This is a genomic window from Dorea sp. AGR2135 (genome assembly GCF_000420885.1).
In the GTDB taxonomy this organism is placed as follows: Bacteria; Bacillota; Clostridia; order Lachnospirales; family Lachnospiraceae; genus Dorea; species Dorea formicigenerans.
In genome coordinates this window covers 1-54294 of the sequence record NZ_ATVU01000025.1, presented here as the reverse complement: position 1 = coordinate 54294, position 54294 = coordinate 1, and the positions used below count along the sequence as shown (strand labels likewise).

54 protein-coding genes, 1 rRNA gene and 1 pseudogene are annotated in these 54294 nt (G+C 39.4%); 9 read left to right on the top strand and 47 right to left on the bottom strand.

Translation table 11 applies throughout. The annotated features are described in order from the left end of the window. Positions 1 to 207 precede the first annotated feature (207 nt). Entirely contained in the window at positions 208 to 1326 is a 1119-nt protein-coding gene (locus tag G593_RS0114155; RefSeq protein ID WP_005340783.1) for a 5-methyltetrahydropteroyltriglutamate--homocysteine S-methyltransferase, read from the bottom strand. A 326-nt stretch (positions 1327 to 1652) separates the two neighbouring features. Here G593_RS0114155 and G593_RS21330 point away from each other — a divergent pair, with 326 nt between their 5' ends. Together G593_RS21330 and G593_RS0114145 are read left to right on the top strand one after the other, a co-directional pair. After that, positions 1653 to 1901 carry a hypothetical protein gene (locus G593_RS21330; protein WP_005340785.1) on the top strand — a complete coding sequence of 83 codons (249 nt, stop codon included), beginning with the start codon at positions 1653 to 1655 and terminating at the stop codon, positions 1899 to 1901. Between the two features lie 28 nt (positions 1902 to 1929). After that, positions 1930 to 2142, top strand: coding sequence for an AzlD domain-containing protein (locus G593_RS0114145; RefSeq protein WP_081646566.1), 213 nt, complete (start codon positions 1930 to 1932; stop codon positions 2140 to 2142). Between the two features lie 5 nt (positions 2143 to 2147). Here the strand turns inward: G593_RS0114145 and G593_RS0114140 are convergent, their stop codons facing one another. The 3 genes from G593_RS0114140 to G593_RS0114130 form a co-directional block, all read right to left on the bottom strand. Then, positions 2148 to 2405, bottom strand: a complete 258-nt coding sequence (locus G593_RS0114140; RefSeq protein ID WP_005340787.1) for a hypothetical protein — start codon at positions 2403 to 2405, stop codon at positions 2148 to 2150. An 81-nt stretch (positions 2406 to 2486) separates the two neighbouring features. Further along, entirely contained in the window at positions 2487 to 3107 is a 621-nt protein-coding gene (locus G593_RS0114135) for a DUF4317 family protein (RefSeq protein ID WP_029732119.1), read from the bottom strand. A gap of 245 nt (positions 3108 to 3352) precedes the next feature. Then, a complete protein-coding gene (locus G593_RS0114130; RefSeq protein WP_022278589.1) occupies positions 3353 to 4240 on the bottom strand; it encodes a LysR substrate-binding domain-containing protein in 888 nt (295 codons plus the stop codon). 146 nt (positions 4241 to 4386) lie between these two features. Between G593_RS0114130 and G593_RS0114125 the strand changes: the two genes are divergently transcribed. Continuing rightward, entirely contained in the window at positions 4387 to 5424 is a 1038-nt protein-coding gene (locus G593_RS0114125) for a YeiH family protein (protein WP_022278588.1), read from the top strand. Between the two features lie 6 nt (positions 5425 to 5430). Here G593_RS0114125 and G593_RS0114120 read toward each other — a convergent pair whose 3' ends face one another. The 20 genes and pseudogenes from G593_RS0114120 to G593_RS0114020 form a co-directional block, all read right to left on the bottom strand. Continuing rightward, positions 5431 to 6102, bottom strand: a complete 672-nt coding sequence (locus tag G593_RS0114120; protein WP_005340793.1) for a TVP38/TMEM64 family protein — start codon at positions 6100 to 6102, stop codon at positions 5431 to 5433. A gap of 169 nt (positions 6103 to 6271) precedes the next feature. After that, a complete protein-coding gene (locus G593_RS0114115) occupies positions 6272 to 7273 on the bottom strand; it encodes an aldo/keto reductase (protein ID WP_029732117.1) in 1002 nt (333 codons plus the stop codon). A gap of 79 nt (positions 7274 to 7352) precedes the next feature. Beyond that, positions 7353 to 8396: a helix-turn-helix domain-containing protein gene (locus tag G593_RS0114110; protein WP_029732116.1), complete on the bottom strand. Its 1044-nt coding sequence runs from the start codon at positions 8394 to 8396 to the stop codon at positions 7353 to 7355. A gap of 170 nt (positions 8397 to 8566) precedes the next feature. Next, positions 8567 to 8890, bottom strand: a complete 324-nt coding sequence (locus G593_RS0114105; protein ID WP_029732115.1) for a hypothetical protein — start codon at positions 8888 to 8890, stop codon at positions 8567 to 8569. Positions 8891 to 9039: 149 nt separating this feature from the next. Beyond that, positions 9040 to 9393: pseudogene (locus G593_RS0114100) on the bottom strand (AAA family ATPase); the annotation flags it as partial. Between the two features lie 137 nt (positions 9394 to 9530). Further along, a complete protein-coding gene (locus tag G593_RS0114090; protein ID WP_029732113.1) occupies positions 9531 to 11123 on the bottom strand; it encodes a hypothetical protein in 1593 nt (530 codons plus the stop codon). Between the two features lie 229 nt (positions 11124 to 11352). Then, complete coding sequence (locus G593_RS0114085; RefSeq protein ID WP_029732112.1) at positions 11353 to 12327, bottom strand: calcium/sodium antiporter; 975 nt, start codon at positions 12325 to 12327, stop codon at positions 11353 to 11355. Between the two features lie 19 nt (positions 12328 to 12346). Continuing rightward, a complete protein-coding gene (gene cobA, locus G593_RS0114080) occupies positions 12347 to 13879 on the bottom strand; it encodes a uroporphyrinogen-III C-methyltransferase (protein ID WP_242827101.1) in 1533 nt (510 codons plus the stop codon). A gap of 1 nt (position 13880) precedes the next feature. Then, a complete protein-coding gene (gene hemC / locus G593_RS0114075) occupies positions 13881 to 14813 on the bottom strand; it encodes a hydroxymethylbilane synthase (protein WP_005340804.1) in 933 nt (310 codons plus the stop codon). A gap of 2 nt (positions 14814 to 14815) precedes the next feature. After that, on the bottom strand, positions 14816 to 15439 hold the full coding sequence (locus G593_RS0114070) for a precorrin-2 dehydrogenase/sirohydrochlorin ferrochelatase family protein (RefSeq protein WP_242827100.1): 624 nt from the start codon (positions 15437 to 15439) through the stop codon (positions 14816 to 14818). After that, positions 15408 to 15998: a biotin transporter BioY gene (locus G593_RS0114065; protein WP_005340808.1), complete on the bottom strand. Its 591-nt coding sequence runs from the start codon at positions 15996 to 15998 to the stop codon at positions 15408 to 15410. The genes G593_RS0114070 and G593_RS0114065 overlap by 32 nt, the downstream gene beginning before the upstream one ends. Before the next feature lie 22 nt (positions 15999 to 16020). Next, a complete protein-coding gene (locus G593_RS0114060) occupies positions 16021 to 16452 on the bottom strand; it encodes a M67 family metallopeptidase (protein ID WP_005340810.1) in 432 nt (143 codons plus the stop codon). 26 nt (positions 16453 to 16478) lie between these two features. Next, the gene (locus tag G593_RS0114055; RefSeq protein WP_005340812.1) at positions 16479 to 17318 is read right to left on the bottom strand and encodes a HesA/MoeB/ThiF family protein; all 840 of its coding nucleotides are present in this window, start codon (positions 17316 to 17318) and stop codon (positions 16479 to 16481) included. Next, on the bottom strand, positions 17318 to 17524 hold the full coding sequence (thiS, locus tag G593_RS0114050) for a sulfur carrier protein ThiS (protein WP_005340813.1): 207 nt from the start codon (positions 17522 to 17524) through the stop codon (positions 17318 to 17320). Before thiS ends, G593_RS0114055 begins: the two co-directional genes overlap by 1 nt. A gap of 25 nt (positions 17525 to 17549) precedes the next feature. Continuing rightward, a complete protein-coding gene (locus tag G593_RS0114045; RefSeq protein ID WP_005340815.1) occupies positions 17550 to 17867 on the bottom strand; it encodes a thioredoxin family protein in 318 nt (105 codons plus the stop codon). A 1-nt stretch (position 17868) separates the two neighbouring features. After that, positions 17869 to 18114 carry a sulfurtransferase TusA family protein gene (locus G593_RS0114040; RefSeq protein WP_005340819.1) on the bottom strand — a complete coding sequence of 82 codons (246 nt, stop codon included), beginning with the start codon at positions 18112 to 18114 and terminating at the stop codon, positions 17869 to 17871. Between the two features lie 50 nt (positions 18115 to 18164). After that, the gene (locus tag G593_RS0114035) at positions 18165 to 19034 is read right to left on the bottom strand and encodes a 4Fe-4S binding protein (RefSeq protein WP_029732106.1); all 870 of its coding nucleotides are present in this window, start codon (positions 19032 to 19034) and stop codon (positions 18165 to 18167) included. Then, positions 19018 to 19437, bottom strand: coding sequence for a PLP-dependent transferase (locus G593_RS0114030; RefSeq protein ID WP_005340822.1), 420 nt, complete (start codon positions 19435 to 19437; stop codon positions 19018 to 19020). Before G593_RS0114030 ends, G593_RS0114035 begins: the two co-directional genes overlap by 17 nt. Before the next feature lie 189 nt (positions 19438 to 19626). Further along, complete coding sequence (locus G593_RS0114025) at positions 19627 to 20283, bottom strand: ECF transporter S component (RefSeq protein ID WP_005335357.1); 657 nt, start codon at positions 20281 to 20283, stop codon at positions 19627 to 19629. Between the two features lie 125 nt (positions 20284 to 20408). Then, positions 20409 to 21041 carry a hypothetical protein gene (locus tag G593_RS0114020; protein ID WP_022278575.1) on the bottom strand — a complete coding sequence of 211 codons (633 nt, stop codon included), beginning with the start codon at positions 21039 to 21041 and terminating at the stop codon, positions 20409 to 20411. A gap of 368 nt (positions 21042 to 21409) precedes the next feature. On the opposite strand from G593_RS0114020, the gene coaBC reads away from it, so the two are divergent. Together coaBC and G593_RS0114010 are read left to right on the top strand one after the other, a co-directional pair. Then, entirely contained in the window at positions 21410 to 22615 is a 1206-nt protein-coding gene (gene coaBC / locus G593_RS0114015) for a bifunctional phosphopantothenoylcysteine decarboxylase/phosphopantothenate--cysteine ligase CoaBC (RefSeq protein ID WP_029732105.1), read from the top strand. Between the two features lie 306 nt (positions 22616 to 22921). Next, positions 22922 to 23683: an IclR family transcriptional regulator gene (locus tag G593_RS0114010; RefSeq protein ID WP_022278573.1), complete on the top strand. Its 762-nt coding sequence runs from the start codon at positions 22922 to 22924 to the stop codon at positions 23681 to 23683. A gap of 164 nt (positions 23684 to 23847) precedes the next feature. Here G593_RS0114010 and G593_RS0114005 read toward each other — a convergent pair whose 3' ends face one another. Both G593_RS0114005 and uxaC read right to left on the bottom strand, forming a co-directional pair. Beyond that, positions 23848 to 24858: a LacI family DNA-binding transcriptional regulator gene (locus G593_RS0114005; protein ID WP_044994544.1), complete on the bottom strand. Its 1011-nt coding sequence runs from the start codon at positions 24856 to 24858 to the stop codon at positions 23848 to 23850. Between the two features lie 30 nt (positions 24859 to 24888). Beyond that, complete coding sequence (gene uxaC / locus G593_RS0114000) at positions 24889 to 26295, bottom strand: glucuronate isomerase (RefSeq protein ID WP_029732102.1); 1407 nt, start codon at positions 26293 to 26295, stop codon at positions 24889 to 24891. Positions 26296 to 26658: 363 nt separating this feature from the next. Between uxaC and G593_RS0113995 the strand changes: the two genes are divergently transcribed. Together G593_RS0113995 and G593_RS0113990 are read left to right on the top strand one after the other, a co-directional pair. Continuing rightward, complete coding sequence (locus G593_RS0113995; protein WP_029732101.1) at positions 26659 to 28140, top strand: UxaA family hydrolase; 1482 nt, start codon at positions 26659 to 26661, stop codon at positions 28138 to 28140. 41 nt (positions 28141 to 28181) lie between these two features. Continuing rightward, positions 28182 to 29669 (top strand): tagaturonate reductase, encoded by a 1488-nt coding sequence (locus G593_RS0113990; RefSeq protein ID WP_022278569.1) that lies wholly within the window; start codon positions 28182 to 28184, stop codon positions 29667 to 29669. 282 nt (positions 29670 to 29951) lie between these two features. Here the strand turns inward: G593_RS0113990 and G593_RS0113985 are convergent, their stop codons facing one another. From G593_RS0113985 to G593_RS0113900, 19 genes are all read right to left on the bottom strand, one after another. Continuing rightward, positions 29952 to 30860 carry a selenium metabolism-associated LysR family transcriptional regulator gene (locus G593_RS0113985; RefSeq protein ID WP_029732100.1) on the bottom strand — a complete coding sequence of 303 codons (909 nt, stop codon included), beginning with the start codon at positions 30858 to 30860 and terminating at the stop codon, positions 29952 to 29954. Between the two features lie 29 nt (positions 30861 to 30889). Further along, positions 30890 to 32410, bottom strand: a complete 1521-nt coding sequence (locus tag G593_RS0113980) for an aldehyde ferredoxin oxidoreductase N-terminal domain-containing protein (RefSeq protein ID WP_029732099.1) — start codon at positions 32408 to 32410, stop codon at positions 30890 to 30892. 1 nt (position 32411) lies between these two features. Next, a complete protein-coding gene (locus G593_RS0113975) occupies positions 32412 to 33218 on the bottom strand; it encodes an XdhC family protein (RefSeq protein WP_029732098.1) in 807 nt (268 codons plus the stop codon). 1 nt (position 33219) lies between these two features. Next, positions 33220 to 34506 carry an MATE family efflux transporter gene (locus tag G593_RS0113970; protein ID WP_029732097.1) on the bottom strand — a complete coding sequence of 429 codons (1287 nt, stop codon included), beginning with the start codon at positions 34504 to 34506 and terminating at the stop codon, positions 33220 to 33222. After that, complete coding sequence (locus G593_RS0113965) at positions 34499 to 35281, bottom strand: ABC transporter ATP-binding protein (RefSeq protein WP_022278563.1); 783 nt, start codon at positions 35279 to 35281, stop codon at positions 34499 to 34501. The genes G593_RS0113970 and G593_RS0113965 overlap by 8 nt, the downstream gene beginning before the upstream one ends. After that, positions 35278 to 36294, bottom strand: a complete 1017-nt coding sequence (locus tag G593_RS0113960) for a FecCD family ABC transporter permease (RefSeq protein ID WP_029732096.1) — start codon at positions 36292 to 36294, stop codon at positions 35278 to 35280. Before G593_RS0113960 ends, G593_RS0113965 begins: the two co-directional genes overlap by 4 nt. Positions 36295 to 36303: 9 nt before the next feature. Next, positions 36304 to 37419, bottom strand: coding sequence for an ABC transporter substrate-binding protein (locus tag G593_RS0113955; protein WP_044994541.1), 1116 nt, complete (start codon positions 37417 to 37419; stop codon positions 36304 to 36306). Between the two features lie 374 nt (positions 37420 to 37793). After that, a complete protein-coding gene (locus tag G593_RS0113950) occupies positions 37794 to 38216 on the bottom strand; it encodes an HIT family protein (protein WP_022278560.1) in 423 nt (140 codons plus the stop codon). A gap of 158 nt (positions 38217 to 38374) precedes the next feature. Beyond that, a complete protein-coding gene (locus tag G593_RS0113945) occupies positions 38375 to 39319 on the bottom strand; it encodes an AEC family transporter (RefSeq protein ID WP_029732094.1) in 945 nt (314 codons plus the stop codon). Between the two features lie 88 nt (positions 39320 to 39407). Then, positions 39408 to 39596 carry an alpha/beta fold hydrolase gene (locus G593_RS20265; RefSeq protein ID WP_155961825.1) on the bottom strand — a complete coding sequence of 63 codons (189 nt, stop codon included), beginning with the start codon at positions 39594 to 39596 and terminating at the stop codon, positions 39408 to 39410. Between the two features lie 103 nt (positions 39597 to 39699). Next, positions 39700 to 40065 carry an alpha/beta fold hydrolase gene (locus G593_RS20260; protein ID WP_022278557.1) on the bottom strand — a complete coding sequence of 122 codons (366 nt, stop codon included), beginning with the start codon at positions 40063 to 40065 and terminating at the stop codon, positions 39700 to 39702. Further along, entirely contained in the window at positions 40034 to 40294 is a 261-nt protein-coding gene (locus G593_RS0113935) for a hypothetical protein (protein WP_022278556.1), read from the bottom strand. The genes G593_RS20260 and G593_RS0113935 overlap by 32 nt, the downstream gene beginning before the upstream one ends. 205 nt (positions 40295 to 40499) lie before the next feature. Then, positions 40500 to 40895, bottom strand: a complete 396-nt coding sequence (locus G593_RS0113930) for a hypothetical protein (RefSeq protein WP_005340851.1) — start codon at positions 40893 to 40895, stop codon at positions 40500 to 40502. A gap of 46 nt (positions 40896 to 40941) precedes the next feature. Continuing rightward, on the bottom strand, positions 40942 to 41868 hold the full coding sequence (locus tag G593_RS0113925; protein WP_022278555.1) for a transketolase family protein: 927 nt from the start codon (positions 41866 to 41868) through the stop codon (positions 40942 to 40944). Positions 41869 to 41872: 4 nt separating this feature from the next. After that, positions 41873 to 42673 (bottom strand): transketolase, encoded by an 801-nt coding sequence (locus G593_RS0113920; protein ID WP_005335319.1) that lies wholly within the window; start codon positions 42671 to 42673, stop codon positions 41873 to 41875. Between the two features lie 17 nt (positions 42674 to 42690). Further along, positions 42691 to 43524 carry a carbohydrate ABC transporter permease gene (locus G593_RS0113915; RefSeq protein ID WP_005340855.1) on the bottom strand — a complete coding sequence of 278 codons (834 nt, stop codon included), beginning with the start codon at positions 43522 to 43524 and terminating at the stop codon, positions 42691 to 42693. Position 43525: 1 nt separating this feature from the next. After that, positions 43526 to 44401 carry a carbohydrate ABC transporter permease gene (locus G593_RS0113910; protein ID WP_005340857.1) on the bottom strand — a complete coding sequence of 292 codons (876 nt, stop codon included), beginning with the start codon at positions 44399 to 44401 and terminating at the stop codon, positions 43526 to 43528. Positions 44402 to 44496: 95 nt separating this feature from the next. After that, a complete protein-coding gene (locus G593_RS0113905) occupies positions 44497 to 45786 on the bottom strand; it encodes an ABC transporter substrate-binding protein (protein WP_029732093.1) in 1290 nt (429 codons plus the stop codon). Between the two features lie 305 nt (positions 45787 to 46091). After that, the gene (locus G593_RS0113900; RefSeq protein WP_029732092.1) at positions 46092 to 46679 is read right to left on the bottom strand and encodes a TetR/AcrR family transcriptional regulator; all 588 of its coding nucleotides are present in this window, start codon (positions 46677 to 46679) and stop codon (positions 46092 to 46094) included. Between the two features lie 213 nt (positions 46680 to 46892). Here G593_RS0113900 and G593_RS0113895 point away from each other — a divergent pair, with 213 nt between their 5' ends. Further along, a complete protein-coding gene (locus tag G593_RS0113895) occupies positions 46893 to 49427 on the top strand; it encodes a YhgE/Pip domain-containing protein (protein WP_029732091.1) in 2535 nt (844 codons plus the stop codon). A gap of 2 nt (positions 49428 to 49429) precedes the next feature. Beyond that, on the top strand, positions 49430 to 51613 hold the full coding sequence (locus G593_RS0113890) for a YhgE/Pip domain-containing protein (RefSeq protein ID WP_029732090.1): 2184 nt from the start codon (positions 49430 to 49432) through the stop codon (positions 51611 to 51613). 101 nt (positions 51614 to 51714) lie between these two features. Here G593_RS0113890 and G593_RS0113885 read toward each other — a convergent pair whose 3' ends face one another. Continuing rightward, on the bottom strand, positions 51715 to 53583 hold the full coding sequence (locus tag G593_RS0113885; protein ID WP_029732089.1) for a glycoside hydrolase family 2 protein: 1869 nt from the start codon (positions 53581 to 53583) through the stop codon (positions 51715 to 51717). Positions 53584 to 54025: 442 nt separating this feature from the next. Beyond that, positions 54026 to 54294: ribosomal RNA gene (locus tag G593_RS0113880) — 23S ribosomal RNA — on the bottom strand; the annotation flags it as partial.

Here is a 54294-nt window from a genome sequence, read left to right as displayed (position 1 = left end):
TAATAGAAAATTTAAAGAAACTTTTTGTTGGAACCCCGGCTATTTTTTAGCCGGGGTAGGGGTGTTGGGTCAGTCGGAAGGCTGAACTGTTACCATAATTACTTTTAAGGAAATTGCTTTTAATTTCATATTATATAAAAATAACTTCCGGACTGTACGATTTACAACCGGAAGTTACCTGATTTTATTTTACCTTATATCTGACTTTTATCTATCTCCCCAGACTTCTTCTGCAATTTCTTTTACAAGTTTTAATTTTTCCCACTGCTCTTCTTCGGTCAGCTTGTTACCGATCTCGCAAGATGCGAATCCACATTGTGGACTTAAGTACAGGCGATCCAGTGGAACGTATTTCTCTGCTTCATGGATTCTGGCAATGACTTTTCCTTTATCCTCTAACTGTGGTATCTTTGTCGTAATGAGTCCAAGTACAACCTTCTTATCTCCAGATACTTTTGCAAGTGGTGCGAAACCTCCTGATCTCTTGTCATCATACTCCAGATAGTAGGCATTTACATTTTCCTCTCCAAACAGAAGGTCTGCAACGGAATCATATGCACCGGAGCTGAAGAACGTAGAATGATAGTTCCCTCTGCACACATGTGTATTGATTACAAGGTCTTCCGGTGCCTGTGCAACAACCTGGTTATTCAGTTTCAGCAGACGCTTCTTATAATCTTCCAAAGCCTGTCCGTTTCTTCCGGTCAGAGCTGTCGCCATTTTTGCATCTACCATACCGCCCCATACACAATCATCGAACTGAAGATTTCTGCATCCTGCCGCATAAATCTCCTGAACGAATTCTCCATAAGCTTTGATAACATCATCTGCAAATGCTTCTTCTGAGCCATAGATTTTTAAAGTCGTAGCAAGAAGCTGCGCTCCGGTGAAGTAAGCATAGAACTGTCCCGGTGAAGGGATGGTCTGTTTTGCAACTGTATTTTCATCTTCCAATGCTTTTACATATTTAAAATGTTCTACAAACGGGTGATTCTTTACAGAAATCTTTCCTGTCATATAGGTATCATCAATCATGGCTGCTTCTGCGTCAAATGTTGTATTTCCCTCTACTGTCTTCTGATGCTCGATACCTTCAAATCCCCACATAAAGTCAAGATGCCAAGTGGATCTTCTGAACTCTCCATCTGTGATAACATGATAGCCAAGTCCCTTGATTTTATTTACTAAATCAACGATACACTCGTCTTCTACTTTTGTCAGATCAGCCTGTGTAATTTTTCCCTCTTCAAAATCTTTTCTTGCATCTTTTAATCTCTGTGGTCTTAAAAAACTTCCTACAAAATCATATCGAAATGGTGTTTTCATAATTATTATCTCCCAAATTTTAATAAACCTATCGTAATTTTAAACTTGTGTTGCGATAGATTTATTGTAATTTATTTCAAATGTTTTGTATAATAGCTAAAAATATCTGTTTGTTATAACTTTAAATTATGGCAAATATTCAATTTTTATCGGCCTTTCCCACATACAATTCCAATTATGACAGGATTTATGTTTTTAGGAATGGCTTACGGAATATATATGAATGCATCTGGTTTTTCTTTCATATTTACTGGGGCGCTTCTGTAACTTTCGGTGGCGTCATCGGTTCTTTACTCCCCATTAATACAGAAGGCATCAGCTTTGTCATGACTGCTATGTTTGTCGTTATCTTCATGGATCAGTGGCTGAAAGAAAAGAATCATACATCTTCATTACTTGGACTTGGAATTTCTTTTCTCTGTCTCCTTGTATTCGGACCGGACTCTTTTATGATTCCGACCATGATTTTGATTATCGTCTCATTGACATTATTACGCAAAAAGCTTGATATCCCGGATCAAAAAAACTACTCGCGACATCATTTCGACAAATGTGCTTCTGAAAAAATGAAGTAGCGATAAAAAACACAGGAGGTTTGCTAACATGACATTAGCTCAACAAATCATCACTATCGAACTTTGTGTACTTGGTACAATGACTACACGTTTCCTGCCTTTTCTTGTATTTCGTGAAAACCGGGAAACTCCTAAGTTCATTCAATATGTTGGAAATTTTCTTCCATCCGCAGTTTTCGGCATGCTGGTATCAATTGCAGGAGGAACCATCTGCTATATATTATTGCTACATTTTTGTTAAAAGGCCTATGCATCAAAATCAGCCACAAATTCACCTTCCGGTGTTTTCATTTTCAGGATTCCAAGATTAAAATCCTCTTCTTGAATTGTAATGTGATATTCAAAAACTACGTCATCTTCAAATTTAGACAACAGAATATACTCTCCATTATCCTTTCCGTCAATCTGATCACAGATATCATCATACACATCTGCTCCGGAAATATTTCTTGGATATCCTGCATCCTTAATTTTTTTCTCAATTGCTTCGTATAATTCGTTCATACATTTTCCTCTCTTTCTTCTATGTGAGGCTATCCCCCCACATTCTTGTCTTTCTTAATTATAGCTTTTTTCTTTTGTTCATCATATTCCAAGCATTTCCAACAATTCTATATGAGGATGGTTCATGTCAGCCTGATATATATCTATATAATTTAATGCCGCGCTTTCATCCATAAATGCCGGAAACAAAAATCCACACTCGGGTTCTCCCGGTTCATAATCACCACTCACCGGGCAAATCACGCAGATTAGATATTCATACATTTTCTCGGATTCTCCCTGACGCTCATGATCCGTTCCCTTCATCGGAATATCATAACGGTCGTGAAACACGTAAACAGCATAATCACCTTTTGATTTATAATTTGCTCCTACAATCTCATAAAATGTCTCCATTAATGCGTCATTTTTCAGTCCGCATGCCCGCATTCCCATCAAAAGCTTCCACAAGCTGTCATTTTGCATATTTTCCTGCAAAAATTTGTATTCTTGCAAGTTTTGATTCGTTTCTGCAAACGGAACTTTCTTTGCAATCTGCAAGTTTTTCTCTCGATCCGACGGACTTAATTTCAAAAATGCAATATTAAATGTCCCGTCAATGCAACCGTCTGAATTCATGTATCCCCCGGCTATCCTTGTCATTGATGTTCGCTTAACTGTCATGCGCCTTGTAAGCGCCAGCATATCTTCTCTGTCTATCATTCTCTTCTTAACAAGCTCCTTACTACTTTTACAATCAGCTTTTCAGTCATTAATAATATTATTATGATGCCAGGGTCAAAAAGTCTAAATCCACATGAGCTTGCTCATAAGTGGATGAAAGACCTTGGGATCCGCCCCAACATCATTATTATAATGGTAGATGAATATTATGGCAAATACTGTTGCTCATTTATTTAGCATGACTTAACGTTTATTTAGATTTACCTTATTTGTGTATTGAAGTTCTATTTAAAAATGGATAGCTCCTTACATATTTCTACATATTTATCCGTATAAATACTGTCTTTTTCCCAGATAAAATCAAAATCATGCTGCATCTTAAAATCCGAAAGCTTTATTTCTTTCAACACTCCCGACTCTAATTCATCCGCGACTGCAATCTTATACATAAATGAAATTCCACAATCCCGTTTTAACAGACCTATAATCGTGTGCATATTTTCCACTTCTATATAACGCTCAAAGTCAGAAATTTCCATTCCTCGTGCCAAAAGCAACTCTTCCAGTATATTCCTTGTCCCCGAGCCACTCTCCCGTACAATCAAACGTTCGTTTTTCAGATCATTCATAGTCTTTGGATTCTTTTTCAGAAATGTATGGGAAACCTCGCAGACCCCAATGTAATCTTCTGTACTATAATTCATGTGTCCGTAACTATCTTTCGGATAATTTCCTTCCACTAAAGCAAGATTAATCTTCCCTTCATCTAATAACAAAAGCAACTGTGACGTATTCCCAAAATGAATATGTAAATTCATATCTGGATGATGATTCATAAAATCCGCAATCCTGTCAACAACTGCATATTCTCCAATCGTCATTGTAACTCCGATAGATAATAATTCGATATCTCCACTGACACTTTTCATTTCTTCTAAAATCGAGAGCTGATCATTTCTCATAGTCATCAGACGCTTTTTAAGTATCTTTCCGGTCTGGGTAATGTACAATTGTTTATTGTGATACAAGAATAGCTGGGTATTATATTCGTTTTCAAGGAAACGAATATGTTGCGAAACAGCCGGTTGTGTAATATTTAATCTCTTTGCTGCCTCTGTAAAATTCATGGTTTCACACACTGTGAGAAAGGTATTCGTCCTAAAATCTAACATAGTATTTTTCCCTTCTGGTTTGCTATTTTATCAATAATGATTTCTTATATTTCAATAATATTATATAATTTTTTATTATTGTTTTCCAGTGTTATAATCAATTAGAAAAATAAAAATTATTAAATTTAAACGAGAGGTAAAAAATTATGGATTTTATCAAAAAGAACTTATCTGGTATTTTGGTTTGTTTTATAATTGCTGTGCCTGCCTGGCTTCTTGGAAAAGCTTTTCCGGTCATCGGCGGTCCGGTCATTGCAATTCTCGCCGGAATGCTCATCACATTGATTTGGACAGATAAAGGGAAAGCAGAATCTGGCATTAAATGGACTTCCAAAATTATTCTCCAGACTGCTGTCGTACTATTAGGATTCGGAATGAACCTCGGTGTAATCCTGCAGACCGGGAAACAATCACTACCAATTATTATCTGTACAATCAGTACTTCCCTAATCATCGCATGGCTGCTTCGCAGGATTATCAATGTTCCGTCCAACACTGCGATTCTGGTTGGTGTTGGTTCTTCCATCTGTGGAGGTTCTGCTATCGCAGCTACTGCTCCGGTTATTGACGCCGACGATACGGAAGTTGCCCAGGCAATTTCTGTAATCTTTTTCTTCAACGTCATTGCTGCTGTACTATTCCCTGTACTTGGGCATGTCCTCGGCTTTGACACAACGAGCGGTTCTTCCTTCGGACTGTTCGCCGGAACAGCAATTAACGACACTTCTTCTGTAACCGCAGCTGCATCCACCTGGGACAGCATGTGGAATCTTGGAAATGAAACATTGAATAATGCTGTTACCGTTAAGCTGACTCGTACACTTGCAATCATTCCAATTACACTTGTATTGTCTCTGATCCACGCAAAATCCGCATCTGTAAATGGTGAAAAAACAGGGAATTTTAGCATAAAAAGAGCATTTCCGATGTTTATTTTATACTTCATCATTGCAGCAATTATCACTACTGCATGTATGAGTATGGGAATTAGTGCTGATGTATTCGCACCGCTGAAAGAACTGTCCAAATTCTTCATCATTATGGCTATGGCTGCCATTGGTCTGAACAGTAATGTTATAAAATTAATAAAATCTGGCGGAAAGCCACTTCTTCTCGGTGCTTCCTGCTGGATTGGAATCACCATTGTCAGTCTGACTATGCAACATATTATGCACCTTTGGTAATTTTGTTTAGATATTTTTTTGTTTCTTTGTAAATAATATTTTTAACATTATGGAGCCTATAGATACTAGAAGTCTACAAAAAGCTACTAAAACAAATTCTATTGAAAACGGATTATTTAGCTTTTCTCCTAATAAGGTCGTCGTCACAATGCTAAGTAATGAACCACTGATTCCTGCCACAAGATAAATCAGATAATTCACATCACATGCACCAAAATACAAGCTGACAATATCTCCTGGCAGGAACCCAACGATTCTCGTTATAAAGCAAGTAAAAAATGTATTTTGTTTTTGATATTCTGATAACTTCTTTGCCTTCGGATATTTCTGAAATATTTCTTCTGTAATCTGTTTTCCACTACATTTTCCAAGACAATACGGAATTGTAATGGAGACAGACAGACCAACTGTACTAATGAACACAGCTGCCACCGGCGAAAACAATATTCCACTGGCAAGATATAAAATAGAAAGCGGCAGAACTATCGTCAAGCTCTTTAATCCAAATAACAGAAGTAGCATTATCACCGCAAGCACCACATTTTTCGGTGTATATTTTACAATTGTATCAACGGATAATGGTTCCCCTGATATTTTCACGATCAAAACAAGTATCACCGCTATTGCTAGAATTGCCATAACCGGAATAAATTTTTTCCACTTATCTCTCTGATTCATAATCATCACTCCACATTTCATTCTATACTATTTATTGTATGAACGCTGTTTACTTATTTATTTTTATCTTACCCCCATTTCTTCCCAGAAAAAATAGACAAAACCGAAGCTTTGTCTATCACTTTCTTCACTTATGAATTATCGTTTCTGTCCACACCTGACTTGCTAATTATTTTGCGTGCACAAGACTCAATGCATCAATTTTTTTCAGCTCTTCATCTGTAAAAGGTGCACTTTCAAGAACCTTCAGATTATCGAGAATCTGCTCTGGTTTTGATGCTCCCACCAGAACACTTGTCACTATGCCATCTTTTAATACCCAGTTCAATGCCATCTGCGCCAGGCTTTCACCTCTTCCTTTGGCAATTTCATTTAAACCACGGATACTTGTGATTTTTTCTTCTGTCAACTGACTTGCCTTAAGGAATCGTCCATCTGTTGCAATACGGCTGTCTGACGGAATTCCGTTCAGATAGCGGTTTGTTAATGTTCCCTGTGCCAGTGGACTGAATGCAATGATTCCTTTTCCAGACTCTACTGCCGCTTCCTTCAATCCATTTTTTTCGATTGTGCGGTCGAAAATAGAATAGCGGTTCTGATTAATTATAAATGGACAATGCAGCTCTTTCAGAATTGTAGCTGCCTTCTCCATATGTACTCCATCATAATTAGAAATCCCAACATACAGTGCTTTTCCGCTTCGGACAATCTGCGCCAGTGTTTCCATTGTTTCCTCTAATGGAGTTTCCGGATCCATACGGTGATGATAGAAGATATCGACATACTCCAGTCCCATTCTTTTCAGACTCTGATCCAGACTTGCTGTTAGATATTTTTTACTTCCCCAGTTTCCATAAGGACCATCCCACATATCAAAACCAGCTTTTGTACTTATCAACATTTCATCACGATAAACTCCGAGATCCTCTTTTAGGATTCTCCCAAAATTAATCTCTGCACTTCCCGGCTCCGGACCATAGTTATTGGCAAGGTCAAAGTGTGTGATCCCGTGATCAAATGCTGTAAAGCACATTGCTTTCATATTATCATAATCACCATTTGATCCAAAGTTATGCCAAAGTCCCAACGAAACTTTTGGTAATAATAACCCACTTTTCCCACATCGATTATACTGCATAGTTTCATATCGTTTTTCGTCTGCCTGGTACATCATTTATCTCTCCTTCATATATGTATTTAAACTCCTTTGTTATTATATTATCATTTCTCCCAAATAAAAGCTACTTTTTCTATTCTTTCTCCGGCACACCTTCAGATTTGATTAGATACCCTTCTATTTCATCAAAATGAATGGTGTACTGATATTCACTCTCTCTACCTTCTTTTTCGGCATCAGCATCGGCATAGTAGGTAAGACGGACCTGATACGTATTTTTCCCGTCCCGCCATGATTCATCACCGATCAGCCAGTCGTTTTCAAGATTTTTATCCTTTTTCAGTAATGTCTCAGCATATTGCTGTGCCCCGCTCCAGATTCCCATATTCCGGCGCTGTCCCTGCATGGTATTCTGATACTGCCAGAGTGCAGCAAACATAATAGCTGCCATAATTCCTGTAAAAAGAACCGTTTTATACTTCTTTTCTTTTTTCTGTCTTTGCCGACGGACACACCGGATTGTTCCAACCATCATCATCGCAATCATGAACAGATACCACAATGTCCAGAAAATCTGTTCTGTTCGTTCTATTCCACCCGGAATCCATTCTGCAATACGGTCACCCCAAATATAATTAACCAGTGATACCAATATTCCAATAGACAAAATCGATGCCACACCATAAATTCTCCGGCTTTCTTCATCATCAATATTCTGAAAAAAATACCACAGAGAAACAAACACGGCTGCTGAGAGTCCGCCGAGCACAAGACCGCCTCCAAGACTGGCAATTTTTGTTGCCCATGCTAATGTACCCACGCCAATCACCAGAATTCCGGCAATGATATTAGCGTTCTTATCCTGCTTTTTCAGTTGCTTTGAAATGTCATCTGCATTTTGAAGCATCTCAGCCACCTCCTTCTGGGTATACTGAGTTTCTGTCGTATCCATATCACCTGTCGGTTTCTTTTTTTCAGAACGCATCAATTCCAGTACCGAAATTCCAAGTACCTGTGCCAGTGGTTCTAATGTCTGGATATCCGGAAATCCAAGTCCACGCTCCCACCGGCTGATTGCTTTATCCGTCACATGAATCTTTTCTGCAAGCTCCGCCTGCGTCATTTTTTTCTCTTTTCTTATCCCGGCAATGAACTGCCCGAACTGTTTCGCCTCCACGTCTTGTCACTTCCTCCTGCTGTTCCCGCTCCGCTATTTTAAGGTGTGCAAAGCGTTTTTATAGTCTCAGCATAGGGAAAACAGACTGCTTTGTCAATCTACGAATCCTTTATCTCCCATTTTGCAACTATTATATCCACACAAATGAACATATTGGGAAATAAATATCCTTACGAACAAACCCAATCTTCTAAATGTTCCAATATTTCTTCATCGTAAGGGGAATTGATTGTATGAATACGTCCGGCAGGAATATTCTGAATGACACATTCTGCCCATTCCCCTTCTTTTATTTCAGAAAATAAGTCCTTGCCCTTTTTCCACTTCTTCCAATCTCTATACATGTCAATAATCTCACGTTGTTCAAAAGTGTGGTCGTTCATTGGAATCGTAATAGTATCCCCAACTCTTATGACTTCTCCCTTTTCTGCAGTAATCCCTATAAGAGTAATATTTTCATCATATCCTGATGCTGAAGCGCTTGTAAAAATCATTCTATTCACCTTAAATCCTATTCTCTGATGATTTTTAATAAAGGATATGGCTTTCGCCAGACCCTCATCATTTTATTCACTCTATAACTCTTCTACTTTACAGGAGTGTTCTTTTGTTTCTTTATCATAACTAATTCCCACTTCAAGACTTCCATGAGTTCTTTATTCGGAATAAAAACCATTCCATTATCATATGTTAAAAGTTCATATACAACCATTGCTGAATAAATCTCTTCTTTCGTCTTTAATTCCTGTGCTGTGGCTGCATACTCCTGTATACCGGACGGTATCCTTTCTCCGGCAAACATCAGCGTAAGATCATTCTGAATCTGATCCACATTATACTGAATGTAAGTAAAAATGGAATCATACTTTCCGGAACTCCCCCAGTAATTCAACAATTGATTATCTGTCAATGCACACACAACTGAACGTGGATTATATAACCGTTCTCCTGCTGCTGTATGATACCCGTCATACCATTCTCTTAGACTTTCTCTGGTGTCATAAAATGTATTCGCTCCGGATCAAATCTATCCTGCTGTGATCTTTCCTCTGCCGGATATCCCATCGCAAATAAGGAAAATACTACTCATCATTCTAATCTCCTTCTTTTCTATTATCTTTTATCCTCTCACACTTACCAAGTCGTCTTGTGTTCATCTGTCACTTCCAGTGTATCAGGATTTACCAGATAAAAATCAACTAACTGTGTATCGTATGTTCCACCCGGATACTTTTTCTCCAAAACATACTCGTCACAGTATGTTCCGTTGTCATCTGTCTTTTCTCTATTGTAATACAGACCGTATTCGACACTTACCTGATTTCCATCCTTCGTCTCCTGTCCTGTACTGACAATAACATACGTCTCTCCTTTTGCATTACTGCTGTAAGTGAATTCCGGATTTTCTAATGCATTTGTCTCAATCAGATAATTATAGACTGCCTGCATTCCATTTCTCATTCTTAACCATTCATCACTTTCATATGGTTCTGCATTATCCTGTGAATCACTATTTCCTGTATCAGAATCCGCGCTGTCTGCATCGTTGTCTGTCTGGTCATTATTTTCTGTATTGTCCGGATTGGAAGCGTCTGGCTGTTCATTTGTAAATGTATCATCTTTTGTCGGTACATATATTTTTTTCATAATGAATGGATTATTCGTTACATACTCTGCTGTATAAACATTATAACCCATATTACTCCAGCTGACTTCCAGATAGGTGTATCCATTTTCTTTTCTCGTGACGGTTTCCTTATCATCCAGTCCCAGAAATACATCCAGAAAATTAATAAATAGCAATATCAGCCCTGCAATTGCAATTACTGCACATATGATAAATTTCACAACTTTTTGGATCCATACAGGCGATGTAATATTCAGGTGTCTGTGCAGCCAGATAATTCCCAAAATTAACATTACAAACAGTCCCATATTTACAACTATAAGCGAAATTGCAGAAAATACATATCGGATTTCATATCCTGCCCCCCGGTTAATTCCATATGCAGTTCCTAAGAACCAAAATGTGTATGCCAGGAAGATCGTAACTACGAAAGCAAGACCTGGGTATTCTTTTTTGACAGGTTTCATTTGTTCCAGACACGCTGTCATCTGCTCCAGATCATTCATCTGAATCCAGTTTTCCACCAATTCGGAAGCCGGGTAATTTCCTGCATCATCTTTGATGCCTGTATACCGTATCTTTGCTTTTTCTATTTCCTCTTCATCGTCTTTAAAAGAAGCTATAATGATTCTTAAGAAATAAATTAGTTTCATTTCTTTCGCTTTACATTTTTCGATATGCATTACATCTAATGCCTGTGCTGCTTGTTCATACTGCTTCATCTTGACAAGAATAATTGCATTATTCAGAAGCGCCTGATTTGCCAGAATCGGATTTTTCCAGTATTTGTGATGGTACAGATACAGGTTAAAGTCATGTCGTTCTTCCAGAGACATTTTACATGCGTGCTTTCTGACATAAGACGCATAGCATATGGTAAAACCCCAGGAAAAAACCAAAATTGCCAGTAACCAGCACAAAAATCCATTTATTTCCAGCAAATCATAACGAAACTCCAGATATGCTGCTATAAAAAGAATTACGAAGCTCACTATCATAATCAGCCATCGGATATAGCTGTTCTTTTTCGCCTTTCTTCTCCCCACTTCATTCCAACTGTACTCATCTTCTTTAAAATCATGTACATGATAAATATTCATACATTTTCACTCCTCTTTACGATCATAAATTCTGCCTGCTCTACAACACGATTTTTCAATCACAGCCCTATCTGTAAAAAATATTATTCTTTCTGTACTTTCTGTATGCTTTCTAGTTTATAGAGAAAATGTCCCAGACATTCACACATCTGAGACATCTGCCATTCATTTATTCTGTTAACCTTTTAATTCTGCTTGATTCTTCTCTTTGCAACTTTACCTGCAAGTTTTATCGCATACATATATATACCATATATACTGCATACATGCATAACATAGCAATGCCTTCTTTTCGGTTAATGACTTTTGAAGTCCACGCAAATACAAGAACTGCACTACTCATCATGATCAGTATAAGAGTGTCCACAATATTGTCCATCAGAAATCCTACCGGACTGATTGCTGCTGCAATTCCAAGCACAAGTAAAATGTTAAAAATGTTAGAACCTATTACATTTCCAAGCGCCATATCAACTTCGTTCTTTCTCGCTGCAACAATGGAGGTCACAAGCTCTGGAAGACTTGTTCCAAGTGCAACGATTGTAAGTCCGATCAGTGTCTGGCTAAGTCCGAATGACAATGCAATATCTGATGCACTGTCAACAACAAAATCACCTCCAAATTTAATTGCGATCATCCCTCCAACAATAAAGAGTATGCTTTTCCACATTGGAATAATTCTGATTTCATCTTCTACATACTCTCCGGATTCTTTCATCAGCTCGTCCTCTTTGTGCACTGATCTTGCTTTCTTTACGGAATTGATCATCCAGACAAGGTAACCTGCGAAAAGAATTAAAAAGGCAATTCCATCGATGTGTCCCAACTTCATTCCCACATATCCTAGTGCGATCAGCAAAACTGAACAGATAATCGATAATGGAAATTCTTTTACAAGCGTATCTTTTTTTATTGTAAGTGGGGCAAATAAAGCACATGCTCCACATACGACCATAAGATTAAAAATGTTCGATCCGACAACATTGCTGACCGCAAGTGTATTATTCCCGGCAAGTGATGCTGTTACACTGACCGCACATTCCGGAAGGCTCGTTCCCATTGCTACAATTGTCATACCGATAATCATGGAAGGAATGTAGAGTCGTTTTGCCACTGATGAACTTCCTTCTACGAAATAATCTGCTCCTTTCATCAAAAGTGTAAATCCTATCACAAGAATGATGATTGATTTTACAAGTTCCATTCATCTGTCTCCTTCATCTCTATTTATTTTGGCTACCATTATACCCCAATTGTATGAAAGAAACAACCGACTTATTTTTTGTTATCAAAGAAACAACTGACTCATAAGTACTTTCTTCCGACTCGCAAATATTCATTACATTCTTTTTCTTAAGTGCTTCTGTCGTCTTTTTGCCAATAGAATAAGCTCGTTCTACCATTATCTCCTCTGGCAGCATCTGAAAAAAACGCTCCACATTGGACGCACTTGTAAATACAGCTTCTGAAATAACTGTATCTACAGGCTTTAATATATAATCTTGCTCTGATACATTTACATTTTCATATGCATCTGTTTTTATGACATAGCAAAATTTCTGAAGTTCTCTCTCCAAGTCTTCGGAGGCCTCTTTTGCAGAAAATATACAGACTTTCGTCTGGTCACTGATCTGTTTTTTTAAAGCTTTGGCAAGTCCGGCTCCTGTCTGCTCATCTGGAACTAAATCTGCTTTTATCTGATAGTTCTTTAACTCCTGCTCTGTTGCTTTTCCTACAACTCCAAAACGAATTTTTGCAAGGCATCGGATATCTGTGTCATTGAATTTCATATTATAGAAAAAAGCCCTGACACCATTTCTGCTTGTAAAGAGAATCCAGTCGGAGCTGCTAATTTCTTTTTCAAAATCTGAAATTGGGATTGGTAGAATCTTTCCAACCATGATTGTATCAACATCTGCTCCGAGCTGTTGCAAATCTGTAATCAGCTTATTGAAATGTGTTCGTTCTCCCATAGCTTCAATATATGGTACGGTTATTTTTCTCCCGAATAATGGACGTTTTTCAAAAAAACCCAATTGGTCATTCAATGAAACAACATTCCCCACAACGATGATTGCCGGAGATTCCAGTTTTGCACATTTTACTTTATATCCGATACTCTCCAATGTTCCGATACATTTTTTCTGCGTAGCCAGTGTTCCGTTGGATATCACTGCTGCCGGAGTATCCGGTCTTCTTCCAGCTCTTATCAGTTCTTCTGCAATATGTTCTACATGTGCAAGTCCCATCAGAAATACACAAGTCATGGATTCATCAGTAAGCAACGTATAATCAATCTGCGCTTCTTCGTCTTTTTTGCTGTGAGCTGTAATGACCTGAAACCCTTTTGCAATCCCTCTGTGCGTAATTGGAATTCCTGCGTCTGCCAATGCTGCAACGACAGAACTAACTCCTGGTACGACTTCTACATCAATCTTTTTTTTCCGAAGATATAATGCTTCTTCACCGCCTCTTCCAAAGACGTAGGGATCACCACCTTTTAGCCGTACGACCAGACTGTATTCTCTGGATTTTTTATATAATAATTCATTGATCGCATCTTGCTTCATGATATGCTTGTGATTTTCTTTTCCTACATAAATGCACTCACAGCCATGATTTGCCATTCCAAGCAGTTCCGGCGATGCAAGTCTGTCATAGATGATACAGTCTGCCTCTTCTATATATTTTTTCCCTTTTATCGTGAGCAGACCGGTATCTCCTGCCCCTGCTCCAACTAATATAACTTTACCCATTTTATTCTTCATGACTTAATTGTATTTGAATTTTTTCTACTGCTTCTCTGGCAATCTGTCTGCAGATTTCATCTATCTGTGATGAATCTTCTATTTTATTTAAAACTGCAGATTCCACCTTTGTATATGCCAGTCTTTTCCCATCCTCCGTTCCAAACATTGCTCTTAATACTAGTTTTTCATCCTGTATCTTGCAATATGCTCCTACCGGAAGATGACAGCTTCCTCCAATTTGTTTCAAAAATTGTCTTTCTGCTTTTACGCACAAATCTGTTTCCTGATCAGACAATCTATTTAGTTTTCTGATCAATTGTATATTATCTGCTTTTACTTCCAGAGCAAGTGTCCCCTGGGCCGGGGCCGGAATCATCTGATCCGGCTCAAGATAGCAGGTAATCTCTTGCTCTCTTCCTAGTCTGTTAATACCTGCTGCGGCAAGTACAATTCCATCCATCTCTTCTTCCTGCATTTTTCGAATCCTTGTATCTACATTTCCACGGATCCCAACTATGTTAAGATCAGGGCGGATTTTCAGAAGCTGATACTTTCTACGCTTGCTTCCCGTTCCGATCACAGCTCCTTTCGGAAGGTCGTCCACAGACACTGCCTCTCTCAAGATCAGAACATCTCTTGGATCTTCCCGCTTCCATGCCTTTGCAAATATTAATCCATCTGCCGTTGTATCTGGCATGTCTTTCATAGAGTGTACTGCAAGATGAATCTTCTCTTCCAAAAGTTCTTCCTCAATTTCTTTTACAAATATGCCCTTTGATCCAATCTGGTCAAGCCGGCTTTTCTGATCCATATCTCCGGTCGTTTTTATGATTACTACATCAAATTCATCTTCCGGAAATGCACTTTTTAATTTTTCAATAACCTGCTTTGTCTGGGCAAGCGCCAGCTTTGATCCTCTTGTTCCTACCCGGTATCTCATATCTACTCCTGTGGCAATTCTCCATTTTCAATGGCTGTATTTACTATTTCTTTAAATATTTCTTTTCGTTTTTCTTCTGTGTCATACTTTTCTATCACACGCTTTCTGATCTTCCCCATATATTCATTCAATTCTCCAAGAAATGGTGTCAGGATCTCCTTTTCCTGACTTTTTAAATATTGTGCCAGCACAGGGCTGTTTCCACCACTCGAAAATGCTGCAATAAGATTTTTTTCTTTTATATATGAAGAAAAGATAAAGCTGCAGTCCTCTTTCTGGTCCACAGCATTTACCATAATTCCTTTTGAATTACAGATTCCCGCAATATGGTGATTCAATTCTTTATCATCTGTTGCAGCGATCACCATAAACATATTATCACAATCTGCATCTTCAAAACACTTTTTTTGTAATTCTAACTGATTACTTTTTTTTACAATTTCATTGATTTTATCGCAGATATTCTCTCCGACTACAACCACTCTGGCTTCAAAATCCAGAAGTACTTTCACTTTCCGGTATGCCACCATCCCTCCGCCGACCACCAGGCACGGCTGATCCTTCAAGTTCACAAACATAGGAAAATACGCCATATTACACCACTTTCCGATCCATACTATACTCATGCATCATCCCAAGAAATACTGGACGGAGCTTTAAGGAAAATGCTGTCGCCAATACACATAATATAAAATCCGGTGCAATCGTAATCAGACAATATTCCACAACTACAACGCTCCAGCTCACAGGAGTTGCTGCATAAAAATTATTTATACAATAAAAGTAAATTGCTCCAATCGTATAATAAGTCACCAGTCCCGCAACTGATGCCATTAAGAACATTCCCTTATGATTTTTTCCTACTTTTTCTGTAATAGTACCAATGACAAATGCTGCCAGTACAAAACCAAGTAAGAATCCAAATCCTGGTCTGAAAATGTATGCAGGTCCACCTCCGGCAGCAAATACCGGAACTCCGACAAGGCCAATGCTAAGATACACGATCACACTAACCGTTGCAAGTTTTGCACCAAGCAGAAAACCTGCCATCAACACAAAAAACCATTGAAATGTAAAGTGCATGGTGTACATTGGCAATGGTATATCAACTTTTATAAATGCACCGATTGCGATCAAAGCTGCAAACAGTGCACAGGTTGTCAATTCTTTCGTTTTTAATTTCATTTTTTATTCCTTTTTACTATACTTAGAAATAATATTCATCTGAATAAATTCGCAAATCCTCTTTTTCCACCTGACCCTTTTCTATATGGAAAGAATTCAACACTGGATTTTCTGCCATAAATGATATGATCATATAGCTGGCATTGGAATCAAATGCAAGTTTGATATCCTCCTGCGACGGTCTGGACGGACTGGATGGATGTGAATGCCAGTTACCAAGTGGTTTTAATCCATTCGCCCTCATATCTTTGATTGCTGACAGTTGTTCTTTCGGATCCAGTGTAAAATGATCCTCTGCATGATCAACATTTGTCAGGTAATAAACTTTTTCAATTAAACGACCATTTTCATCTTCGCTTCCTGCAATCAGTCCGCAGGCTTCTTCTGGAAGATGCCCGGTTGCATACCGGGCAATCTCATCAAGAAGTGTATATTTCATTCTTATAATTGCCATACTTATACCTCTTCACTGATTACAAATTACTCTTCTTTTCTTGGTGCATCAAATCTGCCTGCTGTCTCCTCACATACTTCCTGTTCGTAATCAATCGGCTCAAGAATTGTCGGGTGATCTCCGCACACTGCACAGTTATGAGTATCTTTTGGAAGCTTAATTTTATGAAATTCCATCGTCAGAGCGTCAAAAGTAAGCAGCGCACCTGTCAATAAATCTCCAACTCCCAGCAAATATTTGATTGCTTCCATAGCTTGAAGGGAACCAATGACTCCACCCATAGCTCCAATGACACCTGCCTGCTTGCAGGTTGGAACTGCATCCTTCGGTGGTGGATTTTTAAATACACATCTGTAACATGGCCCTTCTCCCGGAACATATGTCATAAGCTGACCTTTAAAACGGATAATTCCTGCATGTGAAAATGGTTTCTTCTCCAGTACACATGCATCGTTGATCAGGAATTTTGCCGGAAAATTATCTGTTCCGTCAATAATAAAATCATAATCCCGGATCAGTTCTCTGATATTCGCAGAATCCACGAACATGCGGTATGTATTGACTGTAACGTCCGGATTCATGGCATTCATTGTCTCTTTTGCCGATCTGACCTTTGCTTTTCCTACATCTGCTGTTGTATGGATAATCTGTCTCTGAAGATTGGACAGATCAACTTCATCTGCATCTACAATTCCGATTGTTCCAACTCCTGCTGCTGCAAGGTACATAGCTGCCGGAGCCCCAAGACCACCGGCTCCAATAATCAGAACTTTCCCTTTCAGCAACTTCTTCTGACCTTTTGCGCCTACTTCTTTTAGAATAATATGGCGGGAATAACGTTCAATCTGTTCATCTGTCATTGCCATTAACATCCACCTCCCATGAAATAAAGAAATTCTACAACGTCTCCTTCTTTTAATACGGTTGTCTCTTTCTCATCTGAAGGAACAAACTCTTCATTAATAGATACCGTTACATACTCTGGCATCTCTACATTTTCCTGCTCGATCAACTCCGGTAATGTCAGATTATCCTTTACTTCTTTCTTTTCTCCTGAAACTACGATTATCATAATGTCTTCCTCCTGACCCATATTATTACAGTAAAGCTTCCACCCAGGTCTTAAGCTCTGCCAGAGTGTGTGCTCCTATTTTTCGATCTAATACTTCTGCATTTTTTACAAAGAGAAGGGTTGGATTCGCTGCTATATGATATTCTTTTGCCAGCTCTTTATCAAAATTGGTATTCACCTTATATACATATAATTTTCCTTCATAATCATCTTCTACATCTCCCAATACCGGTGCAAGCTTTTTACACGCTATGCAAGAATCAGAATAAAAATCTACGATGACCGGAAGATCGCTCTTTAAAACTTTCTCTTCAAAATCAGCCTTGTTGATCCGTACTGCCATATTATTCTTCTACCTTTCTGACATACAGTGTATAAGTTCCGTCCGCATTATCCTCAAGCTTTAAGATTTTATGTCCTTCTTCTTTCATACTTCTTGGAACATTCTGAACAGGCTCTCCGTCATTCATTCGAATTGCAAGGACTTCACCATCATCCAGCTCTTCAATTGCTACTTTAGCTTTTACAAATGTGAGTGGGCAAACCTTATCTGTAATATCTACCTGGTCGTCAAATTGTATTTCTGCCATGCTCTTTCTCTCCTTTTCGATTCTTATCTTCATTTTGTTTGTCAGTACACCTATCTGCCTTCGTAAGCAGCCCGAACCTCTTTTTTGAATTCTTCCTTTCCGATTCTCTCAAGTGTCAGTCGGAAACGCTCACCTGCATTTGCATGCTTTTCAAAAAATGAAATAGCCGCATCTGTGACTCTGAAAAGAGTTTCTTTATCACGGATGATCGGAACAATCTGTTCACCTTTATAAATCTTATTTCCAAACAATCCACCAAAGGAAACAATATAACCCGGCTCGCCGACCCACGCGTCTGTTGGACAGCTCTTTACACATCGTGCACAGTTATTACATTTTTCTCTATCGATGACGATTTTTCCATCTTCCATGCGAAGTGCTCCTTCGCGACAGGCTTTTACACACACGCCACACTGGATACAGTCATCATGATTGCACTCAACTGTCATGCCTCCTTTGATTCCAACATCGTTCTCCTCTGCTTTCAGGCAGTTGTTCTGGCAGCCTGTAACACCAAATTTGAATTTATGAGGAAGTTCTCTTCCAAAATATCTTGCATCTAATTCCTTTGCCAGTGTATAAGTATCAATGCAGCCACTTGGACAGATAGCTGCGCCCTGACAGGCTGTGATTGTACGGACTCTCGGTCCACAGACACCTGTTCCGACTCCTCCTTTTGCAAGCTCTTCTTTTACTTCATTGATATCTTCTACTTTTATAAATGGAATCTCAATTCCCTGCCTGGAAGTCATATGCACATATCCATGTCCATACTTTTCAGCCACCTCTGCAACTGTCTTTATATTTTCAGCAGTCAGATTTCCTCCCACAACTGCAAGTCTTAAGGAAAAACAACCTTTCTGCTTTTGTCTCATAAATCCACCTTTTTTTAATGCAGCATAATCAACCTTTTCTGCCATTTTCATTCTCCTCCTGTACCTTGTTCCTGATTAGTCTCTGATTTTTAAGCGTCTTTGTATCTCCTATGTTGGAAATGATATACGGGATTGTAAGACTGTCAATAAATTTAAATGCCTTTTCTTTACTTCCTACGCGAAGTGTAAGAATTGCGCCATATCCATGTTCAAACTGTTCTTTTGCAACATGATGCCAGGAACTACTTTCCAGTCCCGGATAATTTACTATTATATCAGAATAATTCTCTGCAATCCAGTGTGCAAGTTCCAGTGCATTTTGGCACTCACGTTCCATTCTAAGTCCAAGTGTTTCAATACCGATCAGATTCAGATAGGCATTGACAGGAGAAAGGCATGCCCCTGTATTTCTAAAAATCCCATTCCGAAGTTTTGCTACAAAAGCCATCGGTCCATTTTTGTTGTAATTCCAAAATTGTCCTGTCCTCTTTTTTAATTTTTTTGTACAATATTTTGAATATCCCTTCCTGTAATACCATCACAGACCATTACCAGATCCGTAATTCTAACAATATTGAAAATTATACAAACGCCCCACGGTAATTTCCGCGGGGCGTATTAGTGCTTATTTAAGTGTTTATTTTGCTGTCTGTGCGTCAATAAATGAAAAATTCATTCTTTTTAATACCTGGATCAGCACTTTTCCGATTGCAAGCACCAGTACTGCTGCTGCAATTGCTTCCGGAATACCAGATGCTGTAACAGTTCCCATAACAAGTCCCCATACAGCGCTTATTGCTACATCCTTTGCCTGTGCATACTGCTGTGCAAATAACAGATAAATACTTCCCATAACTGTGATCGTATTCACCATAGATCCGACGAATCCAACGATTGGAAGTGCAATGATCTGATTCACTTTCAGTTTGTTAAAGAGAATCCATAACCATCCGGCTGCGATTCCAATCAACATACGGCATCCTACAGAAATCCAGATTGCCTTGATTGCTCCCGGAATTCCAGTAGTGCTCATGAACGGAGAAAACGCAAAAGACAAAAGGGTTGGTGCCATTGTGTTGCTCACCAATGAACATACACCAAACACAAATCCAAGAATTGCCCCTGCTGACGGTCCCAACAGAATTGCTCCGATGATTACCGGGATGTGTACGGTTGTCGCCTTAATAATTGGAAGCTGGATCATTCCAAGCGGTGTGTTCGCCAGAAGAATGACAATTGCTGCCATAAGTGCAACACTGACCATCCACTGAGTGTCGTGTTTTTTTGTTTTCATTATTCAATTACCTCCTTGTTATCATTCCTGCCATGCAGGATACAATACAATTACCGAGTAATTATAACATCTGTTCTACTATAGATACAAGTATTAAATTAAGTACATTTCTTTTCAAGAAGAATCTATACATCATAGTCGGCAATACAGGAAGACAATGTCTTGATGACCGTATCAATATCATCCGGTGTCTCCTCTTCTCCAATCCACTCAACTGTACAGGCAAACACATCACCATCTGACAATTCTACCCAGACACGATAACCACTCAACTCTTCCATATTATAGGAAAAATAATTCCACATTTTCCCATTGTATTCACTGCTCTGTGTATCCATTGCCGGAATCGTATCATCAGAATTTGCAGTATACAGATATTGTACTTCTTCCTTCATATCACTTTCTACAGTGGAAATATCTGCATTCCTAAGAGTCATCACATATTGCAGACTGCTTCCATCTACATTTCCAATACGTTCAAATGCTCTTGCCGTGTCCGAAGAAAAGTCTGTCTCTGAACATCCTTTTGGTGCAGATACTTTTATAGTCCATACATCGTCCTCCGAAGATAACTCGTACATCTTATTGTCTGCCGCTTTCGTCTGAGTATCACTTTTATCATTATCTTTAGAATTGTCTGCATTCTGGCTTCGTTCCGTCTTCGCATCTGCCTGATTATCATCCTTTTCTTTATTGCCACACGCTGCGCTAGAAACACTTATCGTTAATATCATCAAAAATACCGCTGCTTTTTTCATATTCTTTTCTCCTCTCTCTAAATATCCTGATATTCCAGAACTGTTTCACTAATTTTAACATTTTCTCAAAAAAAAGTCATCCCTTTGTGTCTCCTCATCTTGCAAGAGACTGCCAAACACGCTATAGTTGAAATATAAAGATGCCAGGGTCAAAAGGTCTAAATCCACATGAGCTTGCTCATAAGTGGATGAAAGACCTTGGGACCCGCCCCAATATGAGCCTAAAAGTGGGATGGCAATCCCACGATATGCGAATAATTGGGAGGATTGTGGAAGTGCAAAGCACGGAACAATCCGTAGGCATCATAGTTGGGGCTTTTGCCCCCAACATCAATATAAATCATACAAAGAGAAAGAGGTTTATTTCTATGATGTTAAAAGATAAAACCATTCTATTAGGTGTTACCGGTGGGATTGCTGCATATAAAAGTGCCATGCTTGCCAGCCGTCTTGTAAAGACCGGTGCCTGTGTTCATGTTATTATGACCCAGAATGCCACTAATTTTATTAATCCAATCACATTTGAAACGTTGACGCGCAATAAATGTATTGTAGATACTTTCGACCGCAATTTTGAATTCAAAGTAGAACACGTTGCTCTTGCTCAGAAAGCAGACGTCATCATGGTTGCTCCGGCAACTGCAAATGTAATTGCAAAACTTGCACACGGACTGGCTGATGATATGCTCACTACAACTATTCTCGCAAGCAAAGCTCCTAAGATCATTGCTCCTGCCATGAATACAGGAATGTATGAGAATCCTGTCACTCAGGACAATCTAAAGCTCCTTAAAAAATATGGTATGGAGGTCATCACTCCGGCTAATGGCCGGCTTGCCTGTGGTGATGTCGGTGCCGGAAAGATGCCGGAACCAGAAGATTTATTCGAATATATTTTAAAATGTATAGCATGTAAAAAAGACTTGCGTGGGAAAAAAGTACTGGTCACCGCCGGTCCTACTCAGGAGGCAATCGATCCAGTGCGTTATATCACCAACCATTCCTCCGGGAAAATGGGCTACAGCCTCGCGAAAGTGTGTATGCTTCGCGGTGCAGATGTAACTTTAGTCACAGGTAAAACTGCCCTTACTCCACCGCCATTTATAACGACCGTCCCTGTCATCTCTGCTAAAGATATGTACGAAGAGGTTACTGCAAGAAGTGCCGGTATGGACATGATCTTCAAAGCTGCCGCTGTTGCTGATTACCGGCCAGTCCACATAGCTGATGAGAAAATCAAAAAATCGGATTCTTCCACTTCCATTGAGCTGGAACGTACAGATGATATTTTAAAATATCTTGGAGAACATAAAGTTCCCGGCCAATTCCTCTGCGGCTTCTCTATGGAAACGGAAAATATGCTGGAGAATTCCAGAAAGAAGCTGGCAAAAAAGAACCTTGACATGGTTGTTGCAAATAATCTGAAAGTTGACGGAGCTGGATTTGAGACGGACACCAATGTTGTCACAATGATTACAGATACAGAAGTTCTGGAACTTCCAATTATGAATAAAGAAGAGGTTGCATTCCACATTATCGACCAGATTTTATCTATGCAGAACACTGACAGATAACAACCCATGAAGGCAATTTAAGCATTCTTATTTTGAATAAATAGCATTCTTGAAAGTGAACAGGCAGTCCTTTTGGACTGCCTGTTCTGATGATGATATATAATTACTTATGGGGTTATATGTTTGGTTTCACATTATGAAATCTATTTTCATATTGTGAACCTTTCTTTACTATGAATTATACACGAACTCATAAAAAAGTCAAGTTTTTTTTGCTCTTTCTTCTATATCATGCTACAATAGATGACAGACAGTGAGGAACTCTGTTATCCCACTGTAAATAGTTTTATCTAAGGAGTCATAACATTGAGTGAAAAAAATCCAATCCAGGTCTCTGACCGAATTTTCCGGACTATTGAACTGCTTGCCAGATCCGGACCTTCCGGTCTTCTTGATATCAGTAATGAACTGGAATTAAATAAAAGTACGGTCCATCGCATTTTAAATTCCTTAATTTGCATGGACTATGTAAAACAAGATCCGGATACTTCCAAGTACAGTCTTACCTTTAAGATCTGCAGTCTTTCTAATCAGGTTCTTTCACATAACAGTCTCATTGATATTGCAAGGCCTTACATTCAGGATCTTGCTGAACAGACCGGCGAAACTGTTCACCTCGTACAGATGGAAGGAATCAACGCTGTCTATATCGATAAAGTAGAAGCACCGCATAATTCTGTTCGTATGGTATCTATGGTCGGAAAAACAATCCCTCTTTACTGTTCCGGTGTCGGTAAGGCAATTCTTGCTGATATGGATGATGACCAGATCCGTCAGATTTGGGAACAGAGCGAATTACGCACTTATACAGCCAATACCGTTACTGACTACAATACCTTTTTAGAGGTCATCGGTGCAATTCGTAACAACGGATATTCCATGGATAATGAGGAGATGGAAATCGGAGTCCGGTGCATTGCTGTATCCCTTGGCTGTGTACACCACAAATTGCCATATGCTATCAGCATCTCTGCTCCAAAGGACCGCATGAAAGATAAGCAAATTACCCAATATAAAAAGCTTCTATTAAATACTAAAAAGCAGTTACTTGCTGAATTGGGACAGTAACCTTTTAATTGAACAGAGCGAATTATAAATAGCTTTTTATCATGAATCATTGTAGAGAATAAGAAATGCCAGATAACGATATATTTCCTAGAGTCGTTATCTGGCAATTATTTTATTTCTTTTTAATCAAAAAACTTTCTTAATTAATTTTTAAGTTTCATATTTTAAAAATCCGTCGTACATCTCTTTTTGATTTCGCATACAACTTCATTCTGCGGTGGCACATCAGTATCTCCCTGCAGAACCCTTAACATATAATCTACAGTGTCATTACACATCTTCTCCAGATGATTGTCCACAGAAGTTAATTCCGGTTCACAGCCTACCGAAAGCTGCGAATTATTATATCCTGCAATTTCAATATCATCTGGTACTTTAAGTCCTTTCACATTCGCATACTTAAGTGCTCCAATCGCGAGTCCGTCATCCGTTGCAACAACACTGTCAAACTTCAGATTCTTATGTGAAAGAAGCATATCCCTGACATGATGAATCCTGTTCTTTGTATAGAACTTTAATTCTCCGCGAATCGGATATCCGGCATCGCGAAGAGCGGCCTCATACCCCGCCATCTTCTTCGATGCGCTGTATGAATAGGAATCACACAAGAATAAGATTTTCTTCTTTCCTCGACGGATAAATCCACTCGTCACATCATATGTTGCCTTAAAATCATCACAAAAAGAACAGTAGATATTCTTTCCTTCTACGAATCCATTGATCAGAAATACCGGTGTCTGCTTTGCAGCTTCTTTTATGTATTCCACATCTTCCGGGTGACCTTCCCGACCTGCGTAAGTAGAACTTACCAGAATAAGCGCATCAATCCGCTTCGACAGTAACATCTTCGTATGTGCCTCTTTCGCTTCCAGGTCGTAACCGCTACATCCCAGAATACAGTCATATTCATACTGATGCAGACGTTCTTCAAGGAATGCCACTGCCTGTGCAATAAATGCATCCGATATATCCGGGCACAAAATCCCGATGGTCTTCATAGAATCCAGTCCAAGTCCCCTTGCAAACACATTTGGCGTATAGCCACACTGTTCCATCACATCAAGAACCTTTCTTCTGGTCTTCTCACTGACCTTTGTACTTCCATTTACCACTCTTGAAACCGTCGCAATGGACACTCCCGATAATTTTGCGACATCATAAATGTTCACTGCCATATGCAAAAACTCCTACTACGCTTCTAATTCCTATACGTCAAATTTAAAGTACTCCACTGCATTGTTGTAAGAAATTCCCTTTACAATCTTTTCCAGTGTCTTGTAATCATCCGGATACTCTCCGTTATCTACCCATCCTCCAATCAGCTCGCAAAGGATACGTCTGAAATATTCATGACGTGTGTAAGATAAGAAACTTCTGGAATCTGTAAGCATTCCTACAAAGTTACTTAAAATACCAAGGTTTGCAAGTGATGTCATCTGAGCTGTCATTCCAACTTTGTGATCATTGAACCACCATGCACTACCCTGCTGGATTCTTCCAACGGTCTTCTCATTCTGGAAGCATCCGATGATTGTTCCGATAGACTCATTGTCGTTCGGATTCAGAGAGTACAGAATTGTCTTAGGAAGTGCATCTGTATCAGACAGTGCATTTAACATATCTGCCATTTCTGAAGATGGTGCATAGTTATTGATGCAGTCATATCCTGTATCTGGTCCAAGCTGTTTATAACGTACTACATTATTGTCACGTTTGCAGCCATAATGAAGCTGCATTACCCAGTCACGTTTATGATATTCTTTTCCAACTGCAAGAATAAAGGCTGTCTTTGCTTTCAGTTCCTCTTCTTTTGTGATTTCTCCACCTGCAAGACGTTTGCTGTAGATTGCCTCGATTTCTTCCTCGGAAGCCGGTGCGTACATTACATACTCAAGAGCATGATCTGATACAGAGCAGCCTCTCTCCTGGAAATAGTCCATACGTTTTACAAGCGCCTCGATCAGAGTCTTGAAGCTCTTTACTTCAATTCCACTGACTTCACTTAACTTTTTAAGGTAATCAAGATACTCTGGTTTCTCCAGATTCATAGCCTTATCTGGTCTCCATGCCGGAAGTACCTTTACATCAAATGTATCGTCTTTTGCAAGTTTCTCATGATATTCAAGAGTGTCAATCGGATCATCTGTTGTACAGATTAATTTTACATTTGACTTTTTAATGATATTTCTTACGGTCATATCATCCTGTGCAAGCTTCTCATTGCAAAGATTCCATACTTCCTCTGCTGTCTCACCGTTTAAGTATCCTTCATATCCGAAGTATCTCTTTAACTCCAGATGACTCCAGTGATACAGTGGATTACCGATCAGTTTTTCAAGAGTCTCAGCCCATTTCTGGAATTTTTCACGATCTGTAGCATCACCTGTGATATATTTCTCATCTACACCATTGGAACGCATCTGACGCCACTTGTAGTGGTCTCCTCCGAGCCATACCTGTGTGATATTTTCAAACTTTCTATCTTCACAGATCTCCTGTGGGTTAATATGGCAATGATAATCTACAATCGGCATGTTCTCTGCATAATCATGATAAAGTTTTTTTGCCGCATCACTTGTTAATAGAAAATCCTCGTCCATAAATTTCTTCATTTTTCTTTCCTCCTGTGTTTTATGCTTGCATCGTCTATATTGTAAACGCTTACATTTATTACATTTTACCCCAACTACACATATGAAATCAATGGTTTTTAAGCAATCTTTTCGACAAATTTGTTATCTTGTTTTTGTGCATTTTTCCAAAAATGCTTTTTGGGCAAAATTGATTTGTCATTTTTATTGACCTAAACATCAAAATGATGTATTTTTAGTGTAAGCGCTTACACGTTTATTTTATAACAAATTCAGATGTCGGAGATATACCTTTCATCGTGAGTTCATGATGATTAGAATTTTTAATGTCTCCTTCATCATTTACTAGTACTAACATCATTTTTTAAGAGAAAGGATTTTATCATGAAAGAATTTATCAAAATTCACCAGAATGATAACGTTGCAGTTGCACTTACTCCTTTATCTGCAAATCGTACATTAGATGTGGACGGTACAGAGGTTACTCTCCGTGAGGACATTCCCCAGGGACACAAGTTTGCTCTGACTGATATTCCTGCTGATGCTCAGGTTATCAAGTATGGCTGTCCAATCGGTCTTGCAAAGGAGAACATCAGCTGCGGAAGCTGGATTCACACACATAATATTCGGACTGGACTTGGAGATCTGCTTACTTACACCTATGATCGTTCTGTTACAGAACTTACCCCGACAGCTCCTTGCACTTTCAGAGGATACCGCAGACCGAACGGAAAAGTCGGCATCCGTAATGAAATCTGGATTATTCCGACTGTAGGCTGTGTAAATAACGTTGCTACTGCGATCGAACGCAAGGCTCAGAAGTATGTACAGGGATCTGTAGAAGGAATTTTTGCATTCCCACATCCTTATGGATGCTCCCAGATGGGAGATGATCAGGAGAATACCCGCAAGATTCTGTCTGATCTGATCAATCATCCGAATGCCGGCGGTGTCCTTGTTCTTGGACTCGGCTGCGAGAACAGTAATATTGATGTACTGAAGAATTACATCGGCGACTATGATCCGAAACGTGTCCGTTTCCTTGTTGCTCAGGAAAGTGAAGATGAGATTGCTGATGCACTTAACATTCTCGAAGATCTGTCCGCTTATGTTGGAAGCTTTGAACGTGAAGACATTGACTGCAGCGAACTGGTCATTGGTATGAAATGCGGTGGCTCTGACGGACTTTCCGGTATCACAGCCAACCCGGTCGTAGGAGCATTTTCCGATCTTCTTATCTCCAAAGGCGGAAGTACTGTTCTTACAGAAGTACCTGAGATGTTCGGTGCTGAGACTCAGCTAATGAACCGTTGTGAAGACGAAGTATTATTTGAAAAGACAGTTGATCTGATCAATAACTTTAAACAATATTTCCAGAGTCACAATCAGACAATTTATGAAAACCCGTCTCCTGGAAATAAAAAAGGGGGTATCTCCACTCTTGAGGACAAGTCTCTTGGCTGTACTCAGAAATCCGGAAGTGCTCCGGTCATGGACGTACTGTCTTATGCAGAACAGGTTAAGACAAAAGGTCTGAACCTCTTAAGTGCTCCTGGAAATGACTTGGTTGCTTCTACTGCACTGGCTGCTTCCGGTGCACACATTGTACTGTTTACTACAGGTCGTGGAACACCGTTCGCATGTCCTGTACCAACTATGAAGATTTCTACCAATTCTTCATTAAATAACAGAAAACAGAATTGGATCGACTTTAACTGTGGAACCCTGGTAGAAGGGGATACTCTTCCTGAACTGGCAGAAAAACTGTTCGATGAAGTTATCGCAGTTGCTTCCGGTAAAGAAGTAAAATCCGAAATCGCCGGATTCCACGATATGGCAATCTTTAAACAGGGTGTAACATTGTAAAAATCATATCTCATCAATTTAAGAAAGGAAGAAACTCAATCATGGAAACATTAAATTACGAAGTTCTTAAGAAATCAGGTTATAACGGATATATCAAAGAATCCGCACCAGAGAAAGTTATGCAGTTCGGAGAAGGAAACTTCCTTCGTGCATTTGTAGATTATTTCTTTGACTGTGCAAATGAAAAAGCTGACTGGAACGGAAAAGTTGTATTAGTTCAGCCAATCGCACAGGGACTTACAAAACTCATCAACGACCAGGAAGGACTTTACACACTGTACCTTCGCGGAAGTGAAAAAGGGGAGAAAGTTGACTTAAAACGTGTCATCTCTTCTGCAAGCAGATGTATCAATCCATATGATGATTTCGACGCAGTTCTTGAGCTTGCCAAGAGTGACGACCTTGAGTATATCGTATCCAACACAACAGAAGCCGGTATCGTACACGAGTCAGAAAGCAAATTTGACCAGTGTCCTCCAATCAGCTTCCCTGCCAAACTGACACGTGTACTTTATGAGCGTTACAAAGCAGGTAAAGATGGCGTTGTAGTTTTAAGCTGTGAGCTGATCGACAACAATGGTAAAGAACTCCAGAAATGTGTCAACGAGTACATTGATGACTGGGGACTTGAAGAAGAATTCAAAACATGGATCAATGAGAAGAACACATTCTGTTCTACACTGGTAGACCGTATCGTTCCAGGACGCGTACGTGATGCAGAAGAAGTTAAGAAAATGGAAGAAGCAAATGGATATCACGATGAATTGATTGATGTCGGCGAGATCTTTGGTGTATGGATCATCGAAGGACCTGCAGGTCTTGAAGATAAGCTTCCATTCAAGAAAGCCGGTTTAAATGTACATGTTGTAGAGGATGTTACTCCATACAAGAAGAGAAAAGTTCGTATCCTGAACGGTGCTCATACAGGTTTCGTTCTTGGTGCTTACCTGTCTGGACAGGACATCGTTCGTGACTGCATGCACAACGAAACGATCAAAGGCTTCATGAACAAAATGCTTTACGATGAGATTATCCCTACGCTTCCACTGGACAAACAGGATCTGCTTGACTTTGCAGCTGCTGTATCAGACAGATTTAACAACCCATTTGTAAATCATGAGCTTATGAGCATTTCTCTGAACTCAACATCTAAGTGGAAAGCTCGTAACATGCCTTCATTCCTTGAGTATATCAACGAAAAAGGTGAGATTCCTACTTGCCTGGCAATGAGCCTTGCAGCTTACATTGCATTCTACTCAAATGATATTCAGAGACGTGAAGATGCAGCTTTGGTATGCAAGAGACCAAAAGGAAATGAGTACAAAGTACAGGACGATGCATGGGCACTTGACTTCTACTATGCACACAAAGATGACAGTGCAGAAGAACTTGTAAAAGCTGTACTTTCCAACAAAGATATGTGGGATCAGGATTTGACAGAAATCAAAGGACTGGAAGAACTGATTGTCGCTGATCTTAAGAAGATCCGTGAAGAAGGTGCAGAAGCAGCTTACGCTTCCTGCCTGTAAAATAATTCAAGAATGCTTTAGCATTCTTGAATCCACCTGAAGAGAGGGTGCTATAGTTGGTAACACAACCATTGCACCCTCTCTTAGTATAGTATTTTTATGACTATTTTTCATTCAATCCTGCTATATCTTTTACATCTTCCACACAATCTGTTTTCATCCCTTCCTCTATAATACCATTGATACCATATCTGTAAATTGTCTTTCCTGAAAGAAATGTTGAATTAAACTAAACTTATTCCACTCCTATTATGTGTGAACCAATAGTAGCAATAGCCATTATTAATTTAATTTAAAATTAGATTTTACAAATTTATCAAATTCCAATGCGAGAGAATTCAGGATTCCCTTTTTATCCTTTGCCATATAAATATTTCTGCTCAGGCAGTTTCGCTCCATTTCAAATCTGAGTACTCTTCCTGACGACACCAGATCTCTCGTAGAATATTCGGAAAGAATAGCCACTCCTGTCCCCATTTTCACCAGATCTTTCTGTAATTGAGAACTAGATACGTATGCTACAATATTTAAATTATCTTCTGTCACATCCATACTCCCCAGATAATTATCAATAAGTTTCTGTGTTCCCGAACCATTTTCTCTAAATATCAAAGGTTTATTTAATAATTCTTTTCCATACACACCTTGTTCATGCAGTTTCACATAACCTGGTGTATTCGGAGTAATCATTACAAATCTGTCCTCCGTAATCTTTTCATAAATAATTTCCTGGCGATTATCAGATGTCCCTACAAACCCTATTGATATTTCTCCATCAGTCAACATTCTCTGAATCTGGTCACTGTCCCCGTTTTTTACAACAAATCGACAATTAGGATGTGTTTTTATAAATTTATGTATTAATTCTGGCAATATACTTTCTGTTGGCACTGTGGACGCTCCAATAATTAACTGACTTTTTTTATTTTCCAGTATTGTTTCTTCCAATTCAGAGCAGCGCAGTAATATTTCTTTTGCAAATTGATAAATTCGATTCCCATCGGGAGTCAGACTTATATTTCTTTTCATATCTCGAGCAAAAAGAATCAATCCTAACGATTCTTCTAATTGCTGTATATGATTACTGACTGTAGACTGCGCCATATAAAGAGCATTTGCCGCCTTCGTAAAGCTTCCTTTTTCCGCAACTGTTACAAATGTTTCCAATTGTTTCAAATTTAAATTATTCATGTTAATCCTATTTCATTCATATTCAGGCACTAATTTTTTGTATTTTCAAAATAATTATATAATACCTTAACAAATTCTGGTATTGCTTTGATATTATTTCCTATATTAAGTTCTTTCCATAGTTCCTCTTCCTGTTTTAAACATTGCGCAGAATATTGAAGCATTTCTTCTACTGTAATCTCTCTGCCCGTTTTGTCCTTATATAGTTCTGCCAGCAACCGTAATGGTTCCTCTTTATTCAGTAATGCAAAAGAGCTAAATATACATATACCCAGATTCTCAAACAAAAATATTTCCTGGTACAACAATTCCAGATCTATTTTTAACTGATAATCTCGTTCCTTCGTCACTGCTTTTTTCGTCGCTCTTCCCTGGATTTGTGTTTCATCGGAAAACACTTCACACACGCGTCTGGTTCCCCCTGCAAGAACTCGTCCCAACACAGTAGCTGCCTCAACTTCTCTAACTAATTGAAGAATCTGTTCCAAAGAAGGTTTTTCTTTTTCAGCGTCAAAATATAACCTCATAGCAAATACGAGTTCTATCATATTCAATCCTGATTCCATACCTTTCTGGGATAAATATGTAGTACATGACTCTAACTGTTCCTTTTCCATATCCTGTGCAAAACATCGCTCAATTGCTGCCTTAATTTCGGATTCCTCTGGTGATGAATAAATGTTTCCATTCCCTTTGCTGTGTCGGTTCAGACATCCGATAACACACATAGGCGCACAGCAATAATTGATTCTTTCCCCACTTTTTTCTATTTCTTCCTTCTCTTCTTTTCTCTTCTCCTGTAAGAGTTCTTCTAGATTCTTCTCATTTTTTAAAAGGTGAAGCAATGTAATAGACCCCAGTCCGGGCAATGCTCCTCCACAGATTGGATCGTCCAAAATATATTTTGCCAACCGCTTACCGCTGCTTTGAAGCCCTTCCCTGTTTTCACAGGCTCCCCGAAAATACTGATTCCGTTCCAGCACAATTGCCCGGATTCCTATTTTTGCAAGTCCTGCCCCTGTACTACTTCGAGGACAACTGTATTCCGGTTTCCCATACGGATAAGTAACAAACAGACTACTTATAGGATAATAGTGATCAGAAGCTGGTCCTCTCCCGATAATGGCACATTCCCTCCCCCATTTTTCACGAATACAGAATACCATCTCTTTACAACTTTTCCCCTGTAATTCTGGAAAATCCAAAAATGAAATTTTTTGTTCTTCTATGTGAATAATTGTATTTTTATCTTTACAGCTTCCTTTAATCACAATACCTGATAAATGCATAGAAGCCAGTTTTTGTGGAAAGTCTCCTGAAATGTTGCTGACACAAATCTCCCGTTCTTCTTTACTTTTCCCAACAATTGTTGCCCTCGTAGCACAAGGCACAGGTGTACCTGTCAAAAGCCCCGGAGTTATCACAAACACATTATCAGTCATATATTGCTTCAGCAATTTCACCGCAAGTCCACGTCCATATTCCGTTCCATCATCATCCTGATATTGTACAGATTGAGTCGCAGCATCGAGAATCGCTATTTTATTCATACTATTTTTCCTTTCCCGTCCAGTGTGTTCCTGTACGGCCATTTTTTATCATAAGAATTTCTGCGATAATAGATACTGCAATTTCTTCTGGAGACTCGCCTCCTAAATCCAGCCCAATCGGAGTATACACCTTATTTAATTCCTCTTTCGAAATGCCTTTCTCTTCCATCTTTTCAAATAAAGCTTTAATCTTCAAAGAACTTCCAATCATTCCCACATATGCATATTTCTTTGTCAGCACAGCCGCTAATGCATCTCCGTCAAAGCTATGTCCCTGTGTCGCTATTACATAATGCGCTCCATCAGGTATGTCAACATTTTTTAAATCCTCTTCGTAGTCATGAACCTTAACAAACCTGTCTGCCAGAACAATTTTTTCAGCAATATCTTTTTCTTCTCGATTGTCCACCAATATCGTATCAAACCCGACAAACGAAGCCAGACGCAAAACTGCTTCTCCTATATGTCCCGCTCCACACATAACCAAAACAGGACGTACCGTAAACACTTCTATCATAACACTGACATTTCCCCCACAGGTCATTCCAGTCTCTGACGCTTCCGAAGTCATATCATATTGCTTCAATCGGTTACACCCTTCTCGAATACATTGCAATGCATCTGATGTTGCTATACATTCCACATTCCCGCCTCCAATGGTTCCCTTCGTTGCCCCATTTGAGTATACAAGCATTTTACCATTTGTACGTGGTGTAGAGCCATCGGAATGCACAATAGTAACAACTGCATGTGCAATTCCCTTTTCATATGCCTTTACTTGTTCTTTTACAATATCTATTGCATTCATTTTATTTTCTTCCTTTCATTTTCTTGATTCCCCAAACTACACTTACACTCATAGATACTACATTACTGACTACATAAGCTCCCCATACTCCTTTTGCTCCCAGATTGGCATACCTCGCCAAATATGTCAATGGTATCTGCACACCTAACAGTCTGACTATTGTAATTGCCAGTGTCGGGAATCCATAGCCAAGTGCCTGTAAAACAGAAGTCATTGTCATTTCTATTGCTACAAACGGATATGCCCAAAGACTAATTGTCCAATATACTTTTCCAGCCTGCTGCATTGCAGCATCCGCAGTTAACATTTGCGAAAGCTGCCCCCTCACGAAAAATGCAACAATGATAATGACAATTGTCGGCAATACACTCGTCACACACAACTGCTTTATCAGCTGTCTTCGCTCCTTATAATCATTATTTCCGGCAATCAAAGTTACTGCAGCACTTCCTACAGCTGTTGCCGGAAGATAAAACAACAAAGACAATCGATTCCCCAATCCTGCAACAGCCACAAGATTAGTTCCCATTGCCAGCATAATCTGATTCAATGCTACATTTGCTATTGGACTGATTACTTTTGATAAGCTTATGGGCGCAGCCAGCTTTACAAATTCCTGAATTAAGGCTCTGGATATCGTCACTTTTGAATGAGTAAAAACAGTTAAATTATATCTGTTGTATTGCAGTATCCCATACACACACCCTGTGATTCGGGACAAAATCATTCCATATCCCAGAACTATGAAACCAAATAGTTTATACAATAAATATGCTGTACCTACTTGTATTGGTACTGCAATAAATGTCATCCACATTCCCGTTTTAGAATCTCCCAGTCCTCTGAATGCTGCAATCAGAATACTATATAAAAGGATTACAGGATTTCCAAGAAGATACGGAACCATATATAGATATGCTGTTTTACGTAAATTTGTCATATTCGCGAACTCAAAATACAGCCGCGTGCTGACAACTACAGATATCAAAATTCCCAATATAAAGGTCAGCAATAATATCCCTTTTAATATATCCCCCGCATCCTTTTTTCTATCCGGATTCTTAAAAATCTTCGCCATGACGACATTAACTGAAATTGCCAATCCATAACTTACTGTTGTAATAATCGAAATGTATGGACCACAGATAGAAGATATGGTAAGTTCTTCTGTACTATGTACACTGAGAAGAATTCCTTCAAAAATGGAGCCTATTTTTTGCATCAGTGTCAATAATGCAACTGGATACGCAAGCTTCCAGATTTCTTTTGCGTAATCCTTTTTATACATCCTGCCTTTTCCCCATCAAATATTCTTTTCCGTTTTTCAATAATTCAATTTCCCCATAAATCATGGACAGACTTTCTTTTATTTTTTCTTTCGAATCTGTCTTCATATGTATCTGTGTAACGATTTTTCCATCTTTGAGCAAAAACAGTCTGTCACAATATTCCATTGCAAAATTGGGATCGTGCATTGTGATAAGACCGGCCTTATTTCCATCTCTGACTACGGTCCGGATTTTCTCTAGTACGATATGCTTATTCAGAAAATCCAGCGCACTGTCAGGTTCATCCATAAGCATAACAGGTGCATTTTGTGCAATACACCGTGCTAGTATAACCATTTGTTTTTGCCCCTGGCTAAGTTCTCCAAAATCCTTATCTGCCAAATGCAGACACCCTAATTTATCCATTATTTCTCGTGCCTGCTTTTTTTGTTCTACAGACGGTGATTCCAATATGTTCAACCAGGGATTATATCCCATCAACACCACATCTATAGCATCTCGGCCTCCGGCAAGGCTGCAAATCTGAGGTATAAATGCAATTTTTCTTGCACGCTGTCGTTCATTAAGATTTTTACAATTTTCGCCATCTACATAACATTCCCCCTGCATGGGTAAAAACCCACATGCTACATGGAGTAATGTAGTTTTTCCACTTCCATTCAAACCTAAAAGACCGCAAAACTCTCCTCTTGGAATATCAAGATTTAAGTTCTTCAAAATCTTGCGTTCTCCATAGTTTACAGAAATGTTCCGTAATCTAAGCCCTGTCATCATATCAGCTGTTCCTTTCCTTTTTCACACAGAAAATATATCAGCATAGGAACACCAATCACTGTTGTTAATATGGAAATCGGAAGTTCGACACTATATAGTAATCTTGCAAATATGTCTGCCACTAATATCACAATTGCCCCAATAAATCCACTTAATACCATGGTATTAAAATTATTTCTTTTCAATATTAATTTCGCGATATGTGGTGCAATCAGTCCTACAAATGAAATAAGTCCTGTAACACATATAATAGCTGCAACAAGAAGTGTTGATAATAATAATATAATGGTACGCACAATTCCAATACGCATCCCCAGTGCCCGGCATTCGTTATCACTCAATGCCAGCATTTCTATTTGTCTGCGTAACAGGATAATTCCAATTACTCCGACACAAAACAGCGGAAACACAGTCATAACTTTTGCAGCTGTTGTGTTGCCTAATGTCCCCATTTCCCAATATTCCATTGCCGCTAGTTCATTTTCCGGATCTGCAAAATATTTCAGCCCCATAATGACAGCTTTGGAAACTGCATTTATTACAATTCCCGCAAGTACATAAGTCGCTGTGGCGCGAGACCGAGTTGCCCGTACCAGAAACATTACTGCAAGAACTGCAAGAAATCCTCCAATAAAAGATCCCATCGCAATTTCCATCATTCCTGACGAAGTTAAAACTACAATTGCCAATGCTGCTCCTAAATTTGCACCTCCTGCTATTCCTATAATATCTGGTGAGGCCAATGGATTTTTGAAAATAATCTGATATACACTTCCGGCAAGTCCAAGTCCGGTTCCTGCCATAATCGCCATAAATGTTCTCGGAAGGCGCAATGTAAAAAATACTTTTCTGCTCAGAAGTGACACGTTTTCGTTTCCACAGATAATATTCCATATATCAGTTAAAGCTATAGAATATTTCCCTATGCATATAGAAATTATTGTGGCAATAAAAATTGCCACAATAATTTCACTAAATAACCTTATTAATTTTCTTCGTTCCTTATTCTTCATATTACTATCTTATTTTGTAATAGATGATTTATCAATGTCAAAGTTATAAAATGTTTTATAAAAATCTGCCGCATCATCTGCAAATTCATCCATAGAATATAAATCCGGATGTAATGTAGCTGTCATCCAAAGCATACCTAATACTCCTGATGGCACCGGTGAATCCCATGCCTCATACCCCGCCGGCATATTGTAAACATCACCATTCTTTACCGCTGTTACCTCTGCAAGATTTGCATCAGCCATAACATCTTCGGCTGTATAATCCGGCTGTCCGTTTGCCATATTGTTCGTTGGAATAATAATATAATCCGGATTCATATCTAATATCTGCTCATAAGAAACGTCTACCCATGAATCGCCATCCAATACATCTCCTGCATTCTTTCCTCCTGCAGTTGCAATTAAAGATGCCTGATACATATCCTTTGGAGCCGTTGTCAAATAAGAGTTTGTTCCACACATATAGACAACTGGTTTCTTATCATCACTTAACTTCTTGGTCATACCATTGATTTTGTCTAAAATTTCATCATACTTATCTGTCATTGCAGTTGCCTTATCATTACTATTTGTAACTTCACCTATTAATTTAATCATTTCTACTAATTCATCATGACTTTCCGGGCTAACAACAATTGTTGGAATATCCATGTCTGTAAGAGTCTTTGCATAATCCTGTGCTTTCTTTGGCAAAATAACTAAATCAGGCTCTGCCGCCAGACATGCTTCCAGATCAAATGCCTTTGCTGATCCAACATTTCCTACTGAATCCATAATGTCTGCTGCTGCATACTTGTAAATAGGCCTCTGGTCAATCTTCTCTTCTACCGCAACAAGTTTGTCCTTCAATCCTAATGCAAGGCATGTTGATGAAGAAATATAGTATCCAGAAACAATTCGTTTTGGCTGTTCCTTAATGGTAACTTCATTACCAATCTGATCCTTTATTGTCAGCGGATACGTTGTCTCTGGAATTTTTTCCTCTTCTTTTTTTACTTCTTCCTCTTTCTTTGTGTCACTATTGGTTGTACCTTTTTCTGTCTTTCCACATCCTGCAGCCATCGAAACAGTCAATGCCAGTACAAGCAATAAGGAATACAATTTTTTCATGTTTTTTTTCATGACCTCTTTCCTTCTTTCAATATATTTTATACCGAATATTATACAGCATTTTTACGTTCAGATAGATTCAATAATCCCATGATACCTCAAGACCAATCGAAAAACCCGATTATAAATTATCTCTTTCGTATATAAAACTAAAACCCGGTGATTCGATTCCTTCTTGTTCTTAAAGGTCTGACATCTCCCAGCCTTTCCCCGGATACACAAACTAAAAAGTCCATCAGACCTTTTACCACATACATGGCAATCAAGAAAAGTGCACGCTTATGCGTACACTTTTCTCGTCTTATATAGCTCATCGTAATGTTCTGCACTGGGAGCTTGAACTCTCAGGCGGCTCAGATTCTATAACAATTTTCTATTTCCATTTTCTAAACCAACTCAGCCTTAATCTTCTCAATCATCTGAGCATATTCTTCATCGCTTAAGAATTTCTTTCCTGGGTTCATCTCAAATGTGCCTCCCCACTCATACTCATCCGTATACTTTGGTACAAGATGGAAATGCAAATGATGTCCTGTATCTCCATATGCACCATAGTTCACTTTTGCAGGTTTGAAGATTTTGTGGATTGCCTCAGATACCTTTGCAATCTCCTCTAAGTATGCTGCTCTCTCTTGTGGTGTCAGCTCCAGAATCTCGCTGACATGTTTCTTATGAGCAACTACAACTCTTCCCGGATGGCTCTGCTCTTTAAAAAGATATACTTTAGAGTTTTCCAGTTCACAAATCTTAATTCCAAATTTTGCTAATAATTCTCCCTCTACACAATATGCACAATTCTGATCTACCATTTTAATTTCTCCTTTCACGTTGTATTGGAAATATTTTTATTTCTAATATAACTAAATCGTTTCCTAAACATTCTTTACATTTATGTAATGTTTTCAAACTTTCATTTATAATAAAAGCTTTCACCTTATAAATTATACATTCTAAATACCTATTACTATTACCTGCAAAGCATCACCACAAGCGGTATTGTTACCAGACTTGCCAGTGTAATAATAAATACACCCTGCACCGCATAATCAGCTTCTGTTGACCCAAAGCTCTCTGCCATAATCGGAATGCTTGCCATACTCGGAAGTGCAATAATCAGCGTCCAGATATTTCTCGCAAGATCATTCACGCCAAGCCACGTCATCACACGAAATATGACAACCGGCATAACTATCAGCTTAATGATTATGACAAATACAACTGGCCATGCTTTCTTTAATGATCCTGATTCCATCAGTGCAATCGTTCCTCCGATATACAAAAGTGCCAGTGGCTTTGCACAGCTTCCTATTGTATCAAAGCTTCGAAGAATCAGTAAATCTGATGGCACTTTCAAAATCATCAACATCAGCCCGATCAGCACTCCTACTATAACAGGATTAGACAGCTTCTTTATGATCAGCTTCAAGGATAATTCCTGTCCTCCTTCTGATTTAGAAGTGAGCAATACTCCTTCTGTCCAGAGGAACAGATTATCTATTACAACGCAGAAAGAAAATGCTACTACTGCAACCGGATCAAATATCTCTTTTACAAGAGGCAGCCCAAAGAACGCCATATTTCCGAAAAGACATTGGGCAGTAAAGATTTTTCTTTTATCTCCTCGGAAATGTAATAACGTTCCTGTCAGGAATCCAGCTCCTGTAAGCAGCGGATATGTAATCAGTGCATAGGGAATTACAGATTTTGCAATATCCCATGCATTTTCCTCCTGCACTGCTGACGGAAATACTGCAATCAGCATCAACGGACAGATAACGCCCATAAGCAGACTGCTTAACCCATGAATGACTTCGGCTTTCAAAAGCCCTAATTTTGCTCCTATAAAACCACATCCGAGAATGACAAAAAACATAATCATTTGACTAATCAACGTATTCATATCTATAGACATTATTTTGTTTCCTCCATTCTCTCATTTCAATTTTATATCCATGATATGAAACTCTAATTCAATTCATGGTCTACATTATATATATTTTTTAATTTGTATGTTTCATCAAAAATCCCACTACAACACTGTCATATGGCTCAGGATATTCCCACTGATGTACATGTCCGCCTTCCGGTGCAAGATAGAATTCTGCCTGTGAAATTCCATGTACTAATTCCATGGTCTTCTCTATATTCATGAACAAATCCTTTGCCCCTGCAGCGATCAGTACCGGCATTTTAAGCTCATGCAGCCTGCCTGCTGTATTGTGGCTGAGACATGCCCCACACTGTGCCTTATAGGCATACACAGGCATTGGATAAGGGTACGCTGCATCTTCTTCAATAGATTTCCCAATCTTCTTTCAGCTCACAGATTAGATTTAAAGCCTTTTTAAATGCCGGACTTACACTTGCAAATGTACTTGTCAAAATCAGACTCAGAACTCTGTCCGGAACTTTCAGTGCCACCTGCTGTGCAATGGCGCCTCCCATAGAGACACCCATAACATGGGCTTTTTTGATATCTAATGCATCCATGATACCGATGATATCGTCTGCCATCTGCTCTGTTGTATAACTCTCTGCTTCCGGTTTGTCGCTTAATCCTGCTCCTCTGTTATCCGGAACAATACACCAAAACCATTTACTTAATAGCTCATAGTTATGCTTCCATTTATCTCCCGGTGCTCCAAGTCCCATAATCATAATCAATATGTCCTACGTCCGAAGCCCAGTCAATAGCAGTCGGCTGAATCAACTCAAACATGGCTTCATAGTCTTCTTCTGTACGAAACAACGAATTCTTTGCGCTGTTCGGATGGAAACAACATACGATTCCTGCCTCTGCTGCTACTTTAAGCATTCTCGGCAACTGACCAAAATGTTTTCCCATCTTCCATGGATAGGACTGACAGCCAAATTTTAAATTGTACACTTCTTCCGACCTCCTTTATAATTTTCTATAAATATCCGCATCAAGCTTATTGTATAAAATACCGATAAATGCATAAATATTCTTATTTATTGCAAAATTGTCTGGATTTTTTTACAAAAAAGGCTCTCAACACATAATCTCGCATAATTATGTCGTAGAGAGCCTGTTTTATTGTCGCGATGCAGCTAATGCATTACGTAAGATACTATACTAAAGCTTTGATAGCAGCAATCTGATCTTCATTCAAATCTAAAATATCGCTGTTGTCCATGGATGTGTTGGAATCCTCAATCAGGATCATCTTTGTATCCTTGCATGTTACTGTGTTATGCCACAGTGTAGCTGGGATATTGTAAACCTTGTTTGGCTCCATCTTAACTGCCTTGATATCAAGACCGCCTTCTACTTCATTTGCATAGATCAGTGTGCAAGATCCGGCAACAAGTACGAAAAGCTCATCAGTCTTGTTGTGACGCTCCAGATTGTTGATTCCTGTGATGTCGTTAGCTGGTTTCCAGTTTTTGATACCAACTGTCCATTTCTCGTTCTCGAATACTCTCTGCATTCCTTCCCCGTCAAATGAATAATTTAAAATTTCCATGATTCTTATCTCCCTTTTATATAATAAAATGAATTTGATCAGATTCTTATGCTAATGTTGCTTTGCATTTTTCAACGATGTTCTCAGCTGTAAGTCCATAAGCTGCAAACAGTTCAGCTGGTTTACCGGATTTTCCGAATTTATCCTGGATACCAACTCTTTCGAATTTAGCTCCGGCATGTCCTGCAAGAACTTCTGCTACAGCAGATCCAAGTCCACCGATCACAGAATGCTCTTCAGCTGTTACGATACCTTTGCACTTCTCGTTCATAGCAAGGATTGTCTCAGCATCGATAGGTTTTACTGTGTGCATATTAACAACTGCTGCAGAAATTCCTTCTGCCTCAAGCATCTCAGCTGCTTTTAATGCGATCGGTACCATAAGTCCCATTGTGATGATGCAAACATCGTTACCATCTTTTAAGATGTTAGCTTTTCCCGGGATAAATGGTGTATCCTCTGTTGTGATATCCTCACAAACAGGTCTTGCAACACGGATGTAAACTGGTCCGTCAATCTCTGCTGCTGCAAATACAGCTTTCTCCATCTCTGTAGGATCACATGGTACAAATACCGTCATGTTCGGCATCTCTCTCATAAGAGCAACATCCTCGATAGACTGATGACTTCCTCCGTCCTCTCCTACTGAAAGTCCGGAATGAGATAATCCAAATTTAACATTTGTGTTTGTGTATGCAATAGAGTTACGAATGATCTCATAAGCTCTTCCTGATCCGAAAAGAGCAAATGTGCTTGCAAATGGAATGTATCCTGTATGAGCAAATCCAGCTGCCATGCCCATCATATTACACTCTGCAATTCCTGCGTTAAAGAAACGATCTGGAAATGCCTCAGCAAATGTAGCTGACATTGTTGCGTGTGCAAGGTCTGCATCTAATGCAACGATCTTATCGTTCTTCTGTCCTAATTTAACTAATGCTTCTCCGTAAGCAACTCTTAATGATTTTCCCATCTTCTTACGCCTCCAATTCTTTCATAGCTGTCTCGAACTCTTCTGGTTTCAACGGTCTTCCGTGCCATCCCACCTGGTTCTCCATGAAGGATACACCTTTACCTTTGATTGTGTGGCAGCAAATGAATTTTGGCTTACCAGATACTGGAGCCTCAATTGCTTTGTCAATTTCTTCAATGTTATGTCCATCTACTTCAAAGCATTCGAAACCGAAGGCTTTAAACTTCTCAACGATGTTTCCAAGTCCCATGACCTGATCGTTAGTTCCATCGATCTGAAGTCCGTTATAGTCAAGTAAAACGCAAAGGTTATCAAGTTTGTAATGAGCTGCTGCCATAGCTGCCTCCCATACAATACCTTCCTGACACTCGCCATCACCAACTACTGCATATACTTTGTAGTCAGCTTTTGCATGCTTAGCTGCAAGAGCAAGTCCTGTTGCCAGAGACATTCCCTGTCCAAGAGATCCTGTGTTCATATCAACACCTGGAGTCTTGTTGCAGTCCGGATGTCCCTGAAGATGGCTGTCAATCTGACGAAGGTGTGCCAGATCCTCTTTCGGGAAATATCCCAGATCTGCCAGGATTGCATATAATGTAGGGCAAGCATGTCCCTTACTTAATACGAGACGGTCTCTGTCTGCTTTCTTAGGATCCTTAGGATCAAGATTCTTCATCTCATCATAGTAGAGAGCCATAAGAATCTCAACACATGATAATGATCCGCCCGGATGACCTGACTGGCAGGCAAATAAACTCTTCAATATCTCTTGGCGCAATTCCTTTGCTTTTTTCTCGTAATTCATTTTTCTTCCTCCTTATATTAACCTTTAACAGCTCCTGCTGTTAATCCCTCAACTAATCTCTTCTGTGCAAAGAAGAACATGATACATACTGGAATGATCGTAATGATTCCACCTGCTGTTAACAGACCCCAGTCAACTCCAAGCTGACCGATCAGACTCTTCAGTGCTACAGGTATTGTTCTTGTCGCATTGTTCGTAAACATTACCGCAAATGTATACTCGTTCCATGATGTCATGAAGATATATACACCGGTGGCAACAAGGCAAGGACCTAATATAGGTAAAATGATCTTGAAAAATGCCATCCTTCTATTACATCCATCAACCAATGCTGCTTCTTCAAGTGATAGTGGCAAGTCGTTAAAAAATCCATTCAGCAACCATACAGAAAATGGAAGTGTGAACGTTGTATATGCGAGTACAAGAGCCCATGGAGTATAAAGTAACCCCAGGTTTCTCATTATAGAGTATAATGGGATTAAAAGCAATACCGTAGGGAACATATTATTGCTTAAAAACAATGCCATCATCGCTCTACGTCCTGCAAATCTGTATCTTGAAAACGCATATGATGCTAATGTTGATGCTGTCAGAGAAACAACTGTTGTTACTGCCGCAACAATAAAGCTATTCTTCATGGCAGCCAGGAAATTTACTGTTGTAGTAAACAGTTTCGTGTAGTTCTCCCATTGAACTTGTCTTGGCCAGTATGTAACTGCTCCGTATAACTCTGTGTCCGGTTTTATAGATGTAATAAATGTCCAATAAAACGGGAACAGGATGAAAAGTAATATTACGATCAGTGGAAGATATAATGTTAAAAATCTCTTTAAGAATGATTCCCTCTTCATACTACTTATCCTCCTCTCTAAATGTAAAGATCAAATACGGAACTGCAACCAGGCAAAGTACAAGTGCAAGCAAGATTGCCATTGCTGATGAGTATCCCAAGTTCAATGCCTGAGCTTTATTAAACACATATACACTCAGTGTCTGTGTTGCATAAGCCGGTCCACCTTCCGTCATGTTGAAGATAACATCGACTGAGTTTGCAACCCAGATAATTCTCAGAAGTCCTGTGATAAAGATTGTATTCTTAATACTTGGAATTGTAATCTTAAATAACTTCTGGAATCCTGTCGCGCCATCCATGTCGGCTGCTTCATAAAGTTCTCCTGGAATTCCCTGCAGCCCTGCAAGAATCATCAGTGCAAAGAATGGAATTCCCTGCCAGATAATCGTTACTACAACTGCCGGAAATGCTGTATTCGTCTGTGCTAAAAATGGTATGCTCTTATTAAGTATATGTAATTTCTGAAGAATGTCATTGAGTACACCATAGTTACCGTCATACATCCATCTCCACATAAGACCGATCAAAATACCAGGTGTGACCCATGGAATCAGGCTGACTGCACGGACAACACCGCGCCCTCTGAACTTCTTGTTAAGAAGCAATGCCAGTATAAAACCAAATACAAACTGAAATCCAACGCCAAATACCACCCAGAGAATCGTCTTCCAAAGTGCTTTCCAGAACAGCTCATCTTTAAATGCCGCGATGTAATTTGCAAGTCCGACAAACGCAATGTCATTCGGTCTTCTCAAATCATAACTCTGGAAACTCATTCCAATCGCATTAATAACCGGAATGAATACTACGCACAAAATGATAATCAGAGCAGGTGCTACCAATAAATATGGATAGATACTTTTCTTTTTTACCATCGTGTTCTTTCCCTTTCAATCATACTGCCCTGCCAGTTGCCTGACAAGGCAGTTTCATAAATCAATTATTATCTAGTTGTTACAAAATCTAGTTTCTACTCGTTAAGAGCTTTGTCCAGCTTATCCATACACTCTTTAGCTGTAATCTCGCCTGTCAGAGCCTGAGAAATTGTTGCCGGCCAGTTTGTGATCCACTCAGTTGTTGTATCTTTAACCGGAACTGTACCTGCGATATCAACACCTTCCATAGATACTTTCATGAATTTGTCATTCTGGAAGTAGTCTTCCTGCTGAACAGTCTTGCTTACTGGAACCTGTCCTGTTCCTTCGCACCACATTTTCTGTCCTTCTTCTGTTGCAAGATATTTCATCCACTCGAATGCTGCTGCTTTGTTCTCGCAAGAATCGAACATTACAGTCTCTGTATCTCCCATGGATGTCCACTGTCCTTTTCCTTTCGGAATAATGAATGCATCAACATCATCACCAAGTTCTTCTACCATACCTTTAGAAGATCCGATATGATGTATGAACATAGCTGTCTTTCCAGACTTGAAGTTAGCAACTGTCTCGTTGAATCCATCGTTCGTAGCTGACTCTGGAACATATCCGTTCTTATACAGATCGATGAAGTCCTGCATACCCTGTACAGATGCATCAGATGTCAGATCATCAAAGCTTCCACCTTCACCATAGATGAAGCTTCCCCATGGCTCCTGTCCACCGGAAGCACCACGCATACCAAATCCGTATACATCTGTCTTTCCATCACCATCTGTATCCATTGTACATTTCTTAATGTCCTCAAGGAACTCATCGTATGTCTTAGGTGTCTCTGTAATACCAGCCTCTTTGAAGATTGATGGTCTGTAGTATACATAGAGTACCTGAATGTTCCATGGCATCAGATAAAGTGAATCGTCAGATCCGCCTGCCTTTTTCATTACGTCGTAGATGTTGTCAGAAATGTCATCTTTCTTATCCCATGCATCAACATAAGGTGTTAAGTCTGCAAGCAGGTTGTTGTTTGTGAACATCGGTGTTGCGGAAAGCTTAAAGGTTGCTACATCCGGTGCTCCACCACCCATAGCTGCGTTGAACAGTGTGTTGGAATATCCTCCACCATCCCAAGGAACTTCTTCACCTTCAACAGTGATTCCGTACTCATTCTCCTCGTTGAACTTCTTGATGATGTCCTGCATCAGGGAAGAATAATCTGTGTTATCTGCCCAATACTGGAACTTGATTGTGCACTCTTTGATATCATCGGTTGACTGAGCTTCTTCTTTTTTGTCTGAGCTTCCGCTATTGGATTTAGATCCGCAAGCTGTCATTCCGAGTACCATAGCTGCTGTCAGTAATACTGCTAATAACCTCTTTTTCATTGCTTGTCCTCACTTTCTATATTTTGTTGTAACTAGGATCTCTGACTGATAACCTGTGCTTTCCTGATTCCCTGTTTCAGCCATCTTCCTAACGCAACGAAGAACTTTTTGAACTGAAATGCTTTACGAATTGTAAACGCTTACATTTTAAATTTAAAAAAAATCGTAAGGCATTTACCGTCCTTGTAAGCTCTTACATTAGATAGTTTAATTATATCCTTTTGACACTTTCCCGTCAATGAAAGAATGTACCAAAATAGGGAAAGTTCTTTTGTTACATTTCACTAAGAGTGCATGGTATACTCCTACACTTCCTCACGAGTTTCACAAAAAGCACGCATAGAACTGACCACCATTCGATAGATAAAATCTGCTGCGAACTCTGGTGTACAAGACTTTTTATCGGCAAGCCAGGTCTTTACAAATCCAAGACAGCCATTCAGGCAATATGCATAAAAGTAATCCATCTGATCACTTTTTTCCGGAAACATCTGCTCTAACACCTCCCTGCTGTTTCTTGCCAGAATAACTTCCACTTTCTGAATGAATCGCATATCTCCGTAAGGTCCGACCAAAGCAGAAACAATCTCTCGATTGTTGTCTAACACTTGAAATATGTCCTGAAGAAAATAAAATCCATTATCCTCTCGCTTTTCAATTGGATGCTCTCTGATCGCACGTTCCATCTCCTCTGCCAGATCATTCTCAATCTCATACAACAGCCCTGATATATCTGGATAATGCAAATAAAAAGTAGATCTGTTAATATCTACCTGATCTACCAATTCTTTTACTGTAATCTCACCTACACTTTTCTCCTTCATAAGCATGGCGAGCCCATTTCTAAGCTGGGTCTTTGTCTTGCGGACCCGACGGTCTGTCTTCTTCTGCATATGTTTCCTGCTCTTTCTTTCATTATAGTGTTAAATTTTTATAACATATTGATATAATGCAACATTTTTAATATTTTCTGTCTATTAATCAGCACTTTTTAACCTTTTAACGGTTGTAAATCACTTTCTTCCTTAATATAATACTTTTTGATAAGATAATCAACATCGTATCTATTACTAGAAAAATATTTACACAAAAGGAGCATTTTATTTATGAGGAACGCATTTCGGATTTTCCGCCGGGACATGAAACGTCTGCTTCGCAGTCCTGCTGCCGTGCTGGTCATGATCGGCGTATGTATTATCCCCTCTCTGTATGCCTGGTTCAATATTGCAGCCAATATTGACCCATACAGCAACACCTCCGGCATTAAAGTAGCCGTTGCCAATAACGACAAAGATGCAACAAGCAATGATCTTACAATCAATGCCGGGAATGAAATCATTAAAAATTTAAAAGAAAATGATCAACTCGGATGGACTTTTACGGATGAAGAAAATGCTGTTGAAGGAGTCAAATCCGGAAAATATTACGCGGCAATCGTAATTCCGGAAGATTTTAGCAGTTCTCTTCTGAGTATCCTCTCCGGCAAGATGGAGACTCCGAAACTGGATTATTATCTTAATGAAAAAATCAATGCAATTGCACCAAAAATCACAGACAGTGGTGCCAGCACAATCCAGCTTCAAATCAACAATACCTTTTCATCCATTGCATCTGAATCGGTTTCAAATGTATTAAAGCAGTCTGTTACTGACCTGGCCGGTACTATCGATACTGTCAATTCTGATCTTGTGTCAATGCTTGACAAAGTAAATGATAATATTGCCGAGTACCAAAAGATTCTGGATTCCTTCAATTCCAGTGTCGGTGGTACACAGACTTTGATCGATAACGCAAAAAGTGCCACATCTGCTTTAGGTGACGCAGCAACTTCCGGTGCAAATGCACTTTCCGATGCAGACAGCGTATTAAAGGACACACGAACCGCTACCGGGAACTTCACTTCCGCATTATCCCAGTCTATTTCAAATGGTCTGAGTATTATTGAACAGGCTTATGGCCAGGCTTCTGAAGGATTCGGCAAGCTGTCTGGCCAGGCTTCTGATATTAATCAGAAAGTGGGAAATGCTTTGAATAATGCCCAGGAAGTCAATACTAAAAACGGTGAAATTATTGCAACACTGCAGCAGCTTGCTTCACAATTACCGGCACAGTCCGATACAATCAACTCTGCTCTCGCAAAACTTTCTGAGCAGAACCAGAGCAATCAACAGTTGATCAGCAGCCTGACTGCCGGAAACGATGGTATTAGCAACGCACTTTCCACAACAACCAATACACTTGCACAGTTGGAAACAATCAACAAAGCAAACTTAAGTGGTATTCAGAGTCTTCGTACCTCTCTTGATGAGAACGTATTTCCACAGTTGAATCAGACTATGGATATTTTTTCCAGTCTGACAGGTGAACTGAACGGAATACTGAACGGTGTACCTGCTACCACTGAGCAGTTAAACAGTATTCTGACACAGCTTGGCACAAGCCTCACAGAACTGAACAACGTACTGAATGGAACACAGTCCTCTCTGAATGCCGTAATCAACCGACTGGACAACGTCCGTACCGACATCAATGCGATTACAAGTTCTGAGACATTCCAGAAGCTTACCTCTTTGGAAGGCATTGATTCCGATACGATTGCTGAATTCGTATCATCTCCGGTAAATGTGGATACAGAAACGTACTATTCTGTTAAAAACTACGGTTCTTCCATGACACCATTCTATTCGAACCTGGCAATCTGGGTTGGAGGAATCGTCCTGATTGCTATCTTCAAAATGGAAGTGGACCGTGACAGATCCATGCGTTCTTACAGTGCCACAAATATGTATTTTGGGCGCTGGCTTTTATACATGCTGCTAGGTCTTGTCCAGGGACTGATCGTATGTGTCGGAGATGTATTTCTTCCAGGCGTTCAGTGCCGTCACCCATTTGCGCTGGTACTGACCGGGCTTGTATGCTCCTTTGTATATGTCAACATTATTTATGCTCTGTCACTGACATTTAAGCATATTGGAAAAGCGTTATGTGTAATCTTTGTCATTCTTCAGATTCCAGGATCTTCCGGAACCTATCCGATTGAAATGACACCGGTATTTTTCCAGAAAATACACCCGCTTCTTCCATTCACTTATGGAGTTGCTGCGATGCGTGAAGCAATTGCAGGCATGTATGGAAGTGTTTATATCCACAACCTTTTCATCTTGCTCTGCTACGTTCCGATTGCACTTTTAATCGGACTGGGAATAAGACCTCTTCTGGCAGGACTGAACCGCCTGTTCGACCTGAAGCTGTCTGAAACAGAATTTATGGTCTGCGAAGAACCAGATGATCAATTAAGCAGGAGCGCTCAGTTGTCTATGCTTTTAAAAGCCTCTCTTTCACAAGACGACTTACGTACACAGACCGCTGAGAAAGCTCAGAATTTTGAACAGAATTATCGGAAAATGATTCGCTATGGTTTCCTTGCGATTACTATTATTCCGTTGATCTTCCTGATACTGATGTTCAGTCTGGAATCGAAAATTGTATTTTTGGTTCTTTGGATCATATCTATCATCGCCATCGCAACATGGCTTATTATTGTAGAATTCATTCACACAAGACTCGCCGAGCAACAACAGCTGGCTGGTATGTCTTTTGATGAGATGGTGAAAAAATTCCGTGGAAAGGAGGAGGAATAATCATGAAAAATATTCTTCGCATTTTTAAGTATGATTTAAAGAAGATCCATAAAAATGTCATTGCCATGATCGTTATTATGGGAATCACTGTTATTCCGACTCTTTACGCGTGGTTCAATATCGCTGCAAGCTGGGATCCATACGGAAATACAGGAAACTTAAAAGTTGCTGTAGCAAGCTCTGATGAAGGTTATAGTGGTGAACTTCTCTCAGTAAACCTTAACCTTGGAGATCAGGTTCTTACAACTCTTAGAGGTAACTCGCAGCTTGACTGGACATTTACAAGTGCTAAGAAAGCGAAAGAAGGAGTAAAATCCGGAAAATATTATGCGGCAATCGTAATCCCAAAAGATTTCAGTAAAGACATGATGAGTATTTTCACATCCAATGTAACACATCCTGAAATCAAATATTATATCAATGAAAAGGAAAACGCAATTGCCCCGAAAGTCACCGTAAAAGGCGCAAATGCCGTACAGCAGCAAATTAATGATACATTTGTACAGACGGTATCCCAGACCGCATTAGAAGCCTTTCAGCTTGTTAATAACGTTGCTGACGAGACCGATGATCAGACAATCGCAGACAACCTCTCAGCCGCACTGGCGCAGATTTCAACAGACTTATCCTCTGCCGCCGGCACTGTACAGGCATTTTCCGATATGGCAAATTCTGCGGCAATTATGTTGAATACCACTACAGAATTCTTAAGCCAGTCCGGTTCCGGTACAAAAGCCAGTGTAAATGCTCTGGGCGTGGCTGGAAATGGTATTGATTCCCTGAATTCAGCTTTAACAGGAACAACAGATTCCATCAACCAGGCACTTTCACAGAGCGCTTCCTTCTACAGTGCGGTATCCACCTGTGTCGGAAATGCACTGGATTCTTATAATTCAGACGCACAGGCTTGTGCAAATGCACTGAATACCGTAAGTGGACGTGTGCAGAATCTGATAGATGGTTACCAGTCACTGGAAAACTCTCTGAGCCAAATTGCTGACTCTATTACTGATCCACATTTAAAAGGTATGCTTATGCAGGCAATCGGCAATATTCAGAAAGCGAAAGCTTCTCAAGAAGCAATCCGTGATGCCATTAACGATGCAGCTACTGGTATTACTTCCGCAACTGCAAATGCAACCGAATTAAAGAACAATATTGACAGCTTGATTGCTCAGAGTAATTCTTCAATCAGTACTGTGAAAAAAGATTATGAAAACAATGTTAAGGGTAGTCTGGATGATCTGGCAAATGATCTGACTAGCACAAGCAATTCTATTACTTCACTGCTTGGACAGTTAGATAACAGTCTGAAAGACATTTCCGGGGTGACAGGCTCTGCAGCTGGAAATCTCACAGAGGTACAGAAAGCTTTATCAGATTCCGCTTCTCTTTTAAATGAAGCATCCGGTAAAATGTCTAATGCAGCAACTGCAATGCTATCTTCCGATGACAACGGCATCCAATTACTGACCAGCCTTCTCTCTGAGGATCCGGAGGCAATTGGTTCATTCCTTGCATCACCGGTCAAGCTTAATGAAACACATATCTACCCTATCGAGAACTATGGATCTGCTATGGCTCCATTCTACTCAACACTCGCGATTTGGGTCGGCGCAGTTGTAATGGCTGCCATGTTAAAAGTAAATGTTTCAGACAACTTAAAACACAAATTAAATAATCCGAAAGAACACCAGTTATATATTGGACGCATTCTTCTTCTCCTTTGTATAGGATTTTTACAGAGCGCATTGATCTGTCTTGGCGATCTTTATTTCCTGGGCATCCAATGTGAACATCCTGTATTATTTGTACTGGCAGGATGCTTTAGCAGTCTTGTATATGTAAACATTATTTACGCTTTGACTGTTTCCTTTGGAGATATCGGTAAAGCAATCGCAGTTGTGCTGATGGTCATGCAGGTAGCCGGAAGTGGTGGAACTTTCCCAATTCAGTGTGCGCCAGAATTTTTCCGGAAAGTATATCCTTTACTTCCATTTGTGCACAGCATGAACGCTATGCGTGAATGCATCGCCGGTTTCTATGGCATGAACTACTGGATTGAACTTGGAAAACTGGCACTCTTCCTGATTCCGGCATTGTTGCTCGGTCTGATACTCAGGAAACCAGTCATCAAGTTAAATGATGCATTTACAGAAAAATTGGAAAGTACACACCTAATCTAAAAAGAATCTCGCTTTCTAGATTCTCCGCCTGCGGCGGGTCGCAGTATGCAACATACTTCTTATCCGCCGCAGTGCGATCATCAAGAATCGTTTTTTCTACTCTAACTCAATTTATTTACTTCACGGTCATATGTATAGATTCCATTAATCTCATCTTCTATATCACTCCATTGTGTATACACACATCCACATAATCCCTGTCCTTCTAATTTTTTTATTTTATATTCTAGTTGACGATAGACCTTCTGATACTCTGTCTTCGTTTTATAGCCTCCATAACCATATTTCTTTTCTGATGCAGTATGTTCTTCTACTTCTAATGTAAAACCTCCGTATTCGCTCAATACGGCTGCTCTGACGTCTTCCGGTTTAACTTTTAAAGGGAAGAAATAATTATGTATACTTTGAAAATCTCCTGTTCCCTGATCAAACCAACCACTTGCTGAATCTATCAAATGTTCTGAATCTATCTTTCTCACCATATCCGTGATTCGTTGTGTAGCAAATTGTCCCCATCCTTCATTAAAAATGACCCATGTGCATATACTCGGATGTTTTTTTAGTAACTGAATCGTTTCTTTTACCTCGTTGATAAATTCACTTCTTCCTTCCTGACTTCGTCTTGCAAATAATCTGGAATAATGATCTTTTACTGTAATCCCCAATCCGGACAGCACCGTTGCCAGATACGTGACGAACCAACTCTGATACTTTTCTCCTCCATTTACCATATCCTGCCACACAATCACTCCAAGCCGGTCACAATGATAATACCAGCGTTGCGGTTCTATTTTAATATGCTTTCTGACCATATTAAATCCTATTTTTTTCATTTCCAGAATATCAAAGATCCATGCTTCTTCTGAAGGTGCTGTATAAAGACCATCCGGCCAATAGCCTTGATCCAGAACTCCTTTCAAAAAGCACTTCTTGTTATTCAAATAAATGCGCGGAATATGGTCTTCATCCTGTTGAATTGTAAAATCACGAATCGCAAAATAACTTTCCACTTCATCTAAAACGTGCTTCTTATCTGTCTTATCTGTCTCATCCTCACATTCAATCAATGATACATGAAAATAATACAAATATGGAGTTTCACAAGACCAGTATTTTGCATTTTGAATTTCTATCTCTATCCATGTATTTGCTCTTCCTGATATTGATTTTTGCACATCAGGTATCGTGTGTGATAATGCAATAAAATCCGTTACATTATCTTCTGCATTCGCATATATCTTCGGAAATCTAATATCTATTTGTACAGTCAAATCTTTCTGTTCTGAGACTGTCTGAATATATATTTTTACCTTCTCCGATGCATTTACGCAATTATTTAAAGTTGGCTTTCCTTTTTGTTTTCCAGTTTTTATATATTTAGTTTCTACATTTTTTATCCGGTCTTGCGGAACATATTCCATCCACACAGTCTGCCATATTCCACTTTGAGCAGTATAATACATCCCTCCACGTTTCACTTTTTGTTTGCCCTTTGCATGATACGATGTATCTGACAGATCCTGTACCATAATTACCAATTCATTCTCTCCACTATGAACATACTCCGAAATATCGCAGGAAAATGGCAGATAACCACCCACATGACTTACTACAAAGTGTCCATTCATCCAGATTTTACAACTTTGATCTACTGCTCCAAAATGTAATAATAGTCGTTCTTGTAATGCCTTATTATCCCATTCCTGACACTTTATCTTTGTTCTGTACCACAAATATTCATTCGGCATTAACTGCCTGGATACCCCTGATAAAACACTCTCTGGTGAAAACGGGACTAATATTTTTCCATCATATTGCTTTGGTTTCTTCTGATTCTGTGTAAAGGCATATTCCCACCAGCCATTTAAAATTTCATAATGCGTTTCTCTCATCATAATTGGTCTTGGATATTCCTGTAAAACATGTTCAGAATCTAGATTTCTTCCCCATTGTGTAAATAATTCTTTCATCTTTCCCTCACAGATATCATTTCTTTATTGTACAATCTTGCATAATCCTTGTATTATTTATATATGATGTTGGGGGCAAAAGCCCCAACTATGATGCCTACGGATTGTTCCGTGCGTTGCACTCCCACAATCCTCCCAATTATTCGCATATCGTGGGGATTGTCATCCCACTTTTAGGCTCATATTGGGGCGGATCCCAAGGTCTTTCATCCACTTATGAGCAAGCTCATGTGGATTTAGACCTTTTGACCCTGGCATCTTATATATTATATTATGTAAAATACATCGAAGTAAATATAAAATTGAGCACACAAAAAACACGCCCAAAAGATTTCCCTTTCAGACGTGCCTCTCATTCCAGGTTAATGTTTATTTTATATAAAATATGTACCTTCAAAACTGCATATAAGAAACTTTTTAACATCTTACCTATCCACCTTACTTGGTTATGCCCTCGACCTATTAGTAACAGTCAGCTCCATGTGTTACCACACTTCCACCTCTGTCCTATCTACCTCGTCGTCTTCAAGGGGTCTTACAACTTTCGTTGGGATATCTCATCTTGAGGGGGGCTTCACGCTTAGATGCCTTCAGCGTTTATCCCGTCCCGGCTTGGCTACTCTGCTATGCTCCTGGCGGAACAACAGATCAACCAGCGGCCAGTCCATCCCAGTCCTCTCGTACTAAGGACAGCTCCTCTCAAATATCCTA

Bases quoted from the DNA above. Each gene is read 5' to 3' on its own strand.
- G593_RS0113930 (WP_005340851.1), bottom strand. From the start codon at position 40,895: ATGGAAATTTTAAATTATTCATTTGACGGGGAAGGAATGCAGAGAGTA.
- G593_RS0114085 (WP_029732112.1), bottom strand. From the start codon at position 12,327: ATGGAACTTGTAAAATCAATCATCATTCTTGTGATAGGATTTACACTT.
- G593_RS0113955 (WP_044994541.1), bottom strand. From the start codon at position 37,419: ATGAAAAAAAACATGAAAAAATTGTATTCCTTATTGCTTGTACTGGCA.
- G593_RS0114145 (WP_081646566.1), top strand. From the start codon at position 1,930: ATGACATTAGCTCAACAAATCATCACTATCGAACTTTGTGTACTTGGT.
- G593_RS0114055 (WP_005340812.1), bottom strand. From the start codon at position 17,318: ATGGCAATGACAGATGAACAGATTGAACGTTATTCCCGCCATATTATT.
- G593_RS0113965 (WP_022278563.1), bottom strand. From the start codon at position 35,281: ATGATGACAGGGCTTAGATTACGGAACATTTCTGTAAACTATGGAGAA.
- G593_RS0113975 (WP_029732098.1), bottom strand. From the start codon at position 33,218: ATGAATGCAATAGATATTGTAAAAGAACAAGTAAAGGCATATGAAAAG.
- G593_RS0114125 (WP_022278588.1), top strand. From the start codon at position 4,387: ATGGATTTTATCAAAAAGAACTTATCTGGTATTTTGGTTTGTTTTATA.
- G593_RS21330 (WP_005340785.1), top strand. From the start codon at position 1,653: ATGACTGCTATGTTTGTCGTTATCTTCATGGATCAGTGGCTGAAAGAA.
- thiS (WP_005340813.1), bottom strand. From the start codon at position 17,524: ATGATAATCGTAGTTTCAGGAGAAAAGAAAGAAGTAAAGGATAATCTG.
- G593_RS0113990 (WP_022278569.1), top strand. From the start codon at position 28,182: ATGGAAACATTAAATTACGAAGTTCTTAAGAAATCAGGTTATAACGGA.
- uxaC (WP_029732102.1), bottom strand. From the start codon at position 26,295: ATGAAGAAATTTATGGACGAGGATTTTCTATTAACAAGTGATGCGGCA.
- G593_RS0113890 (WP_029732090.1), top strand. From the start codon at position 49,430: ATGAAAAATATTCTTCGCATTTTTAAGTATGATTTAAAGAAGATCCAT.
- G593_RS0113895 (WP_029732091.1), top strand. From the start codon at position 46,893: ATGAGGAACGCATTTCGGATTTTCCGCCGGGACATGAAACGTCTGCTT.
- G593_RS0113885 (WP_029732089.1), bottom strand. From the start codon at position 53,583: ATGAAAGAATTATTTACACAATGGGGAAGAAATCTAGATTCTGAACAT.
- G593_RS0114045 (WP_005340815.1), bottom strand. From the start codon at position 17,867: ATGGCAGTACGGATCAACAAGGCTGATTTTGAAGAGAAAGTTTTAAAG.
- G593_RS20260 (WP_022278557.1), bottom strand. From the start codon at position 40,065: ATGATTATGGGACTTGGAGCACCGGGAGATAAATGGAAGCATAACTAT.
- G593_RS0113995 (WP_029732101.1), top strand. From the start codon at position 26,659: ATGAAAGAATTTATCAAAATTCACCAGAATGATAACGTTGCAGTTGCA.
- G593_RS0113970 (WP_029732097.1), bottom strand. From the start codon at position 34,506: ATGTATAAAAAGGATTACGCAAAAGAAATCTGGAAGCTTGCGTATCCA.
- coaBC (WP_029732105.1), top strand. From the start codon at position 21,410: ATGATGTTAAAAGATAAAACCATTCTATTAGGTGTTACCGGTGGGATT.
- G593_RS20265 (WP_155961825.1), bottom strand. From the start codon at position 39,596: ATGCCGGTACTGATCGCTGCAGGGGCAAAGGATTTGTTCATGAATATA.
- G593_RS0114065 (WP_005340808.1), bottom strand. From the start codon at position 15,998: ATGAAATTAAAAACGAAAGAATTGACAACCTGTGCACTGTTTGCAGCT.
- G593_RS0114115 (WP_029732117.1), bottom strand. From the start codon at position 7,273: ATGTACCAGGCAGACGAAAAACGATATGAAACTATGCAGTATAATCGA.
- G593_RS0113950 (WP_022278560.1), bottom strand. From the start codon at position 38,216: ATGGTAGATCAGAATTGTGCATATTGTGTAGAGGGAGAATTATTAGCA.
- G593_RS0114060 (WP_005340810.1), bottom strand. From the start codon at position 16,452: ATGGCAATTATAAGAATGAAATATACACTTCTTGATGAGATTGCCCGG.
- G593_RS0114025 (WP_005335357.1), bottom strand. From the start codon at position 20,283: ATGAAAACAAAAAAACACGACACTCAGTGGATGGTCAGTGTTGCACTT.
- G593_RS0113960 (WP_029732096.1), bottom strand. From the start codon at position 36,294: ATGAAGAATAAGGAACGAAGAAAATTAATAAGGTTATTTAGTGAAATT.
- G593_RS0113910 (WP_005340857.1), bottom strand. From the start codon at position 44,401: ATGGTAAAAAAGAAAAGTATCTATCCATATTTATTGGTAGCACCTGCT.
- G593_RS0114140 (WP_005340787.1), bottom strand. From the start codon at position 2,405: ATGAACGAATTATACGAAGCAATTGAGAAAAAAATTAAGGATGCAGGA.
- G593_RS0114030 (WP_005340822.1), bottom strand. From the start codon at position 19,437: ATGGCTTTTGTAGCAAAACTTCGGAATGGGATTTTTAGAAATACAGGG.
- hemC (WP_005340804.1), bottom strand. From the start codon at position 14,813: ATGAGATACCGGGTAGGAACAAGAGGATCAAAGCTGGCGCTTGCCCAG.
- G593_RS0114135 (WP_029732119.1), bottom strand. From the start codon at position 3,107: ATGATAGACAGAGAAGATATGCTGGCGCTTACAAGGCGCATGACAGTT.
- G593_RS0114020 (WP_022278575.1), bottom strand. From the start codon at position 21,041: ATGAAAAAAGCAGCGGTATTTTTGATGATATTAACGATAAGTGTTTCT.
- G593_RS0114090 (WP_029732113.1), bottom strand. From the start codon at position 11,123: ATGAATATTTATCATGTACATGATTTTAAAGAAGATGAGTACAGTTGG.
- G593_RS0113915 (WP_005340855.1), bottom strand. From the start codon at position 43,524: ATGAAGAGGGAATCATTCTTAAAGAGATTTTTAACATTATATCTTCCA.
- cobA (WP_242827101.1), bottom strand. From the start codon at position 13,879: ATGGGTAAAGTTATATTAGTTGGAGCAGGGGCAGGAGATACCGGTCTG.
- G593_RS0113900 (WP_029732092.1), bottom strand. From the start codon at position 46,679: ATGCAGAAGAAGACAGACCGTCGGGTCCGCAAGACAAAGACCCAGCTT.
- G593_RS0114105 (WP_029732115.1), bottom strand. From the start codon at position 8,890: ATGATTTTTACAAGCGCTTCAGCATCAGGATATGATGAAAATATTACT.
- G593_RS0114035 (WP_029732106.1), bottom strand. From the start codon at position 19,034: ATGGCAGAAAAGGTTGATTATGCTGCATTAAAAAAAGGTGGATTTATG.
- G593_RS0113985 (WP_029732100.1), bottom strand. From the start codon at position 30,860: ATGAATAATTTAAATTTGAAACAATTGGAAACATTTGTAACAGTTGCG.
- G593_RS0114155 (WP_005340783.1), bottom strand. From the start codon at position 1,326: ATGAAAACACCATTTCGATATGATTTTGTAGGAAGTTTTTTAAGACCA.
- G593_RS0114040 (WP_005340819.1), bottom strand. From the start codon at position 18,114: ATGGCAGAAATACAATTTGACGACCAGGTAGATATTACAGATAAGGTT.
- G593_RS0114005 (WP_044994544.1), bottom strand. From the start codon at position 24,858: ATGGCAGTGAACATTTATGATGTCGCAAAATTATCGGGAGTGTCCATT.
- G593_RS0114070 (WP_242827100.1), bottom strand. From the start codon at position 15,439: ATGAGTATAGTATGGATCGGAAAGTGGTGTAATATGGCGTATTTTCCT.
- G593_RS0114130 (WP_022278589.1), bottom strand. From the start codon at position 4,240: ATGTTAGATTTTAGGACGAATACCTTTCTCACAGTGTGTGAAACCATG.
- G593_RS0113920 (WP_005335319.1), bottom strand. From the start codon at position 42,673: ATGAATTACGAGAAAAAAGCAAAGGAATTGCGCCAAGAGATATTGAAG.
- G593_RS0113945 (WP_029732094.1), bottom strand. From the start codon at position 39,319: ATGTCTATAGATATGAATACGTTGATTAGTCAAATGATTATGTTTTTT.
- G593_RS0113905 (WP_029732093.1), bottom strand. From the start codon at position 45,786: ATGAAAAAGAGGTTATTAGCAGTATTACTGACAGCAGCTATGGTACTC.
- G593_RS0114120 (WP_005340793.1), bottom strand. From the start codon at position 6,102: ATGAATCAGAGAGATAAGTGGAAAAAATTTATTCCGGTTATGGCAATT.
- G593_RS0113980 (WP_029732099.1), bottom strand. From the start codon at position 32,410: ATGAATAAAATAGCGATTCTCGATGCTGCGACTCAATCTGTACAATAT.
- G593_RS0113925 (WP_022278555.1), bottom strand. From the start codon at position 41,868: ATGGGAAAATCATTAAGAGTTGCTTACGGAGAAGCATTAGTTAAATTA.